At 72.6% G+C, this 56,975-nt stretch carries 52 protein-coding genes (1 of these 52 running past the window's edge); 31 read left to right on the top strand and 21 right to left on the bottom strand.

What is annotated here, in order from left to right:
• From Asi02nite_RS22965 to Asi02nite_RS22950, 4 genes are all read left to right on the top strand, one after another.
• On the top strand, nt 1–258 hold the 3' end of the coding sequence (locus Asi02nite_RS22965; protein WP_203715956.1) for an NADP-dependent oxidoreductase. It extends 642 nt beyond the left edge of the window; only the last 258 of its 900 coding nucleotides appear in the window; its start codon lies beyond the left edge, outside the window; the stop codon is at nt 256–258.
• A gap of 10 nt (nt 259–268) precedes the next feature.
• Nucleotides 269–649 (top strand): VOC family protein, encoded by a 381-nt coding sequence (locus Asi02nite_RS22960; RefSeq protein WP_203715955.1) that lies wholly within the window; start codon nt 269–271, stop codon nt 647–649.
• A complete protein-coding gene (locus Asi02nite_RS22955; RefSeq protein WP_203715954.1) occupies nt 649–1,533 on the top strand; it encodes an AraC family transcriptional regulator in 885 nt (294 codons plus the stop codon). The genes Asi02nite_RS22960 and Asi02nite_RS22955 overlap by 1 nt, the downstream gene beginning before the upstream one ends.
• Before the next feature lie 73 nt (nt 1,534–1,606).
• Entirely contained in the window at nt 1,607–2,689 is a 1,083-nt protein-coding gene (locus tag Asi02nite_RS22950; RefSeq protein WP_203715953.1) for an aldo/keto reductase, read from the top strand.
• On the opposite strand, the gene Asi02nite_RS22945 is transcribed toward Asi02nite_RS22950, so the two are convergent.
• Nucleotides 2,686–3,675, bottom strand: a complete 990-nt coding sequence (locus tag Asi02nite_RS22945; RefSeq protein WP_203715952.1) for an LLM class flavin-dependent oxidoreductase — start codon at nt 3,673–3,675, stop codon at nt 2,686–2,688. The two genes, Asi02nite_RS22950 and Asi02nite_RS22945, sit on opposite strands and share 4 nt — an antisense overlap.
• On the bottom strand, nt 3,665–4,057 hold the full coding sequence (locus Asi02nite_RS22940; protein ID WP_203715951.1) for an SCO5389 family protein: 393 nt from the start codon (nt 4,055–4,057) through the stop codon (nt 3,665–3,667). Before Asi02nite_RS22940 ends, Asi02nite_RS22945 begins: the two co-directional genes overlap by 11 nt.
• 215 nt (nt 4,058–4,272) lie before the next feature.
• Between Asi02nite_RS22940 and Asi02nite_RS22935 the strand changes: the two genes are divergently transcribed.
• Together Asi02nite_RS22935 and Asi02nite_RS22930 are read left to right on the top strand one after the other, a co-directional pair.
• A complete protein-coding gene (locus Asi02nite_RS22935; RefSeq protein ID WP_203715950.1) occupies nt 4,273–6,324 on the top strand; it encodes a hypothetical protein in 2,052 nt (683 codons plus the stop codon).
• A 1-nt stretch (nt 6,325) separates the two neighbouring features.
• Nucleotides 6,326–7,855: a hypothetical protein gene (locus Asi02nite_RS22930; protein ID WP_203715949.1), complete on the top strand. Its 1,530-nt coding sequence runs from the start codon at nt 6,326–6,328 to the stop codon at nt 7,853–7,855.
• On the opposite strand, the gene Asi02nite_RS22925 is transcribed toward Asi02nite_RS22930, so the two are convergent.
• Together Asi02nite_RS22925 and Asi02nite_RS22920 are read right to left on the bottom strand one after the other, a co-directional pair.
• The gene (locus Asi02nite_RS22925; RefSeq protein WP_203715948.1) at nt 7,852–8,511 is read right to left on the bottom strand and encodes a DUF6308 family protein; all 660 of its coding nucleotides are present in this window, start codon (nt 8,509–8,511) and stop codon (nt 7,852–7,854) included. The genes Asi02nite_RS22930 and Asi02nite_RS22925 overlap by 4 nt on opposite strands.
• A 246-nt stretch (nt 8,512–8,757) precedes the next feature.
• Nucleotides 8,758–9,480 carry an SDR family NAD(P)-dependent oxidoreductase gene (locus Asi02nite_RS22920; RefSeq protein ID WP_203715947.1) on the bottom strand — a complete coding sequence of 241 codons (723 nt, stop codon included), beginning with the start codon at nt 9,478–9,480 and terminating at the stop codon, nt 8,758–8,760.
• A 72-nt stretch (nt 9,481–9,552) separates the two neighbouring features.
• Between Asi02nite_RS22920 and Asi02nite_RS22915 the strand changes: the two genes are divergently transcribed.
• Nucleotides 9,553–10,155, top strand: a complete 603-nt coding sequence (locus Asi02nite_RS22915) for a VOC family protein (protein WP_239126955.1) — start codon at nt 9,553–9,555, stop codon at nt 10,153–10,155.
• Here Asi02nite_RS22915 and Asi02nite_RS22910 read toward each other — a convergent pair.
• The 13 genes from Asi02nite_RS22910 to Asi02nite_RS22850 form a co-directional block, all read right to left on the bottom strand.
• Nucleotides 10,152–10,829 (bottom strand): M23 family metallopeptidase, encoded by a 678-nt coding sequence (locus Asi02nite_RS22910; RefSeq protein ID WP_239126952.1) that lies wholly within the window; start codon nt 10,827–10,829, stop codon nt 10,152–10,154. The genes Asi02nite_RS22915 and Asi02nite_RS22910 overlap by 4 nt on opposite strands.
• Nucleotides 10,830–10,952: 123 nt before the next feature.
• A complete protein-coding gene (gene katG, locus Asi02nite_RS22905) occupies nt 10,953–13,097 on the bottom strand; it encodes a catalase/peroxidase HPI (RefSeq protein ID WP_203715945.1) in 2,145 nt (714 codons plus the stop codon).
• A gap of 142 nt (nt 13,098–13,239) precedes the next feature.
• On the bottom strand, nt 13,240–14,268 hold the full coding sequence (locus Asi02nite_RS22900) for a hypothetical protein (RefSeq protein ID WP_203715944.1): 1,029 nt from the start codon (nt 14,266–14,268) through the stop codon (nt 13,240–13,242).
• Nucleotides 14,269–14,304: 36 nt separating this feature from the next.
• Nucleotides 14,305–14,592 carry a DUF1905 domain-containing protein gene (locus tag Asi02nite_RS22895; RefSeq protein WP_203715943.1) on the bottom strand — a complete coding sequence of 96 codons (288 nt, stop codon included), beginning with the start codon at nt 14,590–14,592 and terminating at the stop codon, nt 14,305–14,307.
• A gap of 49 nt (nt 14,593–14,641) precedes the next feature.
• Nucleotides 14,642–15,004, bottom strand: coding sequence for a cupin domain-containing protein (locus Asi02nite_RS22890; RefSeq protein WP_203715942.1), 363 nt, complete (start codon nt 15,002–15,004; stop codon nt 14,642–14,644).
• A 43-nt stretch (nt 15,005–15,047) separates the two neighbouring features.
• On the bottom strand, nt 15,048–15,668 hold the full coding sequence (locus Asi02nite_RS22885) for a maleylpyruvate isomerase family mycothiol-dependent enzyme (RefSeq protein WP_203715941.1): 621 nt from the start codon (nt 15,666–15,668) through the stop codon (nt 15,048–15,050).
• Nucleotides 15,658–16,224 carry a TetR/AcrR family transcriptional regulator gene (locus Asi02nite_RS22880; RefSeq protein ID WP_203715940.1) on the bottom strand — a complete coding sequence of 189 codons (567 nt, stop codon included), beginning with the start codon at nt 16,222–16,224 and terminating at the stop codon, nt 15,658–15,660. The genes Asi02nite_RS22885 and Asi02nite_RS22880 overlap by 11 nt, the downstream gene beginning before the upstream one ends.
• A gap of 44 nt (nt 16,225–16,268) precedes the next feature.
• Nucleotides 16,269–17,012 carry an SAM-dependent methyltransferase gene (locus Asi02nite_RS22875; RefSeq protein ID WP_203715939.1) on the bottom strand — a complete coding sequence of 248 codons (744 nt, stop codon included), beginning with the start codon at nt 17,010–17,012 and terminating at the stop codon, nt 16,269–16,271.
• 10 nt (nt 17,013–17,022) lie between these two features.
• On the bottom strand, nt 17,023–18,039 hold the full coding sequence (locus Asi02nite_RS22870; RefSeq protein ID WP_203715938.1) for a branched-chain amino acid ABC transporter permease: 1,017 nt from the start codon (nt 18,037–18,039) through the stop codon (nt 17,023–17,025).
• Nucleotides 18,036–18,917 carry a branched-chain amino acid ABC transporter permease gene (locus Asi02nite_RS22865; RefSeq protein WP_203715937.1) on the bottom strand — a complete coding sequence of 294 codons (882 nt, stop codon included), beginning with the start codon at nt 18,915–18,917 and terminating at the stop codon, nt 18,036–18,038. Before Asi02nite_RS22865 ends, Asi02nite_RS22870 begins: the two co-directional genes overlap by 4 nt.
• Nucleotides 18,914–20,152: an ABC transporter substrate-binding protein gene (locus tag Asi02nite_RS22860; protein WP_203715936.1), complete on the bottom strand. Its 1,239-nt coding sequence runs from the start codon at nt 20,150–20,152 to the stop codon at nt 18,914–18,916. The genes Asi02nite_RS22865 and Asi02nite_RS22860 overlap by 4 nt, the downstream gene beginning before the upstream one ends.
• A 20-nt stretch (nt 20,153–20,172) precedes the next feature.
• On the bottom strand, nt 20,173–20,865 hold the full coding sequence (locus Asi02nite_RS22855; protein ID WP_203715935.1) for an ABC transporter ATP-binding protein: 693 nt from the start codon (nt 20,863–20,865) through the stop codon (nt 20,173–20,175).
• The gene (locus Asi02nite_RS22850) at nt 20,852–21,610 is read right to left on the bottom strand and encodes an ABC transporter ATP-binding protein (RefSeq protein WP_203715934.1); all 759 of its coding nucleotides are present in this window, start codon (nt 21,608–21,610) and stop codon (nt 20,852–20,854) included. Before Asi02nite_RS22850 ends, Asi02nite_RS22855 begins: the two co-directional genes overlap by 14 nt.
• Nucleotides 21,611–21,788: 178 nt before the next feature.
• Between Asi02nite_RS22850 and Asi02nite_RS22845 the strand changes: the two genes are divergently transcribed.
• From Asi02nite_RS22845 to Asi02nite_RS22835, 3 genes are read left to right on the top strand one after another with little or no spacing between them, the layout of a single operon-like run.
• Entirely contained in the window at nt 21,789–22,976 is a 1,188-nt protein-coding gene (locus Asi02nite_RS22845; RefSeq protein WP_203715933.1) for a sensor histidine kinase, read from the top strand.
• On the top strand, nt 22,964–23,611 hold the full coding sequence (locus tag Asi02nite_RS22840; protein ID WP_203715932.1) for a LuxR C-terminal-related transcriptional regulator: 648 nt from the start codon (nt 22,964–22,966) through the stop codon (nt 23,609–23,611). Before Asi02nite_RS22845 ends, Asi02nite_RS22840 begins: the two co-directional genes overlap by 13 nt.
• 56 nt (nt 23,612–23,667) lie before the next feature.
• Entirely contained in the window at nt 23,668–24,132 is a 465-nt protein-coding gene (locus tag Asi02nite_RS22835; RefSeq protein WP_203715931.1) for an SRPBCC family protein, read from the top strand.
• Nucleotides 24,133–24,143: 11 nt separating this feature from the next.
• Here Asi02nite_RS22835 and Asi02nite_RS22830 read toward each other — a convergent pair whose 3' ends face one another.
• Nucleotides 24,144–25,727, bottom strand: coding sequence for a phytoene desaturase family protein (locus Asi02nite_RS22830; RefSeq protein WP_203715930.1), 1,584 nt, complete (start codon nt 25,725–25,727; stop codon nt 24,144–24,146).
• A 113-nt stretch (nt 25,728–25,840) separates the two neighbouring features.
• Between Asi02nite_RS22830 and Asi02nite_RS22825 the strand changes: the two genes are divergently transcribed.
• The 6 genes from Asi02nite_RS22825 (at nt 25,841) to Asi02nite_RS22800 (ending at nt 32,989) form a co-directional block, all read left to right on the top strand.
• On the top strand, nt 25,841–26,281 hold the full coding sequence (locus tag Asi02nite_RS22825; RefSeq protein WP_203715929.1) for an SRPBCC family protein: 441 nt from the start codon (nt 25,841–25,843) through the stop codon (nt 26,279–26,281).
• Nucleotides 26,282–26,291: 10 nt separating this feature from the next.
• Nucleotides 26,292–26,927 (top strand): class I SAM-dependent methyltransferase, encoded by a 636-nt coding sequence (locus tag Asi02nite_RS22820; RefSeq protein WP_203715928.1) that lies wholly within the window; start codon nt 26,292–26,294, stop codon nt 26,925–26,927.
• 85 nt (nt 26,928–27,012) lie between these two features.
• The gene (locus Asi02nite_RS22815) at nt 27,013–29,814 is read left to right on the top strand and encodes a family 78 glycoside hydrolase catalytic domain (RefSeq protein WP_203715927.1); all 2,802 of its coding nucleotides are present in this window, start codon (nt 27,013–27,015) and stop codon (nt 29,812–29,814) included.
• 89 nt (nt 29,815–29,903) lie between these two features.
• On the top strand, nt 29,904–31,232 hold the full coding sequence (locus Asi02nite_RS22810; protein WP_203715926.1) for an ABC transporter substrate-binding protein: 1,329 nt from the start codon (nt 29,904–29,906) through the stop codon (nt 31,230–31,232).
• A 57-nt stretch (nt 31,233–31,289) separates the two neighbouring features.
• A complete protein-coding gene (locus tag Asi02nite_RS22805; RefSeq protein WP_203715925.1) occupies nt 31,290–32,165 on the top strand; it encodes a carbohydrate ABC transporter permease in 876 nt (291 codons plus the stop codon).
• On the top strand, nt 32,162–32,989 hold the full coding sequence (locus Asi02nite_RS22800; protein WP_203715924.1) for a carbohydrate ABC transporter permease: 828 nt from the start codon (nt 32,162–32,164) through the stop codon (nt 32,987–32,989). Before Asi02nite_RS22805 ends, Asi02nite_RS22800 begins: the two co-directional genes overlap by 4 nt.
• A 337-nt stretch (nt 32,990–33,326) precedes the next feature.
• Here Asi02nite_RS22800 and Asi02nite_RS22795 read toward each other — a convergent pair whose 3' ends face one another.
• Nucleotides 33,327–34,079 (bottom strand): phosphotransferase, encoded by a 753-nt coding sequence (locus tag Asi02nite_RS22795; protein ID WP_203715923.1) that lies wholly within the window; start codon nt 34,077–34,079, stop codon nt 33,327–33,329.
• A 46-nt stretch (nt 34,080–34,125) separates the two neighbouring features.
• A complete protein-coding gene (locus Asi02nite_RS22790) occupies nt 34,126–35,151 on the bottom strand; it encodes a LacI family DNA-binding transcriptional regulator (RefSeq protein WP_203715922.1) in 1,026 nt (341 codons plus the stop codon).
• Between the two features lie 123 nt (nt 35,152–35,274).
• Here Asi02nite_RS22790 and rhaI point away from each other — a divergent pair, with 123 nt between their 5' ends.
• The 6 genes from rhaI to Asi02nite_RS22760 all read left to right on the top strand — a co-directional run bounded on the left by rhaI (nt 35,275) and on the right by Asi02nite_RS22760 (nt 43,291).
• Nucleotides 35,275–36,456: an L-rhamnose isomerase gene (gene rhaI / locus Asi02nite_RS22785; protein WP_203715921.1), complete on the top strand. Its 1,182-nt coding sequence runs from the start codon at nt 35,275–35,277 to the stop codon at nt 36,454–36,456.
• 6 nt (nt 36,457–36,462) lie between these two features.
• Complete coding sequence (locus tag Asi02nite_RS22780; RefSeq protein WP_203715920.1) at nt 36,463–38,487, top strand: bifunctional aldolase/short-chain dehydrogenase; 2,025 nt, start codon at nt 36,463–36,465, stop codon at nt 38,485–38,487.
• Nucleotides 38,484–39,899, top strand: a complete 1,416-nt coding sequence (locus Asi02nite_RS22775; protein WP_203715919.1) for a rhamnulokinase — start codon at nt 38,484–38,486, stop codon at nt 39,897–39,899. The genes Asi02nite_RS22780 and Asi02nite_RS22775 overlap by 4 nt, the downstream gene beginning before the upstream one ends.
• Entirely contained in the window at nt 39,896–41,056 is a 1,161-nt protein-coding gene (locus Asi02nite_RS22770) for an MFS transporter (RefSeq protein ID WP_203715918.1), read from the top strand. The genes Asi02nite_RS22775 and Asi02nite_RS22770 overlap by 4 nt, the downstream gene beginning before the upstream one ends.
• A gap of 45 nt (nt 41,057–41,101) precedes the next feature.
• A complete protein-coding gene (locus Asi02nite_RS22765; RefSeq protein ID WP_203715917.1) occupies nt 41,102–41,794 on the top strand; it encodes a 4a-hydroxytetrahydrobiopterin dehydratase family protein in 693 nt (230 codons plus the stop codon).
• A 306-nt stretch (nt 41,795–42,100) separates the two neighbouring features.
• Nucleotides 42,101–43,291, top strand: a complete 1,191-nt coding sequence (locus Asi02nite_RS22760) for a beta propeller repeat protein (protein WP_203715916.1) — start codon at nt 42,101–42,103, stop codon at nt 43,289–43,291.
• A gap of 535 nt (nt 43,292–43,826) precedes the next feature.
• Here the strand turns inward: Asi02nite_RS22760 and Asi02nite_RS22755 are convergent.
• On the bottom strand, nt 43,827–44,846 hold the full coding sequence (locus Asi02nite_RS22755) for a LacI family DNA-binding transcriptional regulator (RefSeq protein WP_203715915.1): 1,020 nt from the start codon (nt 44,844–44,846) through the stop codon (nt 43,827–43,829).
• A 116-nt stretch (nt 44,847–44,962) separates the two neighbouring features.
• Between Asi02nite_RS22755 and Asi02nite_RS22750 the strand changes: the two genes are divergently transcribed.
• From Asi02nite_RS22750 to Asi02nite_RS22710, 9 genes are all read left to right on the top strand, one after another.
• Nucleotides 44,963–46,297 carry a sugar ABC transporter substrate-binding protein gene (locus Asi02nite_RS22750; protein ID WP_203715914.1) on the top strand — a complete coding sequence of 445 codons (1,335 nt, stop codon included), beginning with the start codon at nt 44,963–44,965 and terminating at the stop codon, nt 46,295–46,297.
• Nucleotides 46,294–47,178, top strand: a complete 885-nt coding sequence (locus Asi02nite_RS22745; RefSeq protein ID WP_203715913.1) for a carbohydrate ABC transporter permease — start codon at nt 46,294–46,296, stop codon at nt 47,176–47,178. The genes Asi02nite_RS22750 and Asi02nite_RS22745 overlap by 4 nt, the downstream gene beginning before the upstream one ends.
• Nucleotides 47,175–48,035 carry a carbohydrate ABC transporter permease gene (locus Asi02nite_RS22740; protein ID WP_203715912.1) on the top strand — a complete coding sequence of 287 codons (861 nt, stop codon included), beginning with the start codon at nt 47,175–47,177 and terminating at the stop codon, nt 48,033–48,035. Before Asi02nite_RS22745 ends, Asi02nite_RS22740 begins: the two co-directional genes overlap by 4 nt.
• Nucleotides 48,032–48,865: a sugar phosphate isomerase/epimerase family protein gene (locus tag Asi02nite_RS22735; RefSeq protein WP_239126951.1), complete on the top strand. Its 834-nt coding sequence runs from the start codon at nt 48,032–48,034 to the stop codon at nt 48,863–48,865. Before Asi02nite_RS22740 ends, Asi02nite_RS22735 begins: the two co-directional genes overlap by 4 nt.
• Nucleotides 48,862–49,953 (top strand): Gfo/Idh/MocA family protein, encoded by a 1,092-nt coding sequence (locus tag Asi02nite_RS22730; RefSeq protein WP_203715911.1) that lies wholly within the window; start codon nt 48,862–48,864, stop codon nt 49,951–49,953. The genes Asi02nite_RS22735 and Asi02nite_RS22730 overlap by 4 nt, the downstream gene beginning before the upstream one ends.
• On the top strand, nt 49,950–50,804 hold the full coding sequence (locus Asi02nite_RS22725; RefSeq protein WP_203715910.1) for a sugar phosphate isomerase/epimerase family protein: 855 nt from the start codon (nt 49,950–49,952) through the stop codon (nt 50,802–50,804). The genes Asi02nite_RS22730 and Asi02nite_RS22725 overlap by 4 nt, the downstream gene beginning before the upstream one ends.
• Nucleotides 50,805–50,859: 55 nt before the next feature.
• Complete coding sequence (gene manD, locus Asi02nite_RS22720) at nt 50,860–52,068, top strand: D-mannonate dehydratase ManD (RefSeq protein WP_203715909.1); 1,209 nt, start codon at nt 50,860–50,862, stop codon at nt 52,066–52,068.
• 327 nt (nt 52,069–52,395) lie between these two features.
• The gene (locus Asi02nite_RS22715) at nt 52,396–53,508 is read left to right on the top strand and encodes a sugar phosphate isomerase/epimerase family protein (protein ID WP_239126950.1); all 1,113 of its coding nucleotides are present in this window, start codon (nt 52,396–52,398) and stop codon (nt 53,506–53,508) included.
• A gap of 86 nt (nt 53,509–53,594) precedes the next feature.
• Nucleotides 53,595–56,933 (top strand): ThuA domain-containing protein, encoded by a 3,339-nt coding sequence (locus tag Asi02nite_RS22710; protein WP_203715908.1) that lies wholly within the window; start codon nt 53,595–53,597, stop codon nt 56,931–56,933.
• Nucleotides 56,934–56,975 lie beyond the last annotated feature (42 nt).

The raw sequence follows: 56,975 nt of genomic DNA, 5'->3' as shown, positions 1-56,975 counted from the left end.
CTGGACGTCTCCCTCGAGCTGGTGCGCGACCGCGACCGGATCCTGACGCTGGTCGACCACGGCCGGGCCGCCGCACTGGGCGTCCGGGTCACCCCGCCGGCCCGGTCGGCCGCCCGCCTGGCCGCGCTGGCCGACCTGCAGGACCGCGGCGCCCTGAAGATCCACGTCCGCCGGACCTATCCCCTGGCGGCCGCGGCCGACGCGCACCGCGACGTCGAACCCGGGCACGGGCGGGGCAAGGTCGTCCTCACCGTATAACGTCTGGTCGATGATCGGACGTCTGCACCACACGATCCTCGACTGCCCGGATCCCGACGCGTCCGCCCGCTTCTACAGCGCGCTGCTCGGGTTGCCGATCACCTACCGCGACGACGACTTCGCCGTCGTCGCCACCTCCGACCGCGCGTCCGGCCTGGCCTTCCAGCGCGCACCCGACCACCGCCCGCCGACCTGGCCCGATCCCGCCGTGCCGCAGCAGATCCACCTCGACGTCATGGTCGACGACCCAGTGGCCGCCGGAGCGGCCGTGCTGGCGCTGGGCGCCCGCAAGCTCGACGGTGCGGGCGTCTACGCCGACCCGGCCGGCCATCCCTTCTGCCTGATCCCACTCCCGAGCTGGGCCGACCCGGTGTGTGCTGAAATCGGGTGATGCAGCTCGACGAGCTTCGCGCCCTGCTGGCGCGGCACGCCCGGCCCGACTGGACGACCGACATCGACGGAGTGTTGATCTCCAAGGTCGACCGCTCGCTGCCGCCGTCGCCGTCGATGTCCGGCACCGTCCTCGCGCTCATCGCGCAGGGCGCCAAGCGGTTGTCGCTGGGCGACCGGGTCCACGAGTACGCGGCCGGCCAGTACCTCGTCGCCTCGGTCGACCTGCCGGTCACCGGGCACTTCGTCGGCGCCACCGTGGCGAGCCCCGCGCTGGGCTTCGGGCTCGTGCTGCGCCCGGACGAGATCGCGGACCTGCTCGTGGGTGCCGGCCCCGGCGAGGTGCCGGCGGCCGCGCCACCCGGCATCGCGGTCAGCGACGCGTCCGCCGAGCTGGTCGACGCGGTGGTCCGCCTGCTCCGGCTGCTCGACCAGCCGCGCGACCGGGCGGTGCTCGCCCCGCTGGTGAAGCGGGAGATCCTCTGGCGCGTGATGACCGGCGAGCAGGGCGGCCTGGTCCGCCAGCTCGGCCTGCCCGACAGCGGGCTGCGGCACGTCGAGCGGGCCGTGCGCTGGATCCGCGACAACTACGCGCAGCCGTTCCGGGTCGAGGACCTGGCCCGGCTCGCCGGGATGAGCGTCTCCGCCTTCCACCGCAACTTCCAGACGGTCACCGCCATGAGCCCGATCCAGTTCCAGAAGCGGATCCGGCTGCAACAGGCGCGGCTGCTGCTGGCCAGCCACCCGGGCGAGATCAGCCAGGTCGGCCACCGCGTCGGGTACGACAGCCCGTCGCAGTTCAGCCGCGAGTACCGGCGCGAGTTCGGTGCCCCGCCGAGCCGGGACGCCGCCCGCCTGCTGGCCCCGGCGACCGCCCTGCCCTGAGATCGGCAGGATCGGGCAAGAGCCGGCGCCGATCGGTCTACCCGCGGCCGTGCCCGCGGCGTTCGATTGACCCATGGCACTCGACAACTACGTCACCCTCGGCCGGTCCGGACTCCGGGTCAGCCCGTTCGCCCTCGGCGCGATGACCTTCGGCAGCGACCCCGGCGGCGCCGGCTGCGACGTCGCGGAGTCCGAGAAGATCCTGGCGACCTACCTGGAGCGCGGCGGCAACTTCGTCGACACCGCCAACTTCTACACCAACGGCCACTCGGAGAAGATCCTCGGCGACTGGTTCGCCGCCCGGCCAGGGCTGCGCGACCGCGTCGTACTCGCGACGAAGTTCTTCTTCAACATGTTCCCCGGCGACCCCAACGGCGGCGGCGCGGGCCGGAGCTCGATCATCGCGCAGCTCGACGAGTCGCTGCGCCGGCTCCAGACCGACCGCGTCGACCTCTACTGGATGCACAACTGGGACCGGCACACCCCGATCGAGGAGACCATGCAGACCCTCGACGACCTGGTCCGGGCGGGGAAGATCCGGTACGTCGGCTTCTCCAACACGCCGGCGTGGGTGACCGCGCAGGCGCAGACCATGGCCCAGCTGCGCGGCTGGACGCCGCTGATCGCGCTGCAGGTGGAATATTCTCTGCTCGCCCGGACCGTCGAGGGTGAGCTGGCACCGTTCGCCCGCGACCAGGGCCTGGCGCTGACGCCGTGGAGCCCGCTGCGCAACGGCTTCCTGTCGGGCAAGTACCGGCGCGGCACGCAGGTCACGGACTCGGCCCGCAGCGCGTACGTGGGCGGGCCCAGCGACGCCGACTACGCCGTGATCGAGGCGGCCGCGGCGATCGCCGACGAGCTGGGCACCAGCGTGGCCGCGGTGTCGCTGGCCTGGCTGCGCGCCCGTCCGGGCACGGTCGTCCCGCTGGTCGGCGCCCGCCGGGTCGCGCACCTGGAGTCCAACCTGGACGGTCTGGAGGTCGCGCTGGGCGACGACCACCTCCGCACGCTCGACGAGGTGTCCGCCCCCGACCTGGACTACCCGGCACCCATGCACGGCGCGCAGCAGGCCATGCTGCAGTTCGCCGGCGCGACGGTCGACGGCCGGGAGTCCACCGTGTACCCGCCGCTGCTGCAGAGCGACGTCCGCTACTAGTGGAGCAGGGCGGCGGCGAGGGCCTCGATGTTCGCGGTCACCTCGGGCCGCGTGCCGGCGGCCTCGACCATCAGGAGCTGATGGCGTACGCCGGTGGCGGCGGCCGAGTCCGCGAGCCGCCGGCGCACCTCCCGCGCGTGGCCGACCGCGCCGACGTCGAGCAGGTGCGCGGTGTACGCCGTCAGGTCGCGCTGGGCCGGCTCCGAGCCGTCCAGCCGGACGTACTCGCGGGTTCCCGCGAGCAGGGCCGGCAGTCGTTCGCGGACCAGCTCGGTGGCCCCGTCGCCCACCTGGGCGAGGTGGGCGCTGGCGTGCGGCACCGCCGCCGGGTCGTGCCCGTGGGCGGCCGCCACCCGGCGGTAGCGGGCGAGCAGGTCGGCGTGCTCCGCGTCGGTCGCGTGCATCCCGAGCAGGAGCGGCAGGCCGCGGGCGGCCGCTGTCTCCACCGTGGACGGTGAGGTCGCGGCGACCCAGACGGGCATCGGCCGGCGTGGCCGCGGCACGACGGCGACCGGGCGGAACCGAAACACCGGGCCGCCGGCGCCGACCCGCGGTGCCCCGGAGAGCCATCGGAGCAGCAGGTCGAGGGCCTCCGGGAAGCCGGTCGTGAAGCGGTCGAGCCCGGTGCCGAACACCTCCAGGTCGACCCACGGGCCGCCGCGGGCGACGCCGAGCGCGAACCGGCCGCCGGACAGCTCGTCGAGCAGCACCGCCTCCTCCGCCAGGGCCACCGGGTGGCGGTTGGAGAGCACGCAGGCGGCGGTGCCGACCCGGATGCGACGCGTCGCGCCGAGCAGGTTGCCGGCCAGCGCGGTCGCGGACGGGCACGTCCCGTACGAGATGAAATGGTGCTCGGCCAGCCAGACGCCCGCGAACCCGAGGCGCTCGGCGGCCAGCGCGTAGCTGACCGCCGAGGCGAGCGTCTCCGCGTCGCTGACGCCGGGGAACCGGCCGGCGAGCAGGAACAGGTGGTGGTCAGCAGTCACGCAGCTCGGGCGACTGGTTGAGGAGCTGGCCGCGGGCCGAGGTGAACCGCCGGTAGGTCTCGCCGCCGACCGCCGACGGGCGGAACGCCGCGACCCGGTGGCAGTTCTGGAAGGCGAGCTTGACGCCGAAGTGGCGCTCGAGGCCGCCGCGGATCGCGTCGCTGGCCAGCGCTCGCAGCAGCTGTCCACGCTCCTGTTCGGACGGTGGTGGCAGCACGTTGTCGGCGAACTCGGCGTCGCTCGTGGACAGGTCGCCGGCGACGCGGCTGATCAGCTCCCAGGCATACGGCAGCGACGTGCGGACACACGCGACGAAGTCCTCGGGCGCGACCTCGCCGCGTTCGGCTTCGGCGAGCAGGTCGGGCGGAACGGTGAGCGACACGACAGTCTCCTCTCGGACGGTATCCGCACAAATACTATTAGTGATCACCGTCGATGGCTAGAGCCCGGCGCTCGTCGACGCGTTCCCCCGGCCGCTCCGTGACGTCGCCGGCGACCTGTCCGCTTTCGGACATCCGGAGATCTGATCGGTGGTCATCAGTCTCCTCCTCGCATAGGTTCACGACAGACGCATCGAAGGCGAGGCCCGGATCCGCCATGCCGACAGACAGCAGAGATCCGTTCGATGACCTCCGCGCGCTGATCGAGACGTTGCCGGTGCCCTCGGCGCCGCCCACCTACACCCAGCGCGAGGCGGCGCTCGGGCTCGCCCTGATGGACCTATCGCTGCGGCTCGACCACGTCCCGCGGGTCGCGGAGCATCTCACGCTGATCGACCGCGGCCACATGACCCGCTCCGTCAGCGTCGACGTGGACCTGGCGGCGATCGCGGACGCGCAGCGCCGCCGGATCATGGCTCCGGCGGAAAGCCTGCACGGCAACGCGCTGTGGATCCCGATCTCCCGCTACAGCCGCAGCGACCTCGCGCCGGTGGTGGTCAAGGACTCGACCGGCGAGGTGGTGCCGCGGTTCACCCACCGCGACTCCAACCGGGTGACCGCGGCCGCGTTCGTCCGGCTGCTGACGATGCTGATCGACGCCCACCGCGACGTGACCGTCCGCGACACCGTGGTGCACAAGCTCCGGCACACCCACCAGCGGTCGCGCTGGCTGGTCGAGGCGGCGCTGGCCGAGCTCGTCACCGCCGGGTCGCTGCCGGAGACGGGTGTGCGCACGCCGCTCGACTACGCCCGCCTCCTGGCCTCCTCGGCGGACGGGCGCGAGGCCGACGCCCGGGCCGTCCGCGACCTCGCGCTCGCCGGGCTCGACGAGCTGTGGCCGGCCGACGGGCGAAACGGGATCCGGTTGCCCTTCGCGCACCTGCTCAGCCTCGCCTGCAGTCAGTACATGCTCATCGTGCTGCTCGACGCCGCCCATCCGCGCCGGTTCCTGGCCTGGGACGCGCCGCTGCTGCCCGGCCGCCGCCCGAGCGCGCCGCTGCAACGGCTGGCGCAGAGCGTGCTCCCGGTCAACCGCGAGTTCGTCGTCGAGTACGAGACCGCCATCCCGCGCTCCGTCGGCGCCTACCACCTCACGGTCGAGGTCAACGAGGAGGTCAACGTCCGCCGGTTCGTGCTGTCCAGCGACGTCGACGACGACTTCGTGCAGGCGCTGACCCAGGACGTGGAGATGCTCGCCGAGGCGAGCGCCGGGGCCGCGCCGCACCGGAAGCTGCTCGAGCTGGAGCTGCAGGGCATCGCCTCCCGGCTCGCCGAGATCGGCCGGCGGCGGCTGACCGACCTGACCAGCTACCGGCGCTACATCGCCGAGCGGCACCGGTCCCTCGGCGCGGAGCCGGCCAACGGCGGGCCGCCCGGCATGACCGGCGACGAGGTGGTCGCCGCGCTCGGCCGGGGCGACTGCACCGTCCCGGTGCTGGCCGCGTTCGCCGCGCACTACTCGGCGGACGGCATGCGCCACCTCGCCCGCGGCCCGCTGGCCGGCGCGGCGCTGCCCGCCCTCGCGTCGGGCATCCGGGACTACCAGCTCGGCCATGACATCACCACCGACAACGACCCGCGCGAGCACGGCGCCCACGCGCACTGGCGCCGCCCGAACGTCGACCTCAGTCCACACTCGACACAACCGGTGCGGGCCGTGGCCTACCTGTCGCTGGCCGACGAGGCGCCGGCGCTGATCGAGGGCATCACCCGGATGGTCGCCGGCCTCGTCGCGGTGGTGCTCGGCATCGGCACCCTGCTGACCGGCGGGCTGGCCTGGCTCTACTCGGGTGCGGTCACGCCGAACTCGGTGCCGGAGCAGGCCGACGCGGTCGTCGCGGTGCTGCTGCTGGTGCCGGGCCTGCTGATCGCGCGGCTCGACCTGCCCAGCACCCACTCGGTGCTGGGACAGCTGCGCCAGTTCCAGCGCTCGCTGGCGTTCGTCTCGGTCGCGGTGACCACCGGGCTCGCGATCGCGGCCGGCACGGTGCACACCGACCTGGGGATCACCCGCGCGTTCCAGATCGGCATGGCGGTGCTCTGCCTCATCCTGGTCTGCTGCCTGCTCGAGTTCGTCGCGCGGCGGGCCCGGCGGCGCAGCGCGGTGTCCCGGTCGGCCCGGCTGCCGCGCTGGTTGCTGGCCACCCGGAGTCGGTCCCGCCGGGCGTACGCGCCGGACGCGGTCTTCGACGCACGCGGGGAGGTGTGAGATGGAGCGACGGACGTCGAGGTCGTCGGAGCTCGCGACGATCGCGGCCGAGGCGGCGGGCGCCGACACGTCGTCGGTCCGGCTGCGGTTGGTGCACGGCCCGGCCGGCTTCACGGCCGACGGGCTGTCCGAGCCCACCGCCGACCCGCCGCCGCCCGACCTGGCCCAGTGGCCGAGCGACTTCTGGCTGTTCTCGGTCGCCGGCCTCGCGATGTGCGTGTCGGCCTGGCCGGCGGCCGCGACGGTGTTCAGCGAGCCGTTCGAGGTGGGTACGCCACTGCGGACGGATCGGGACGACACCCACGCGTACGACGGCTTCTCCGTGCCCAACCCCGGCTTCCTCAACGAGCCGAACCGGCGGATCGACGCGCTGCTGACACTCAACAGCACGCACTGGTCACCGTCCTATCGCGACAGTCTGGTGACCGGCGCCGTGCTGACCCGGGTCTGCCAGCTCGCCGTCGACCGGGGGCGCGGGCCGGTCGTGCACCTGCACTCGCCGGTGGCGCCGTTCGTCGACCAGCAGATCTCGGCGCGCGGCGACGGGTCGCACGAGCGGCTGCGGGACGCCATCGGTCCGTGCGTACGGCTGTCGGTCGCGGTGAACCCGCACGAGCCGACCGCCCGGCTGGACTTCGAGCGCGGCCTGGTCGAGCTCGCGGAGGAGTTCGGCCTGGGGCTGAAGCTCAACGACCGCCGGTTCAACCGGGTGCCGGGCGAGTGGTTCACGATCCGGGGCTTCGACCGCGAACGCTACCGGCAGGTGCGGGCCCGACTCTTCCCCGAGACCCCGATGCACCTGCCGAAGCACGCGATGATCGCCACGGTGATGGGCCCGGCCCGGCTGGGCATGGCCGCGGACGTGGTCGCCCGCATCCGGTCCAGCGGCGCGGGCGTGCTGGCGGCGGCGCTGTCGAGCGTACGCAAGATCGGTTTCATCAATCTCGTGGTGCCGTTGGCGGAGGGCGCGGACGTCGCGGCGCCGGCCTGGTCGGGCGGCTGGGACGACGGCCTGAAGCTGATCGCGGAACGCGGCGGCCTGTGGGACGCGGACGGCGCCGACCACGGCGACGACGGCGCGTTCGCCGGTTACAAGGTGGCGCTGAGCCAGCCGATGCGCTGCTCGTTCCCGCAGTCGAGCCGGCGCACGGGCGCGTCGGTCACGGGCCGGGTGCCGTACCCGCTCTGGCTGCGCTGGGAGATCCCCAACCGCACGGTCGGCTCACCCCGCCTGCTGGCGATGGTGGCCGATAACCTCGGCGTCTACGCCGAGCACACCGAGGTGGCGTACGCCCGGGCCCGCGTCGGCCGCGGCGACCTCGTCCGCGGCCGGGCGAAACTGGTGGTGCTGCTGACGCACGCGCCGCGCGACGTGGCCGACGCGCAGGCGGTGCTCAACGAGGTGGCGGAACGGGTGCAGGAACGCACCCTCGAACAACTGACGGACATGCGCTGGGCGGGCGCGGCCCGGGTCCGCCTCCGCCTGTCACCGCGCGAACGCTGGCTGACCTACTCGGGCATGTCGGCCTAGCGGCCCGCGGCGCGGCCCAGGATGTCGATCAGGCGGATGTCGCTCAGGCGTTCGCCGGCCTCGCCGACGAGGTCGCCCTCCGCGCGCAACGCCGCCCGCAGGTCGTCCAGGGCGCCGACCGCGCGCAGCACGTCCGCGCGGATCGCGGCCCAGTAGGTGCGGCGCACCCAGCGGCGGTCGCGGCGCCTGTCCTCCAGGTCGCGCGCCGCCGATCGGGCCGGCTGGTGGTAGCGCTGCAGGACCCCGTAGTCCAGGACCGGGAACAGCGCCGGCCGCGTCAGGTAGAGGCAGGTGCTGATCTTCGTGTGGTCGATCCCGCGCGGCCGGTCGCGGTAGAAGTGCCCGTACAGCGCCTCCGCCGCCTCGTAGAGGCCGCCTTGCTCCAGCGGGTCCGCCTCCGCCAGGGTCGCCGCCGGCGGGACCACGTCCCACGGCGCGCCGGCCGACTTCGTCAGCAGCCAGGCCGCCTGGGCGCGGTTGGTCCGGCTGTCGGCCGCCAGCGTCGCCGCGACCAGTTCGGGGGTGAGGGCCGGCGCCGTCCCCGCGACGAAGTCGAACCGTCGCAGCACGCCGGGATTCGCGCGGCACCAGCCCGCGACCACCTCCAGCGGATCGTCGATCTTCCACCCGGCGACGTCGATCGGCGGCACGCTCATATCCATCGCCTTTCGTCGAACCGACAAAGGTTGCCGCCAACAATGTCCCCGGCCGGCGCAGACGTCAACCCGCCAGGACCCTGGTCGGGACGGGCCGCGGCGACGACCGGCTGCTCACCTTCGTCCACGAGGCCACGCACGACTGGTGTTTCAGCTCCGCGGTCGTGCACGCCCGGATCTACGCGGCCGGGCGCGACGAGTTGACGGTGACGGCGCCGGCGGGCTCCGTGGCCGCGGCCGGCGAGGTCACCGGGTGAACTGCTGCCCGCCGTCGATGTCGTAGGTCGCGCCGGTGAGCGCGGTGTTCGCCATGAGGTGCACGGCAAGCGCCGCGACGTCGGCGGCCTCCACCACGCGGGCGATCGGCAGCGTCGCGCGCAGCTCGGCCCGGCGCTCCTCGATCGCCTGGCCGAGCAGCCGCGCGGAGAGCGGGGTGTCGACGAAGCCGGCCGCGATCAGGTTGACCCGGATCGGCGCGAGCTCCAGCGCCAGCGTGGCGATCAGGGGTGGCAGCGCGGCCGACGCCGCCGAGACGATCCCGATCTCCCGGCTGATCCGCCGACCGCCGGTGCCGCCCATGAACAGCAGCGTGCCGCCGGGCCGCATGCGGTCGCGGGCGTGGCGGGCGACGACCACGGCCTGGACCGCGTGGTCGCCGATGGCCGCGCTGATCTCCGCGGGCTCCATCTCCAGCAGCGGTTTGTAGTTCGGGCCGCCGGCGGTGACCAGCACGTGGTCGACCTGCCCGGGCAGGTCCTCGAAGAAGCCGGCGATCGCCGCCGGGTCGGTGGCGTCGAAGGAGGCCGTACGCGCGGCGCCGACGTCGCGGGCCGCCCGGTCCAGCCGGCCCTGGTCGCGGCCGGTGAGCACGACCTCGGCGCCCTCGGCGCGGGCGCGGCGGGCCGTCTCCAGCCCGATGCCCGCGCTGCCGCCGATCAGCACCACGGTCTGGCCGGCGAGTTCCGGCATGGCTACGCCCCCTTCGACGTACCGGCGGGATACTGGCCAATAACGACGATACTGGCACAAATTGGAGGCTCGATGCCCGCGACAGTCGACATGAAGCTCGAAGTCGTCGTCATCCCGGTGGCCGACCCCGACCGATCCAAGGAGTTCTACGCGGGTATCGGGTGGCGCCTCGACGCCGACCTGGCCCAGGGCGACGTGCGGACGATCCAGTTCACGCCGCCGGGCTCGCCGTGCTCCGTGCAGTTCGGCCGCAACAAGACGACGGCCGCGCCCGGCTCGGCGCAGAACAACTACCTCGTCGTCACGGACGCGCAGGAGGCCCGGGCCGCGCTGCGGGCCGCGGGGGTCGAGGCGGAGGAGGTGTTCCACGTGACGCCGGAGGGGCGGGCGAGCGGGCCGGCTCCGCAGAGCCGCAGCTACACGACGTTCACGATGTTCCGCGACCCCGACGGCAACAGCTGGCTGGTCCAGGAGGTCACGACGCGGCTGCCCGGGCGGGTCGACGCGGCAGCCACCGCGTACGCGTCGGTCGAGGACCTGGCCAACGCCATGCGCCGCGCGTCGGCCGCGCACGGCGAGCACGAGAAGCGGACCGGCCAGGAGGACGCGAACTGGCCCGACTGGTACGCGTTGTACATGGTGCGCGAGCAGTCCGGCGAGGACCTCCCCACCTAGGTCAGCGCCTCGACGACCTCGGACTCGCGGGGCACGCCCTCGGCCACCTCGACCGGGCGCGCGCCCCGCCGGCGCCACGCCCGGTAGGACCGGAAGGCCATGGGCAGCCCCGTCGCGACGTACGCATCGGGTCCGTCCATGGCCTGGATGTGCAGGTGCGGCTGCGTGGAGTTGCCCGAGTTGCCGCAGGACCCGATCTGGTCACCGGTCGTCACGACGTCGCCCACGCGGACCCGGACCGACCCGGCCCGCAGGTGCGCCAGCAGCACGTGGGCGCCGCCGTCGGGCAGGGCGAGCACGACGTGGTTGCCGGCGATCGCGCCGGCGCCCGCCCGCACCCGGGTCGCCTGGGTCAGCGCGTACGGCACCTTCGCCACGACCGAGCGGCGCGCGACCTCGTCGGACCGGCCGTCGAACACCGCCACCACACGGCCGGCCGCGGGCGCCAGCACCGGTTGGCCGAAGGCGTAGAACCGGTCGACCGGCTCGGTGGACAGCAGCGCCCGCCAGTCGCGGACGGTGGCGGTGCGGCGGCCGCGCACGGCGACGAAGTCCATCGCGTACGTCGTCGCGAACAGGTCGGTGCCGTGGCTCGGCACCCGCCGCGCCGGGCTGTTGCGCGCGAGCCAGGTGCCCCGGAACGGCAACGCGAGCGCGACGCGGTCGAGGGCCACGCCGCGCACTCTACGCGGGCCGGCGCCGGCGCACCCGCCGCGCCGCGCGGGTCCGGTGTGGACGGTCGGCGAAGGCACGGAAAAGGCGCCGGGCGGATCGCCCGGCGCCTTCTCGTGTTCAGGTCAGACGTCGTACCGGTCGAGGTTCATGACCTTGACCCAGGCGGCCACGAAGTCCTCGACGAACGTCTCCTTGGCGTCGTCGGTCGCGTAGACCTCGGCCAGGGCGCGCAGCACCGAGTTGGAGCCGAAGACGAGGTCGGCGCGGGTGGCCGTCCACTTCGGCTCGCCCGTGACCGCGTCGCGACCCTCGAAGATCTCCGCGTCCTCGGAGGTCGGCTGCCACGTCGTGCCGCCGAACTCGACCAGGTTGACGAAGAAGTCGTTGGTCAGCGTGCCCGGGCGGTCGGTGAACACGCCGTGCGTCGACTGCCCGGCGTTGGCGCCCAGCACCCGCAGGCCGCCCACCAGCACGGCCGTCTCCGGCGCGGTCAGCGTCAGGAGCTGCGCCCGGTCGACCAGCAGCTGCTCGGTCGGGCGCTGGTGGCCCTTGCCGAGGTAGTTGCGGAAGCCGTCCGCGGTCGGCTCGAGCACCGCGAACGACTCGATGTCGGTCTGCTCCTGGGTCGCGTCGGTGCGGCCGGGCGTGAACGGCACCGTGACCTCGTGACCGCCGGCCCTCGCGGCCTGCTCGATCGCGGCGCCGCCGCCGAGCACGATCAGGTCGGCGAGCGAGACGCGCTTGGCGCCCGTGTTGAACTCGCGCGCGATGCCCTCCAGGGTGCCGAGCACCCGGGCGAGCTGCGCGGGGTCGTTGACCTCCCACTCGCGCTGCGGCGCGAGCCGGATGCGGGCGCCGTTGGCGCCGCCGCGCTTGTCGGTGCCGCGGAACGTCGAGGCCGACGCCCACGCGGTCGAGACCAGCTCGCCCACCGTCAGGCCGGAGGCCAGGATGCGCTCCTTGAGCGCCGCGACGTCGGCGTCGTCGACGAGCTCGTGGTCGACGGCCGGCACCCGGTCCTGCCAGATCAGCTCCTCGGCCGGGACCTCGGCGCCGAGGTAGCGCTGGATCGGGCCCAGGTCGCGGTGGGTCAGCTTGAACCAGGCGCGGGCGAACGCGTCGGCGAACTGGTCGGGGTGCTCGTAGAACCGCCGCGAGATCTCCTCGTAGATCGGGTCGACGCGCAGCGCGAGGTCGGTGGTCAGCATCATCGGCGCGTGCCGCTTGGCCGGGTCGTGCGCGTCCGGCACGAGGTCGGCACCCGCGCCGTCGGCCGGCTTCCACTGCTTGGCACCGGCCGGGCTCTCGGTCTGCTCCCACTCGAAGCTGAACAGCGTCTCGAAGAAGGTGTTGTCCCACAGGGTGGGCGTCTTCGTCCAGGCGCCCTCGAGGCCGCTGGTGATGGCGTGCGCGCCGACACCGGTCTCGTGGGTGCTCTTCCAGCCGAGGCCCATCTGCTCGATCGGCGCGCCCTCGGGCTCGGCGCCGACGTGGTGGGCGGGGCCGGCGCCGTGCGCCTTGCCGAAGGTGTGGCCGCCGGCGATCAGCGCGACGGTCTCCTCGTCGTTCATCGCCATGCGGCGGAACGTCTCACGGATGTCGCGGGCCGCGGCGAGCGCGTCCGGGTTGCCGTTGGGGCCCTCGGGGTTGACGTAGATCAGGCCCATCTGCACGGCCGCGAGGGGGTTGGAGAGCTGGCGGTCGCCGCTGTAGCGCTTGTCGCCGAGCCAGGTGTCCTCGTTGCCCCAGTTGATCTGCTCGGGCTCCCAGGTGTCGGCGCGGCCGCCGGCGAAGCCGAAGGTCTCGAAGCCCATCGACTCCAGCGCCACGTTGCCGGCCAGCACCATGAGGTCGGCCCACGAGATCTTCTTGCCGTACTTCTTCTTCACCGGCCAGAGCAGGCGACGGGCCTTGTCGAGGTTGCCGTTGTCGGGCCAGCTGTTCAGCGGCGCGAACCGCTGGTCGCCGGCGCTGGCGCCGCCGCGGCCGTCGAAGATCCGGTAGGTGCCGGCGCTGTGCCAGGCCATCCGGATGAACAGCGGGCCGTAGTGGCCGTAGTCAGCCGGCCACCAGTCCTGCGAGGTGGTCATGACCGCGTTGATGTCGGCCTTGACCGCGGCGAGGTCGAGGCTCTCGAACTCCTTGGCGTAGTCGAACTCCGCGCCCATCGGGTTGCCCGCCGGGGGGCTCTGGTGGAGGACGGTCAGGTCCAGCAGGTTGGGCCACCAGTCGCGGTTCGACCTCGCCTGCGGGTGCTCACGTGACACGTTGGTCTTCTCTCCTCGAGTTCAGAAAAGCGGGCGGCCCGTGCGACGGGCGCAGGATCAGAGTCTGATCACTTTTCTGGACTGAGTCAAGAAAGGCGCGGGCGGGTTCCTCGTCACGTGTGGTTCCCGGGCGTGTCGCGGGTCACCGGGCCGCGGTGGTGACCTCCGGCGCGGGAGCGGGAGCCGGGGCCGGGGCGGGCACGAGCACCCGGTTGACCGCGAGCAGCAGCCAACCGATCACGGTGCCGGTGATGACCCCGATCAGCGCGTAGAGGGTGTCGGAGTCGGCCGCGTTGACCGCGAGGTTCCCGGACAGGGCGGTGAACCACGACGCCACGGGGACGGCGTAGACCGTGCCGAGCAGCATGAACAGCACGAGGGCCGGATAGAGCACGAGGAGCACCAGCAGCTTGGGCAGCTGGCCCAGCCACGGCGGTGGACCGCGCGGGAGGTCGCTGCTCAGCAGCGCCACACCGACCAGCAGCAGCGTGCCGAGCAGCATCATCGGCGTGAGCCGGCTGCTGGGCGAGAGCACGCGGCAGAGCACGATCGCCACGACCGTGCCGAGCGCGACCACGCCGCCGACCGTCCACCTGACCTTCGCCCGGTCGGGCGCCGCGGTGGCGGCCAGCGCCAGGGTCAGCACCGCCAGCAGGGCGCCGAGCGTCGCGGCGGCGGGGGTCAGGGCGGCCTCCGCGTCGGTCGGCGACTCGGTGCCGGAGACGAGCGGCGTCAGCGCCGCCGCGATCGCGGCGCTGATCACCAGCGAACGCAGGCGGGGCTCGCCGCGGCCGGCCCGGAGGTGGACGAGGCCCGTCACCGCGACCGCGACCAGCGCGCCCGCGATCGCGAGCACCGCCGCCGCCCCGCCTCCCGCGACGTCTGCCCGGTCGACGAGCAGGTCGGTGGCGATCCAGGCGACACCGGTGGCCGGGCCGAGCCAGCGCGCCAGCCGGCCACCGCGGCCGGCGAGCACGATCGCCAGCGCGATCGCGACGATCGCGGAGAAGCGTAGGTCGCGCGCCCAGTAGGTGTTGTTCTCGGCGTAGTCGAAGGCGAACTCGCCCTGCAGGTCGACGAGCGGCTGCCAGTACGCCATGTCGACGGCCCAGAGAACCGCCGCGCCCAGTGCGACACCCATCGCGGTGAAGCCCCGCCAGTCAACCCGCATGACGGGAACGGTAGACCACGCCGGCGGGTGGCGCGACTAGCCGAGCCGCTCCACGAGCACGACCGTCACGGTGGCGCCCGCTTCCTTGCCGATCGCCTTGCGGACCTCGGCCTTGACCGGAAGCTTGTGCCGGCCGTCGCCCATCGCCATGAACGAGCTCTCGAACGGCTGCCCGTCGATCGTCCCGCGCACCTTCACCAGACCCCGGGTGCCGAAGAACGCGACGGACTCGGGCCAGACCACATAGGTGTGTCCGCCCTTCGCCGGGCTCTTCACCAGCGTCGCGCGGAACTCCCTGTCGAGCACACCTCGTTGCGCTGTCACGGGAACCAGTATCCACCGTGCCCCTGGCCAGCGGAAACACCCTGTAGGGTCAACGGCGCCGCGCGTAGTCGCCGATCTCACCGAAGTCGAGCATGACGCAGGACTCGTCGCCGAGCACCTCCGCGTCGTGGCCCGGCTCGATGGCCAGCACGTCGCCCGGGCCCACCTCCATCGTGGGACCGTCGTCCATCGTGATGCGCATCCGTCCGGATAGGACATAGCCCAGGTGCGAGGTCAGGCACGACGGCGTGCCGGCGATCGGCTTGACGTTGGTCGACCACTGCCAGCCCGGCTCGAACGTGGCGCGGCTGATCGGCCGCCCGGCCACCGTCACGAGCTCCGCGAAACCCTTGCCCTCGAACGGCCGTGTCTCGTCCGGCTTGTCGAACGTACGGCTCTCCAACCCCTTCATCGCGACCTCCTCGGCAGCGGCGCGGATCGGTTCGCCTTCCACGCTACCGCCGCAGCGTCTGCGCACCAGCCCCGGTGAGCCGCGGCAGTCCCACGGGGCGCCCTGTCATCAGCAGCAGGATCGCGTCCACCGGGCCCTCCACGACCGGCCCCGCGCCCACCCGGAAGTCGGCGTCGGTGGCGACGAACGCGTAAGCCCGCAACGGTTTCATGGCGCGGAACAGCCACGGGCGCGACCAGATCCGGGCGGCGGCCGCCGCGGCCGCGTGCGGCGGCATCTCGTGCCGCCGACCCAGCGGCAGCATGATGTCCTGGCTGTGCACCAGCACGTCGATCAGCGCCTCGTTGTCGGTCATGAACGGCATGTGCCGGCGCGAGCCGATGTGCCCCCGGATCTCGGCGATCAGCGCGGTGGTCGGCGTCGCCGCCTTGACGAGTGGTGCGTCGCGGACGGCCCGGTCGACGTCGCCCCGCGCGCGAACCACGTCGCGCAGCGCCTGCCCCACCCGGATGTGCTGGAACGTCAGGTGCGCGACGACGTCCCGCACGGTCCACTCCGCGCACAGCGACGGCTGCCGCCACTCGTCGTCGGACAGCTCCTGGAGCTGGTCGGTCAGCGCGCGGCGTTGGGCGTCGACCACCCGCCACAGCTCGTCACGGTCCATCGGGGCCTCCCAGCAACGCTTCCACCAACGGGGTGAGGCGCCCGCCCGGATCGAAGGCGGGGTCGGGGTTGGCGAGCTCGTGCAGGACCAGGCCGGTGTACGCGTTCGCGATGATGGCCGCGTCGCGCCCCGGGTCCCGCGAGCCGGACACCCGCATCCACATCGTGAACCAGGCGTCGACCCGCCGGCCGGTGGCGAGCAGGTGGGCGCGCAGCGCCGGGTGGTGCGCGGCCTCGACGAGGATGACGTAGCGGGCCAGCGTCAGCGTGCGGTGCGGGCCGACCGCCTCGCGGGCGACCGTGGCCAGCGCCGCGGCGAGGTCGGCGGGCGTGGCCGGCGCGCGGTCGGCGGCGATCTCGTCCCAGACCGCCCTCTCCCGCTCGGCGAACCGGTCGACCACGCCGCGGAGCAGCGCGTCGCGGGTCCGGAACAGGTTGGACGTGGCGCCGGCCGGCAGGCCCGCCTCGGCATCCACCGCGCGATGGGTCACCGCGCGGACCCCGCCCGCGCCGAGCAGGGTGATCGCGGCGTCGAGGACCTCGGTCCGGCGGCCCACGCCGCGAGACTACATCCGTAGTGTCGTAGACTACAAGCGTAGTGTCAGCCGACCGGGCCGAGCGTCAGATAGGCGAGGCCCAGCAGGCCACGGTGGCCGCGCAGCCACATGTCGCGCTGGCTGTCGAGCCGCGACCGCAGGTCGGCGGCGTCGGGGTGGTCGGCGTGCGTGAGCAGCCACTCCTCCCCCTCGGCCGCCAGGCCGGACTCGAACTCCGCCCACTCGTCGGCCGTCGCGTGCTCGACGCGGAGCGGGCGGAACCCGGCGGCGATCGCCCGGTCGACCAGGCCCGCCAGGTCGTCGCAGTCGTCGGCCTTGGCGCCCGGCCACATCCGGGCCAGCCGCTCGGGCGGCGGCGGCTGCTCCCAGAACTCGACACCGAAGAGCACCCGGCCGCCGGGGTTGACCAGACCGCGCAGCGCGCGCAGGGCCTCGTCGAGGTCGCCGAGCGCGTGCCAGGCGCCGATGCTCAGCACCACGTCGGCGGGCTCCCGGTGCGCGGCGGCCGACCCCTCGACGAACGTCACCCGATCGGCGAGGCCGCGGGCGGCCGCGTTGGCCCGGCCGCGGAGGACGTCGGGACCGTGGCTCTCGACCCCGACGCCGTGGGCGTCCGGGCAGCGGGCCACCACCCGCAGCAGCAACTCGCCCCAGCCACAGCCCAGATCGACCACGGTGGTGGGTCGGCGGGCCGCGAGGTCGGCGGCGAGCCGGTCGGCCCGTGCGCCCGACAGCGGGCCGTTGAACTCGAGGTGGGCGCCCGTCCCGGGCGTGGGAGCGTCGGTCACGGCCGGGACGCTAGCCATCGCCCTCCGAGGGCGCCACCGATTTGCGGGCACGGCGGCGCAGCAGATCCGCGGCGGTGCCCCAGAGCCCGCGCCGGAAGACCAGCACCACCACGACGAACAGGGCACCGGTGACCAGGCCGACCGCCTCGAAGCCGGAGAACGACAGCCAGTCCTCGAGCCGCACCAGCAGCCCGGCGCCGAGCACACCGCCCCAGAGCGTGCCGATGCCGCCGAGCACGACCATCACCACCGCCTTGCCGGAGGTGGTCCAGTGCAACGTGTCCAGGGTGACGAAGCGGTGCCCCATGGCGAACAGGCCGCCGCCCAACCCGGCGAGGAACGCCGACAGGACGAACGCCAGCAGCTTGTAGCGGTGCACGGGGTAGCCGAGTGCCCGGGCCCGGGCCGGGTTGTCCCGGATGCCGACCAGCACGCGGCCGAACGGCGAGTTGACGATCCGCCAGGCCGCCCAGAGCCCGAGCAGCACGACCGGCAGGGCGGCGTAGTAGAAGTAGTACGCGTCGGTCAGGTCGAGCCCGAACAGCTCGCGCGGCACGCTCTGCAGGCCGTTCTCGCCGCCGGTCAGCCCGCGCCGGTTGTTGGCGACGTAGTAGACCAGTTGCGCGAAGGCCAGCGTCACCATCGCGAAGTAGATCCCGGTGCGGCGCACCGCGAGGTAGCCGATCGGCACCGCGAGCGCGGCGGCGACCAACGCCCCGGCCAGCACGGCCACCGGGAACGGCACACCGGCGTGGATGGCGACCAGACCGCTGGCGTACGCGGACGTGCCCCAGAACGCGGCGTGCCCGAACGAGAGCAGGCCGGTGTAGCCGAGCAGCAGGTCGACCGCGACCGCGAACAGCGCCCAGCACAGGATGTCCACGGCGACCGCCGGATAGAGGCCGTTCGGCAGCCAGAGCGCGACCGCCAGGCCGGCGGCCAGCAGGGCCCAGCGCAGCCAGGGCGGCGCACCGGAGGCGGCGCGCAGCAACGACGGTGCCCGGCGCGGTTTCGTGGCGACGCTCATGCCGGTGCCTCCTCGCGCCCGAACAGCCCGGCCGGCCGCCAGAGCAGCACGACCGCCATGATGACGAACACCGACGTCTGTGCGACGATCGGCCACTGGTCCAGATAGGACTCGCCCCAGGCCTGCACGAGGCCGATCCCGAAGCCGGCGGCCACCGAGCCGAAGATGGAGCCGAGGCCGCCGATCACCACGACGGCGAACACCACGATCACCAGGTCGGCGCCCATCAGCGGGTTCACCGCCCGCATCGGGGCGGCCAGCACGCCGGCCACGGCCGCGAGCGCGATGCCGAAGCCGAACACCGGCGTCACCCACCGCCCGACGTCGATGCCGAGCGCCCGGGTCAGCTCGGGCCGCTCCGTCGCGGCCCGCACCACCATGCCGACGCGGGTGTGCCCGAGCAGCCACCAGACGCCCGCACAGGCCACGGCCGCGAACGCGAGCACGAACACCCGGTAGGCCGGGAAGTCGAACAGTCCGAAGTCGACGGTGCCGGTCAGGCCGGCCGGGGTCGCGTACGGGCTCGACGTCGTGCCGTACCGCAGCTTCACCAGGTCCTGCAGCACCAGCGTGAGACCGAAGGTGAGCAGGAAGTTGTAGAGCGGGTCGAGCCGGGCCAGCGGATGCACCAGCGTGCGCTCGACGGCCATCCCGAACGCGCCCAGCACCAGCGGGACGATCAGCAACGCCCACCAGAACGGGATCCCGAACTCGGTCAGCAGCAGGTAGGTGCCGACCGCGCCGAGCATGTAGCAGGCGCCGTGGGCGAAGTTCACCACCCGCAGCATGCCGAAGATGACCGACAGGCCGAGGGCGAGCAGGGCGAGGAACGCCCCGCTCACCAGGCCGTCGAAGGTGTGCTGGAGGAAAGAGCTCATAGCTTGCAGTCGGCCGAGGGGGTGCGGAAGGCCTCGGCCGCGGGGATGGTCTTCAGGATCTTCACGTAGTCCCAGTCCTCGGTGACCTCGGCCGCCGGCTTCACCTGGGCCAGGTAGGCGTCGTGGATGACCCGGTGGTCCTCGGCCCGGATCTTCCCGTTGCGCAGGAACACGTCGTTCACGGCCTTGCCCTCGAGTTGCTTCACCACGGCGTCGGCGTCGTCGGTGCCGGCCGCCTGCACCGCCTCGAGATACTGCAGGGCCGCCGAGTAGTTGGCCGCGTGCGCGAACGTCGGCCGCGAGCCGGTCTCCTTCAGGAACCGGTCGGCGAACGCCCGGTTCTCGGCGTCGAAGTTCCAGTACCAGGCGTCGGTGTAGGTGGTGCCCGCCAGCGCCGCGGGCGTCAGCGAGTGGATGTCGGTGAGGAACATCAGCCCGACCGAGAGCCCCACGCCCTTCTCCCGGAGCTTGAACTCGTTGTACTGCTTGACGAGGTTGACCAGGTCGCCACCGGCCTGCATCGTGCCGAGCACGTCCGGCTTCGGGTTCAGCGTCGGCGCCTTCAGCAGGAACGAGGAGAAGTTGTCGTTGGGGAACGGCGTCGCGTCCTTGCCGACGATCGTGCCGCCCGCGCCGGTGACGGCGGTCGAGAAGCTCTTCTCCATGTCCTGCCCGAACGCGTAGTTCGGGTAGACGATGTACCAGTTCTTCGCGCCCTGCTCGGTGACGGTGCGACCGGTGCCGTTGGCCAGCATGTACGTGTCGTACGCGTAATGGAACGTGTATCGGTTGCAGGACTTGCCCGTCAGGTCCGTGGTCGCGCCGCTGATGTTGAAGTAGAGCTTCTTCTTCTCCTTCGCGACGTCGGCCACCTTCAGCGCCGCCGACGAGGTGGGCACGTCGAGGATCGCGTCGACGCCCAACCTGTCGTACATCTCGGCGGCCTTGGTGTTGGCCACGTCCGGCTTGTTCTGGTGGTCCGCGGTCTCGACGGTGATGTCCTTCGCGATCGCGTCACCGCCGTGCTTCGCCTTGAAGTCGGCGATGGCCATCTCCACGGCCTTGACCGAGTTGGTGCCCGAGAGCGCGAGATAGACGCCCGACTGGTCGTTGAGCACGCCGAGCACGATCCGGTCGCCGGAGAGCTTGCTGTCCGACGACCCCTGCGGTCCCCCACCGCCGCAACCGGCGAGCAGGAGCGCGACGGCACCTACGGCTATGGCCCGTTTCCTCATCAGCTGCCTCCACTGTGTAGTCAGATACCGAGGTACGTGAGCAGCTCGCCTTCCCGCTCCCGGACCTCGTCGTTGCGGAGCGTCTCGACCACCCGGCCCTCGGCGAGGAGGTGGTGGCGGTCGGCGACGCCGGTCGCGAAGCGCAGGTTCTGCTCGACCAGCAGCACCGCGGTGCCCTGGTCGCGGACCTGGCGCAGGATGTCGGCGACCCGGGCGACCAGCAGCGGGGCCAGCCCTTCGGTCGGCTCGTCGCAGAGCAGCACGCGGGCGCCCATCCGCAGCACCCGGGCCAGCGCGAGCATCTGCTGCTCGCCGCCGGAGAGCTGGGTCGCGGCGGAGTTCCGGCGCTCGTGCAGCACCGGGAAGGTCTCGTAGACCCGGTCCAGGGACCACGGGTCGGGGCCGACGGCCGGGGGCAGGGTCAGGTTCTCGGTGACCGAGAGCGAGGCGTACGCGCCGCGGTCGTCCGGCACCCAGCCGAGCCCGAGCCGGGCCCGCCGGTGGGCCGGCAGCGACCCGATGTCCCGGTCGTCGAGCGAGATCGTGCCGCGCCGGCCCGGGTGCAGCCCCATCACGCAGCGCAGCAGGGTCGACTTGCCCGCGCCGTTGCGGCCGACCAGCGTGACCACCTCGCCGGGCGCGACCGTGAGCGCGACATCGCGCAGCACCGTGGCCTCGCCGTACCAGGCGTGCAGTCCCTCAACCCGCAGCATCGGCCGCTCCCAGGTAGGCGGTGACGACCCGCTCGTCCGCGCGGACCTCGTCGTACGGGCCCTCGGCGAGCACCCGGCCCGCCTGGAGCACCGTGACCCGGTCGGCGAGCCGGCCGACGACGCTCATGTTGTGCTCGACCAGCACGACCGTGCGGCCGGCCCGGACCCGGTCGACCAGCTCGACGGTGCGGTCGACGTCCTCCATGCCCATCCCGGCGGTCGGCTCGTCGAGCAGCAGCACGTCGGGTTCGAGGGCGAGCGCCAGCGCCAGCTCGAGGGCCCGCTTGCGGCCGTAGGGCAGCGCGTCCGACGGCACCTCGGCCAGCCCGTCGAGGCCGACCATGGCCAGCAGCTCGTCGGCCCGCCCGCGGTAGCGGTCGAGCAGCTTCGCCGACCGCCAGAACCGCCAGCCGAGCCGGCCCCGGCCCTGCAGCGCCAGCTCGACGTGCTCGCGGGCGGTGAGCATCGGGAAGAGGCTGGTGATCTGGAACGAGCGGGCGACGCCGCGCGCCGCGATCCGCTCGGGCGGCAGGCCGGTGATGTCCCGCCCGGCCACCTCGATCCGCCCGCCGCTCGGCTTCAGGAAGCCGGTGAGCAGGTTGAACAGGGTCGTCTTGCCGGCACCGTTGGGGCCGACCAGCGCGTGCACGGTGCCGGGCGCCACCGCGAGGTCCACGCCGTCGACCGCCCGGAACCCGCGGAAGTCGCGGGTCAGGCCATGGGTGGCCAGCATCGGCTCAGCCATCCGCCGCCTCCCGTTCTGTGTCCCGCGCCACACCCGTTCGACGCATTCCGGAAACCTACGAGCCCATGGGCGCGGGTCGATATGTCGATCGGCCACATAAACCGATCAGGATCGATGTGTGCTGGTGGTGGGGTTAGCCCTACCGACAACGGCACCCCGGGCGGGGAGAATGGCGGCGATGGACTGGGAGGAACGGATCCGCACGGCGCGGGCCGCCGGCCTGCGCGGCCTGGGGCTCGCGCTGCGCGCGCTCGTCGTCGGCCTGCCCCTGTTCGTGGCCACGGTCGTCTCGATCGCACTCGTGCCGGCGGGCATCGGCGTGCTGCTCGCGCCGCGCGCGCTGGCGGCCCTGCGGCGGTTCGCCGACGAGCAGCGCGAGCGCGGCCAGGCGTGGTCCGGGGTGCGGGTCGACCGCCCGTACCGTGGCCCGGCCCGCGGCCTGCGTCCCCTGCTCGACCCGGCGACCTGGCGCGACCTGCTCTGGCTCGTGGTCAACCTGCCGGTCGCGGTCGCCACCGGGCTTGTGCCGGTCGCCCTCACCGCCTGGACCGTCTTCGGGGTCGTGATCGTCCCGATCGTCATCACCAGCGGCGCCGAGGGCGAGTTCTGGCCGGTCGCGGTCGGCATCGGCGTCCTCGCGGCCGCCCTGCTGGTGATCGTCCCGCCGCTGGTCCTGGAGCTGCACGCCCGGTTCAGCGCCGCGCTGCTCAGCCCGCCGCGGCGGGCCCTGGAGGCGCGGGTCGACCGGCTCGAGGAGACCCGGGCCGACGCGGTCGACGCCGGCGCCGCCGAGCTGCGCCGGATCGAGAAGGACCTGCACGACGGCGCCCAGGCCCGGATCGCCGCCCTCGGCATGACCATCGGCCTCGCGGAGCAGCTCGTCCGCACCGACCCCGCGAGGGCCGAGGCGCTGCTCGCCGAGGCCCGCGACACCAGCGGCCAGGCCCTGGCCGACCTGCGCCGGCTGGTCCGCGGCATCCACCCGCCGGTACTGGCCGAGCGCGGGCTGGTCGAGGCGGTCCGGGCGCTCGCGGTCGTGCTGCCGGTGCCGACCACCGTCTTCGCCGACGACGACGTGCGCGGCGCCCCGCCGATCGAGGCGGCGCTCTACTTCGCGGTCGCCGAGGCGCTGGCCAACGTGGCCAAGCACAGCCGGGCGGCGCGGGCCTGGGTGACGCTGCGCGCCCCGTCGGGCCTGCTGGTGGTCGAGGTCGGCGACGACGGTACGGGCGGTGCGCAGGTCCCACCGGCCGGCGGCCTGGCCGGGGTGCGCCGGCGGCTGGGCGCGTTCGACGGCCGGCTCGCGGTGACCAGCCCGCCCGGCGGCCCGACGGTGCTGAGCATGGAGGTGCCGTGCGGGTCGTGATCGGCGAGGACCAGGCACTGCTGCGCGACGGCCTGGAACGGATCCTGACCGCGTACGGCGAGACCGTGGTGGCGGCGGTGGCCACGGCGCCGGAGCTGGCGGCGGCGATCGACGACCTCGCGCCCGACGTGGCGATCGTCGACGTCCGCCTGCCGCCGTCGTTCACCGACGAGGGGTTGCGGGTGGCGACCCGGGCCCGCGCGCGTACCCCTGGCTTCCCGATCCTGGTCCTGTCCCAGCACGTCGAGGTCCTCTACGCGCGGGAGCTGCTCTCCGCCGGGCAGGGCGGGCTCGGTTACCTGCTCAAGGACCGGGTCGCCGACGTGGCGCGGTTCGTCGAGGCGGTCCGGATCGTCGCCGCCGGCGGCACGGTCCTCGACCCCGACGTGGTGGCCGACCTGCTGACCCGGCGCGGCCAGGAGGACGGCATCGGGCGCCTGACGCCGCGCGAGCGCGAGGTGTTGCGGCTGATGGCCGAGGGCCGGGCCAACGCGGGCATCGCGCACCGGCTCGGCGTCACGGAGAAGGCGGTCAACAAGCACATCAACAACATCTTCGGGAAGCTCGGCCTGCTGCCCGACCAGGACGACAACCGCCGCGTGCTGGCCGTGCTCAACTTCCTGGAGACGCCGTGACGTCCCTCCGGCGAGTGACCACCATGGACGGTCCGACCGGCGTACGCTGACTGGCCGTGGCTGATACCTACACCGTTACCCGGTCGATCGAGATCGCGGCGCCACCGGCCCGGATCTACGAGCAGATCGCGGATTTCCACCACTGGACGCGCTGGTCGCCGTGGGAGGACGTCGACCCCGCGATGGAGCGTTCCTACTCGGGCGCGGCGTCCGGCCCGGGCGCGGCGTACGCGTGGTCGGGCAACAGCAAGGCCGGCAAGGGCCGAATGGAGATCGTCTCCGCCCAGGAGCCGTCCGACGTGACGATCGACCTGGCCTTCGAGAAGCCGTTCAAGTCCCGCAACGAGATCCGCTTCGCGGTCCGACCGACCGACGCCGGTGCGACGGTCACCTGGACGATGGTCGGTCCGAACACCGTCGCCATCCGGCTGATGTCGCTGGTCAGGCCGATGGACAAGATGATCGGTCCCGACTTCGAGAAGGGCCTCGACCGCCTGCGGACGGTCAGCGAAGCCGGCTGACTCCCGCCGGCTCAGCCGTAGAGGCGGCGGTGCAGGGCGCCGATGACGCTCGCGTACGCCGAGCCGCCCAGGCCGTTGCGGGCCAGGGCCGCCTGGGCCGCGTTGGAGCCGGGGCCGCCGTGCACCCCGCCGCCCGGGTGGGCCGACGAGCTGGCCAGGTAGAGGCGGTCGATCGGCGTGTCCGCCCGGCCCAGCCCCGGCACCGGCCGGAAGAAGAGCTGCTGGTGCAGGGCCGCGGTGCCGCCGTTGAGGGCGCCGCCGAACAGGCTGGGGTCACCGCGTTCCAGGTCGCCGGGGAGCTGCACGTGGCGGGCCAGGATCGAGGCGCGGAAGCCCGGCGCGTGCCGCTCGAGCGTCTCCTCCAGCCGTTCCGCCTGCTCCCGCATCCGGTCGGCGTCACCGATGGTGCGCTGCGGCACGTGGGTGTAGGCCCAGAGCGACTCCGTGCCCGCCGGCGACCGGCTCGGATCGCTGGTGGTCATCTGTCCGACCAGGACGAACGGGTCCGTCGGGACCTCGCCCCGGCCCAGCGCCGCGCTGTAGGCGCTCAGGGTCCCCAGGTCGCCGAGGTGGACGGTGCCCGCCTCGCGGGCCTCCCGGGCCGTCCACTGGAGCGGCTTCGACAGCGCCCAGTCGACCTTTATGGTGCTGTTGTCCCACTGGAACCGCCGCAGGTGGCGGGCGAACGCGGGCGGCAGCGCGTCGAGGCCGACCAGGTTCTCGTAGAGCGCCGGCGCGGGCACGTCGGCCAGCACCGCCCGGCGGGCCCGGATCCGCTCGCCATGGGTGTCCTCGACGCCGACCGCGGTCCCGCGGGCGTGCAGCACCCGGGTCACGGGACGGCGGAACTCCACCGCCCCGCCGCGCTCGGCCAGCCGCCGCGACAACGCCTCGACCAGCCGGGCGGAGCCGCCGACCGGCACCGGGAAGCCCACGTCCTGGCCCAGCATCGCCAGGAGCCAGCCGTAGAGGGCACTGCCCGCCTGCTCCGGCCCGAGGTCGGTGTGCAGCGCGTTGCCGGCCAGCAGCAGTTGACCGCCGGCGCCCTGGAAGGTCTCCCGGCCGAACTCGTGCACCGGCAGCACCGACAGCCGGGCGAAGTCCAGCGCACCGGGGACGCCGAGCCGGGCCGCCAGCCGGGCACCCGCGCGCACCGGCGGGAACGGGCGCAGGATCGCGTCGAGGAACGGCGCGCCGATCCGCTTCCACCGGCGCACCTCGTGCAGCCAGGCCGTGCCGTCGCGCGGGTCGAAGGTGGCCAGCGAGGCCGCGGTCCGCTCGGGGTCGCGGGAGAGCACCGCGCAGCGGTCGTCGGGCAGCACGTGCGCGAGCACGGCCGGCGCGTGGTGCCACTTCAGCCCGTACGCCTCGAGGTCGAGCCCGCGCAGCACCGGCGAGGCGTAGCCCAGAGGATAGAAGGCGCTGTAGACGTCGTGGTGGAAACCGGGCGCGGTGATCTCCGCCGTCCGTACCGCTCCCCCGGCGGTGTCGGTCGCCTCCAGGACCAGCACCTCCCAGCCGGCGTCGGCGAGCAGGTTCGCCGCCACCAACCCGTTGTGCCCGGCCCCGATGACCACCGCGTCGACTGTCCGCACCGCTTGCCGCCTTCCGCCCGACCCGCCGCTTCCCCGAACCTACCCATATCCGGGCGTCCGATACGTAATCTGGTGGCGGGTTCACGACGCGATGCCCGGGTAAGGAGAACCCCGTGAGCGAAACGCGCCGGATCATCCACACCACCCCTGACCGGATCTTCGCCGTCCTCGCCGACGGCTGGAGCTACGCGAGCTGGGTGGTGGGTGCCGCGCACATCCGCGACGTCGACGCCGGCTGGCCGGCGGTCGGCACCCGGATCCACCACCGGGTCGGCCCGTGGCCGATCCAGATCGACGACGAGACGTCGGTACGCGCGATGGAGCCCGACCGGTTCCTCGAGCTCGACGCGCGCATGTGGCCGGTCGGCCGCGCGATCATCCGGCTGACCCTGGAACCCGTCTCGGCCGAGGCGACCCAGGTGTCGATCGTCGAGTCGGTCGTCTCCGGCGCGGGCCGCGTGCTCCCCGAGCCGGTCCAGGCGATGGTGCTCAAGCCCCGCAACGCCGAGGCCCTCGCCCGCCTGGACGACATCGCGGTGCACCGCGGCCACTAGGGTGTCCGGCATGACGCTGGACGGTTGGGTCGCGGACACCCGGATCTCCTACGACACGGTCGCCGAGAGCTACGCCGACCAGGTCAGGCACACGCTGGACGACCAGCCCTACCTCGCCGCGACGTTCGCGCTCTTCGCCGACCTCGTGCGCCGGGCGGGCGGCGGGCCGGTCGCCGACGTGGGCTGCGGACCCGGGCACGTCACCGCGCTGCTGGCCGGCCTGGGCCTCGACGCGTTCGGCGTCGACCTCTCCCCCGGCATGGTCGAGGTCGCCCGGCGCGACCATCCCGGCCTGCGGTTCGAGGTCGGCTCGATGACCCGCCTCGACCTCGCCGACGGTGCCGTCGCCGGGCTGCTGGCCTTCTGGTCGCTGGTGCACGTGCCGGACGCCGACGTGCCCGGCATCCTCGCGGAGTTCCGGCGGGTGGTGCGGCCCGGCGGCCCGCTGCTGGTCGGCTTCCACGTCGGCGACCGGTCGACGCACAAGACGGAGGGATACGGCGGTCACCCGATGAACGTCTGGGTCCACCGCCGGCCGCTCGCCCGGGTCGGCGGCTGGGTGCGCGACGCGGGATTCACGGTCGGGGCGGAGCTGCTGCTCGATCCGTACGACCCGCTCCCGGGCGGCGTGGTCATCGCGCGCTGAGCGCGGGACGCCCTTGACGGTTCGGCCCGAGGGATTGAAGGATGGGGCCTTGAATCGATTCACGGACCTTCCAGGGAGCGCATCGATGACCCGTCCGTACGCCCCGACACCCGTCCGCTTCGCGCACCGCACCGACGACGGCACCGTCCTCGCCGTGCCGAGCCGCACCCCCCGGCTGTCCTGGCACATCCCCACCGCGCCCGCGACGTTCGCGGCGGCCGCCTACGAGCTGGAGGTCACCGTCGACGGTGGACGGCCGGCGACCTTCACGGTCGAGTCGGCCGACCAGGTCCTGGTCCCCTGGCCCGCGGCCCCGATCGCCTCGCGGCAGGAGGTCGCGGTCCGCGTCCGGGTCCGCGACACGGCCGGCGAGTGGACCGACTGGAGCCCGCCGGCCCACGCCGAGGGCGGCCTCTTCGACCCGGACGACTGGACCGCCCGCTTCGTCAGCCCCCGCACCCTGGGTGGGGCCGGCGCGCCCGCGCCACTGCTGCGCGGCCGGCTCGACGTGCCCGGTGAGGTGACCCGCGCCCGGCTCTACGTCACCAGCCACGGCCTGCACCGCGCGGCGCTCAACGGGCGGCGGGTCGGCGACGACGAGCTCGCGCCCGGCTGGACGAGTTACCCCAACCGGCTGCGCTACCGCGCGTACGACGTCACCGATCTGGTCCGTGCCGGCGCCAACGAGCTCGACGTCGTGCTCGGCAACGGCTGGTTCCGCGGCCGGCTCGGCTTCCGCGGCGGTCGCGCGCTTTACGGCGACCGGCTGGCGCTGCTCGCCCAGCTCGAGGTAACCACGGCGGACGGCCGCGTCCACCTGCTGGCCACCGACGAGAGCTGGACGGCCGGCGAGACCGGGATCCTGGCCGACGACAACTACGACGGGCAGCGCACCGACCTGCGCCGGCCGGCCCGCCCGGCCGAGACCACCGATCCGGTCGACGTGGTCGACGCCGACCTCGGCCGGCTGGTCGCCCCCGAGGGGCCGCCGGTTCGGGTGACCGAGGTGCTGCCGGCGGTCGCGGTCTCGAAGTCCCCGGCCGGTCGCACGCTCGTCGACTTCGGACAGAACCTCGTCGGGTGGGTCCGCCTGCGGGTGCGCGGCCTGGCCGCCGGCACCGAGGTCAGCGTCCGGCACGCCGAGGTGCTGGAGGACGGCGAGCTGGGCGTACGCCCGCTCAAGACCGCGCAGGCCACCGACGCGTACGTGCTCGCCGGGCCGGACGAGGTCGTACTGGAGCCCATGTTCACCTTCCACGGTTTCCGCTACGCCGAGGTCTCGGGCGTGGACGACCTGGCCGCCGCCGACGTCGAGGCGGTCGTCGTCGGCACCGACCTGCGCCGCACCGGCTGGTTCGAGTCGTCGCACGCGCTGCTCGACCGGTTCCACGACAACGTGGTCTGGAGCGCGCGGGGCAACTTCCTCGACGTGCCGACCGACTGCCCGCAGCGCGACGAGCGGCTCGGCTGGACCGGCGACATCCAGGTCTTCGCGCCGACCGCGACGTTCCTCTTCGACGCGGCCGGCTTCCTGACGAACTGGCTCGCCGACCTGGCCGCCGAGCAGCACGCCGACGGCTCCGTGCCGTTCGTCGTCCCGGACGTGCTGCACACCGCGCGCCCGGCCGCGGCCGCCTGGGGCGACGCCGCGACCATCGTGCCGTGGGTGCTGTACCAGCGCACCGGCGACGCCGGCATCCTCGAGCGGCAGCTGCCCAGCATGCGCGCATGGGTCGACGGGCTCGCCGATCTGGCCGGCAAGGACTGCCTGTGGACCGGCGGCTTCCAGTTCGGCGACTGGCTCGACCCGACCGCGCCGCCCGAGGCGCCCGCCGCCGCGAAGGCCGACCCGGACGTCATCGCGACGGCGCACCTGGCCCGCTCGGCCTCGCTCGTGGCGGCGGCCGCCGGGGTGCTGGGCGACCACGACGTGGAACGGCACTACGCCGACCTGGCCGCGCGGACCCGGGAGGCGTTCGCCCGGGAGTACGTCACCGCCGGCGGCCGCGTGATCAGCGACGCGCAGACGGTCTACGCGCTGGCGCTGGAGTGGGCGCTGCTGCCCGGCGAGCGCGAGCGGCTGGGCGCGGCCCGGCGGCTGGCCGACCTCGTGCGCACCTCCGGCTTCCGGATCAGCACCGGCTTCGTCGGGACGCCGCTGATCGCGGACGCGCTGACCTCGGCCGGCGCCGTCGACGTGGCGCACCGGCTGCTGCTGCAGACCGGCGTGCCGTCCTGGCTCTACGCGGTCACCATGGGCGCGACCACGGTCTGGGAGCGCTGGGACAGCATGCTGCCGGACGGGCGGATCAACCCGGGCGAGATGACGTCCTTCAACCACTACGCGCTGGGCGCGGTGGCCGACTGGCTGCACCGGACGGTCGCCGGGCTCGCGCCGGCCGAGCCGGGCTACCGGCGGATCACCGTGCGGCCGCGGCCCGGACCGGTGCTCACCTCCGCGGCCGCGCGGCATCTCACGCCGTACGGCGAGGCCGTCGTGTCCTGGCGGCGGGCGGACGGCCGGTTCACGCTGTCGGTCCAGGTGCCGGTGGGCAGCGCGGCGACCGTGCACCTGCCGGACGGCAGCGCGCCCGTCGAGGTCTCCCACGGCAGCCACGAGTTCGCCTGCGCCGACCCGTACCCCCGCGTGCCGGAACTGCCCGCGGACCCGACCGTGCGCGACATCCTCGACCACGAGCCCACCTGGGCCGCGATCGTGGCGGCGGCGGTCGAGGTCGGTGCCGTGGCCAACGACCGGGAGGCGGCCGCGCGGGCGGTGCCCTATCTGGACGCGCCGGCGCACGAGCTGGCGGCGGCGATCGCGCCGCCGGTCATCGCGCCGGAGGCCGAGGCCTTCCGCACGCGGCTGGCGGCGCTGCTCGGCTGAGGGGTTGACCCTGATGGATGCTCCCGTTAAGGTCTGGTAACCAAATCTGAAACGATTCACAGAATTCGCCAAAATAGGGAGGTACGGCCATGTTCGACGTCCCGCCGCGGCGCCTGGGTGCGTTCGCGGCCGCCGCCGTCGCGAGCGCGCTGGCGCTCACGGCGTGCAGTGCCGGGAGCCTCGGCTCCAGCGATGAGGGCGGCAAGACCGCCATCTCGCTCCTGGTCGACAACGCGGAAGCCACCGTCAAGACGGCCGAGCAGGTCGTCGGCGACTTCACCGCGAAGAACCCCGACATCACCGTCAAGGTCGAGACCCGGCCGCAGGGCACCGAGGGCGACAACATCGTCAAGACCCGGCTGTCCACAGGCGACATGAGCGACGTCTTCATCTACAACTCCGGTTCGCTGTTCCAGGCCCTCAAGCCCGAGCAGAACCTGGTCGCGCTCGACGACCAGTCCTACGTCGGCCAGCTCGACGCCAACTTCAAGACGACCGTCACCGCGGGCGGCAAGGTCTACGGCGCGCCGTTCGGCACGTTCATGGGCGGCGCGGTCCTCTACAACCGCAAGGTCTACGAGCGGCTGGGCCTGCAGGTGCCGAAGACCTGGTCCGAGTTCATGGCCAACAACGCGAAGATCAAGGCGGACGGCAAGGCCGCGCCGGTCATCCAGACCTACCAGGAGACCTGGACCTCGCAGCTGTTCATCCTGGGCGACTTCCACAACGTCTCGGCCGCCGACTCCGCCTTCGCCGAGAAGTACACCAAGAACCAGGCCAAGTACGCGACCACCCCGGCGGCGCTGGAGGGCTTCGCGCACCTGCAGGAGGTCTTCGACGCCGGCTACCTCAACAAGGACTTCGCGTCGGCGAAGTACGAGGACGGCCAGCGGATGATCGCGCTCGGTGAGGGCGCGCACTACCCGATGCTGACGGCCGCGGTCGCCAACATCGCCATCAACAACCCCGACAAGGTCAACGACGTCGGCCTGTTCGCCCTGCCGGGCACGGACGCCGCCACCAACGGCCTGACCGTCTGGGCACCCGGCGGCGCCTACATCCCGGCCTCCACGAGCGGCGCCAAGCTCGAGGCGGCCAGGAAGCTGCTCGCCTTCATCGCGAGCCCGGACGGCTGCACCTCGCAGGCCAAGGCCTCACCGCCGACCGGCCCGTTCGCGGTCAAGGGTTGTGAGCTGCCGGCCGACGTGCCACAGTCGATCAAGGACATGCAGCCCTACATCGACCGGGAGGGCGGGTCCAGCCTGGCGCTGGAGTTCCTCTCCCCGGTGAAGGGTCCGTCGCTCGAGCAGATCTGCGTCGAGGTGGGTTCCGGCATCCGCAAGGCGCCGGACGGTGCCGCGCTGTACGACCGTGACGTCGAGAAGCAGGCCCAACAGCTCGGCCTGCCGGGCTGGTAGCCAGTCGGTGCCGCGCGGCCCCGGTGTCGCGCGGCACCCGCCACGAGAGGCCGTGCGATGACGACGATCCGGGCCCGCAGGCGCAGCCCGTACCCCTCCTGGTTCTATCTGCCGGCAGCCCTCGTCTACGGGGTGCTGTTCCTCGTGCCGACGTTCGCGTCGTTCTACTTCAGCCTGACCCGCTGGACCATCTTCGACTCGCACTTCATCGGCTTCGAGAACTTCGTCAACTTCTTCCGTGAGCCCGCGCTCGTCTCCGGCCTGACCAACACCCTGATCTACGCGGTGGTCACGTCGGGGCTCAAGGTGGTGCTCGGGCTGCTGCTCGCGGTGCTGCTCACCTCGCAGATCATCGGCCGCGGCTACCTGCGGTCGGTCGTCTTCTTCCCGGTGCTCGTCAGCACGATCGGCGTCGGGCTGACGTTCACCGTCCTGATGAACCCGGAACGCGGGCTCATCAACGAGTCCCTCGCGGCCATCGGCGTCCAGGGCCCGGGCTGGCTGACCGACCCGGACCTCGCGCTGCTGTCGGTCGCGCTCGTCGACGTGTGGAAGGGCGTCGGCCTGGCCACGCTCATCTACATCGCGGGCATCGTGTCGATCCCGCAGGAATATTTCGAGGCGGCGCGGGTCGACGGCGCCGGCGCCACGGCCAGCTTCTTCCGCATCGTGCTGCCGCTGGCCCGCCCCGCGACGGTCACGGTCGTGATCCTGTCGCTGATCGGCGGGCTGCGGTCGTTCGACCTGATCTGGGCGATGACCCGCGGTGGTCCCGGTTTCACGTCGGACGTCATCGCGTCGGTCATCTACAAGCAGTACCAGGCGGGCTTCTACGGCCTGTCCACGGCCGGCAACGTGATCCTGTTCCTGGTCGTGACGGCCGTCATCCTGCCGCTGTACTGGTTCCTGACCCGCAAGGAGGTCGAGCTGTGACCGGCCGGCGCAACTACTGGCTCAGCGGCGTCGCGATCCTGCTGTCCATCGTGGTCTTCCTGGTGCCGTTCGCCTTCATCGTGCTGACGGCGGTGAAATCGCGGCAGCAGGCGGCACTGCTGGACTTCTCCTGGCCCGAGAACTTCCAGATCGTGCGGAACTTCGTCGACGTGGTCGAGGCGCGCGACTACATGCTCATCATCGCGTTCATCAACAGCACCATCCTGACGGTCAGCAGCGTGGCCATCATGGTCGTCCTCGCGGCGATGGTGGCCTACGTGCTGCAACGCCGCAAGAGCCGCTGGAACGTGCTGATCAACTTCCTGGTGCTCTCCGGCCTCATCATCCCGCCGGCGGTCGTACCCACGATCTGGGTGCTGCAGAAGCTCGGCCTCTTCCGGACGATGCCGGGCCTGATCCTGGTCGAGGTGGCGTTCGGCATCTCGTTCGCGATCCTGCTCTTCCGCGCGTTCATCGCGACGATCCCCCGCGAGCTCGACGAGGCGGCCATCATCGACGGCGCGTCCCCGTTCCGCCTGTTCTTCAGGGTCATCTTCCCGCTGCTGCGCTCGGTCGCGATCACGGTCATCGTCGTGCAGTCGGTCACGGTCTTCAACGACTTCGTGAACCCGTTGTATTTCCTGCCCGGCGACCAGAACGCGACGGTGCAGCTGACGCTCTACAACTTCTCGAGCCAGTTCACGTCGCAGTACAACCTGCTCTTCATGAACATCCTGCTCATCACGATTCCGCCGCTGATCATGTTCCTGTTCTTCAACCGCCGCATCGTCTCCGGCATGACTTCCGGAGCGATCAAAGGCTAGATTCGGGATTCGTGCTCGGGTCCGTTGTGGTCCGGACCGTTCCTCCCGCGAGACACCGCTCCGCTTCGCTGCGCTGCCACGTCCGCGGTGGGAGGAAGGACAATGACGGGATGCCCGTGCCCTTGTGGAACGCGCTGAGTGCTGAGGCGCGGTGGCGGATCGACGATCTGAGACGGCGGCGAGGGCGCCCGGTTCGGGGGTCCGGCGCCGGGCTGGGCGGAGGCCCGCGACGCGGGCGAGGCGGGCGCCGGCGTCGCGCGGCTGCTCGGGGTTCCGTTCTTCTTCGCGAGTCCTGACACCGCGGACCTCGACCTTCCGCGCTGGTGGGACCGCCAACCTACGGCTTGAGTGCCCGTTCGAGCTCGGGCATCGCGGCGTGGAGCCAGCGGAGCTCGCCGGCGACGAACTCCAGGGCGCCGGCGGCGCCGGCCGCGTCCAGGGGCCAGTGGCGCAGGCTCTCGACCGGCGTCAGGGTCGCGTCGCGCAGGGCGGGCAGGATCGCGCGGCGGTCCGTGAGGCCGTAGGCGTCGACGAACAGGCGCAGCCGCGCGCCGCGGTCCGGGACCGGGTCGACCTCGCGCAACCGGTGGTCGGGTTCCAGGGGCACGAAAGCCTTGGCGGCGGCCGCGAGGTCGACCAGCGGTTCGCGGGGGCCGGCCGCGTCCCAGTCGATGAAGGCCACCGGGAGGCCGGCCCGGTACACGGTGTTCCACGGACCCAGGTCGCCGTGGCACACCAGCTCGCCGTCGCGCGGTGGGTGCGGGTGGAAGCGGTAGTCGACCCGCCGCGGTGTGAACCCGCGGGAGGCCCCGTGCAGCCGGCGGACCAGTCGCGCGGCGGCGACCAGCGCCTCCTCGCCGCGCGCGTGGTCCGGCAGCCGCGCGCCCCGGCCCGGCTCCCAGGCGGGATCGGCCGGGACCTCGCCCGCGAGGAACGTCAGCTCCTCGCGGCCGTCCCGCACGCCCAGCACGCGGGGTGCGCCGTCGAAGCCCGCCGCGGCCAGGTGCCGCAGGTACTCGTGCACCGCCGCGCTCCACGGCCCGACCGGTCGCAGCACGCTGCTGCCGCGCCGGGTGATGCCCGACGTCATCCGGCCCGACGGAAGAGGTGACTCGCGATCGGGCACGGCAGCCCGCTCAGCGGGTGCGGCGGCGTTTGTGTTCGCTGGACTGGCGTACCGCCAGCTCCGGCTGGAAGACCACGTGGCGGTGCTCGTGGTGCTCCGGGTCCGTGGACTCCTCCAGGAGGAGCTGCGCCGCCGTGCGGCCCAGCTGCTCGCGGGGCTGGCGGATCGACGAGAGGGGCACGGCCGCGCCCGCCGCGAACTCGATGTCGTCGTAGCCGACCAGGGCGATGTCGTCCGGGACCTTCAGGCCGTGGGCCGTCAGGGCCTGCAGGGCGCCGAGGGCGACCAGGTCGTTGGCGCAGAAGATGGCCGTCGGGCGGCGGGACGCCGGCAGGGTGACGATCTCGTCGGCGGCCGTGCGGCCCGTCGAGACCGACAGGACCGGGGTCTCGACCACGTGCGGCGCGGGCAGGTCGCGCTCCGCCAGGGCCGCCTCGGCGCCCGCCAGGCGGTCGGCCACCTGGCGCAGGCCGGCCGGGCCGCCGACGAAGGCGATCCGGCGGTGGCCGCGCTCCGCGAGGTGCTCCGCCGCCAGGCGGCCGCCGAGGACGTCGTCGACCGCGACCGAGCACTGGTTGGCGAGGCCGGCGCCGCGGTCGACCAGGACCACCGGGATGCCGCGCTTGACCATCCGGTCCAGGCGGGGCTGCCGGCCGTCGCTGACCGGGGTCACCAGCAGGCCCTGGACCCGTTGCTCCTCGAGCACGTCCAGGTGCCGGTGCTCCCGCGAGGCGCCGCCGCCGCTGTTGCAGACGACCACCATGCCGCCGGCGCCTTCGACGACCGCCTCCGCGCCGCGTACGACGTCGGTGAAGAAGGGGTTCGACACGTCGAGCACCACGATGGCGACCGTGCGGCTGCGGCCCGCGCGGAGCTGCCGGGCCGAGTCGTTGCGGACGAAGCCCAGCTCCTCGATGGCCTCCAGGACGCGCTTGCGCGTCTGCGGCGAGACGATGTCGGGGCGGTTGAGCACGTTGCTCACCGTGCCCAGCGACACGCCGGCACGCTGCGCGACCTCCTTGATGCTCGCCGCCATGGTCGATCAGCGTACGCGATCCGCTGAAACGTCTCATACCTTGACTCCCCCGGACAGGGGCCGATATCGTCCATCCATCGCATGAAACGTTTCATGTACGAGGCCCCGCGCGGAGGACGAAACATGACCGAGCTTGCCCCGCCAACCCGGAGCCGCGTCCTGGCGGCCCTGCGTGCGCAACGGATCGAGACGGCGTCGTGGGCGTTCGGGAACTCCGGCACCCGGTTCAAGGTGTTCGCGCAGGAGGGCGTGCCGCGCGACCCGTACGAGAAGATCGCCGACGCCGCCACCGTGCACCGCTTCACCGGTGTCGCCCCGACCGTCGCGCTGCACATCCCGTGGGACAAGCTCGACGACTACGCCGCCCTCGCCGCCTATGCCAAGGAGCGCGGCATCGGCCTCGGGGCGATCAACACGAACGTGTTCCAGGACGACGACTACCGGCTCGGCTCGGTCACCAACCCCGACCCGCGGATCCGGGCGAAGGCGCTGGCCCACATGTTCGAGTGTGTGGACATCATGGACGCCACGGGTTCGCGCGACCTCAAACTCTGGTTCGCCGACGGGACCAACTACCCCGGCCAGGACAGCATCCGGGCCCGGCAGGACCGGCTCGCCGACGCGCTCGCGGCCACCTACGAGCGGCTCGGTCCCGCGCAACGGATGCTGCTGGAATACAAGCTGTTCGAGCCGGCCTTCTACACGACCGACGTCCCGGACTGGGGCACCGCGTACGCCCACTGTCTCGCCCTGGGCGACCGGGCGCAGGTCGTGATCGACACCGGGCACCACGCACCGGGCACGAACATCGAGTTCATCGTCGCGGTCCTGATCCGGGCCGGGAAGCTCGGCGCGTTCGACTTCAACTCGCGTTTCTACGCCGACGACGACCTGATGGTCGGTGCCGCGGATCCCTTCCAGCTCTTCCGCATCATGTGCGAGATCGTCTCGGCCGACGTCCTCAAGCCCGAGGCGGGCATCGCGTTCATGCTCGACCAGTGCCACAACATCGAGCCGAAGATCCAGGCGGTGATCCGGTCGGTCATGAACGTCCAGGAGGCCACCGCCAAGGCGTTGCTGGTCGACACCGCCGCGCTGGCCGCGGCGCAGCGCGACGGCGACGTGCTGGAGGCCAACGAGGTGCTGATGGACGCCTACCACACCGACGTCCGTCCGCTCCTGCGCGACCTGCGCGGCGAGATGGGCCTCGACCCGGACCCGATCGCGGCCTACAAGCGGTCGGGCTACTACGAGACCGTCAAAGCCGAGCGTGTCGGTGGCGAAGCCGCCGGCTGGGGAGCGTAACGACCGATGTCCACGGTGGAAGAGCTGATCGAACGGTCCAACCGCCTCGGCGCCGACCCGCGGAACACCAACTACGCGGGCGGCAACACCTCGGCGAAGGGCACCGGCACCGACCCGGTGACCGGCGGCGACGTGGAGCTGTTGTGGGTCAAGGGCTCCGGCGGCGACCTCGGCACGCTGACGCCGGCCGGGCTCGCGGTGCTGCGGCTCGACCGGCTGCGTGCGCTGGTCGACGTCTACCCGGGCGTCGAGCGCGAGGACGAGATGGTCGCGGCGTTCGACTACTGCCTGCACGGGCGCGGCGGGGCGGCGCCGTCGATCGACACGGCGATGCACGGGCTCGTCGACGCCGCGCACGTCGACCACCTGCACCCCGACTCGGGCATCGCGCTCGCGACCGCGGCGGACGGGCCGGCGCTGACCAAGGAGATCTTCGGGGACCGGGTGGTCTGGGTGCCCTGGCGCCGTCCCGGTTTCCAGCTCGGCCTGGACATCGCGGCGGTCAAGCGGGCCAACCCGGCCGCGATCGGCGTGATCCTCGGCGGGCACGGCATCACGGCCTGGGGCGCCACCAGCGCCGAGTGCGAGGCCAACTCGCTGGAGATCATCCGCACCGCGGCGGACTACATCGCGTCGCACGGCCGGCCTGAACCGTTCGGCCCGGTCGTGCACGAACCGCTGCCCGACGCCGAACGGCGGGCGCGGGCCGCGGCCCTGGCTCCGGTGATCCGCGGGCTGGCGTCGACCGACCGCCGCGTGGTCGGCCACTTCACCGACAGCCCGGAGGTGCTCGACTTCCTCTCCCGGGCCGAGCACTCGCGCCTGGCCGCGCTCGGCACCTCCTGTCCGGACCACTTCCTGCGTACGAAGGTCCGCCCGCTCGTTCTCGACCTCCCGCCCACGGCCGAGCTGTCCGATGTGGTCGCACGATTGACGGAGCTGCACGCGGCCTACCGCGACGACTACGCGGCCTACTACCAGCGGCACGCCACCCCGTCCTCGCCGGCGATGCGGGGAGCCGATCCGGCCATCGTGCTCGTACCCGGTGTCGGGATGTTCTCGTTCGGCGCCGACAAGCAGACCGCGCGGGTCGCCGGGGAGTTCTACGTCAACGCCGTCAACGTGATGCGCGGCGCCGAAGCCGTCTCCCGGTACGCCCCGATCGACGAGGCCGAGAAGTTCCGCATCGAGTACTGGGCCCTCGAGGAGGCCAAGCTCGCCCGGCGGCCCAAGCCGAAGGCCCTCGCGACGCGGGTCGCGTTCGTCACCGGCGGCGGCTCCGGCATCGGCCGGGCGATCGCCCACCGGCTGGCTGTCGAGGGCGCCTGCGTGGTCGTCGCCGACCGCGACGGCGAGGCCGCCGCCCGGGTGGCCGCGGAGATCGGCGGCACCGACGTCGCGATCCCGGTCACCGCCGACGTCACCGACACGGCCGCCATCGTCCTCGCCCTCCGGACGGCGTCCCTCGCGTTCGGGGGTGTCGACCTGGTCGTCAACAACGCCGGCCTGTCGATCTCCAAGCCGCTGCTGGAGACCACCGAGGCCGACTGGGACCTGCAGCACGGCGTGATGGCCCGCGGCTCGTTCCTGGTCTCCCGCGAGGCCGCCCGGATCCTCGTCGACCAGGGCCTCGGCGGCGACATCATCTACATCTCCTCCAAGAACGCGGTGTTCGCCGGCCCCAACAACGTCGCGTACGGTGCCGCCAAGGCCGACCAGGCGCACCAGGTCCGCCTGCTGGCCGCGGAGCTCGGCGCGCACGGCATCCGGGTCAACGGCGTCAACCCCGACGGTGTCGTCCGCGGCTCCGGCATCTTCGCCGGCGGCTGGGGCGCCCAGCGGGCCGCCGTCTACGGGGTGCCCGAAGAGGAGCTCGGCGCGTACTACGCCCAGCGGACCCTGCTCAAGCGGGAGGTGCTGCCCGAGCACGTGGCCAACGCGGTCTTCGCGCTCACCGCCGGCGACCTCACGCACACCACCGGGCTGCACGTTCCCGTCGACGCCGGTGTCGCCGCGGCGTTCCTGCGGTGAACGCGTACGCCGCGGTCGACCTCGGCGCGTCCAGCGGGCGCGTCGTGGTCGGCCGGCTCGGCGGCGGCCGGCTGGACCTCACGACCGCGCACCGGTTCGCCAACGAGCCGGTGCGCGCCGGTGGGACGCTGCACTGGGACGTGCTGGCGCTCTACGCGGGTGTCCTCGAAGGACTCCGCGTCGCCGGACCCGTCGACAGCATCGGCATCGACGCGTGGGCCGTCGACTATGGACTCATCGACGCTCGTGGTGCGCTGCTGGGCAATCCGGTGCACTACCGCGACGGGCGTACGGACGGGATCTGGCGCGCGACCGCACAGCGGCTCGGGGAACGGCGGCTCTACGCGACGACGGGGCTGCAGCAGCTGCCGTTCAACACGCTCTACCAACTCGCGGCCGCGGCCGGCAGCCCGCAGCTCGCCGCCGCCCAGCACCTGTTGCTGATCCCGGACCTGATCGCGTACTGGCTGACCGGCGCCGTCGGGGCCGAAGCCACCAATGCCTCCACCACGCAGCTCTACGACGTGCGGGCCCGCGACTGGGCGGCGTCGCTGATCGCGGACGTGGGCCTACCCGGATCGCTCTTCCCGCCGTTGCGCCGGCCCGGCGACCGGATCGGGGCGGTCCGCGCCGACCTGCCGTTCACCACCGAGGTGGTCGCGGTCGGCTCGCACGACACCGCCTCCGCCGTCGTGGGTGTGCCGGCCGACGGGGCCGACTTCGCGTACATCTCCTGCGGCACCTGGTCTCTCGTCGGTGTGGAGCTGGACGCGCCGGTGCTGTCCGAGGAGAGCCGGCTGGCGAACTTCACCAACGAGGGCGGTGTCGACGGGACGATCCGCTACCTGCGCAACGTGATGGGGCTCTGGCTGCTGCAGGAGTGCCTGCGGTCGTGGGGCGAGGACGACCTGCCCGGGCTGCTGCGGGCCGCGGCGGCGGCGCCGGGGTTCCTCGCCGTGGTCGACGCCGACGACCCGGAGTTCCTGCCGCCGGGCGACATGCCGGCGCGTCTCGCCGCCGCGTGTGCGCGCACGGGTCAGCCGGCGCCGTCGTCGCGGCCGACGCTCGTACGGTCCATCATGGACAGCCTGGCGTTGGCGCACCGTCGGGCGGTCCGCGCGGCCGCTTCGCTGTCGGGCCGGGACGTGCGGGTGGTGCACCTCGTCGGTGGCGGGGCGCGCAACGAGCTGCTCTGCCAGCTCACGGCCGACGCCTGCGGGCTGCCGGTGCTGGCAGGCCCGGTGGAGGCGACCGCGGTCGGCAACGTGCTCGTCCAGGCGCGGGCGGGCGGCGCGGTCCGCGGTGACCTGGCCGCGCTGCGCAAGCTGGTGCGGGACTCGCACGAGCTGCGGCGGTACGAGCCGCGGGAGTCGGCGGCGGCCTGGGACGAGGCGGAGGGCCGCCTCGGGTGACCGCGGCGCCGGTCCACCGCGCGACTGTCGCGACGTTCGCGGCCTTCGGCGCCTCGGGCCTCGCGTTCGCCAGCCTGTTCGCCCGCGTACCGCAGATCCGCGACCAGCTCCACCTCTCCCCCGGCGCGCTCGGGCTGACGCTGCTGGCCGCGTCGGGCGGGGCCGTGCTCGCGCTCGTTCTGTCGGGTCCGGTCGTCGCCCGGCACGGCTCGCGGCGGGTGGTCGCGGTCAGCGCGGTGCTGTTCGCGGTCGGCCTGGCGACGGCCGCCGTCGGCGCGACCGGTGACGTCGCGCTGACGGTGGTGGGGCTGGTCGCGCTCGGTCTGGGCACGGGTGCCTGGGACGTCGCGATGAACCTGCAGGGCACGGTGCTGGAGCGGCACCTGCGGCGCTCGATCATGTCCCGCCTGCACGCGGGCTTCTCGGTCGGCAGCGTGGCCGGCGCGCTGCTGGGCACGGCGATGGTCGCCCTGCGGGTGCCGGTGCGCGTGCACCTGGTCGGGATCGCTCTGGTCGTGGCGGTGTTCGTGCCGATCTTCGGGCGGGCCTTCCTGCCCGACGGCGCGGCGTCGTCGGTCGCGGCCCCCCGCACGGGTTTCGCCGCGTGGCGCGAGCCGCGGACGATCCTGATCGGCCTGTTCGTGCTGGCGTTCACGATGGCGGAGGGCGCGGGCCACGACTGGATCGTCATCGCCGCGGTCGACGACCACGAGGCACCGGCGGCCCTGGGCACACTGGCCTTCGCGACGTTCGTGGCGGCGATGACGGCGGGCCGCTGGTGCGGCCCGTGGCTGCTGGACCGCTGGGGCCGGGTGGCGGTGCTGCGGCTGCTCGCGTTGACCGGCCTGGCGGGGACCGCGCTGTTCGTGTTCGCGCCGGGGCTGCCGCTGGCGCTCGTGGGGGCGTTGCTCTGGGGGGTCGGCACGGCGTTGGGCTTCCCGGTGGGCATGAGCGCAGCCGCCGAGGACCCTTCGGCGGCCGCGGGCCGGGTCAGCGTGGTCGCGACGATCGGCTACTGCGCGTTCCTTGCTGGGCCGCCGCTGCTCGGCCTGCTCGGGGACCGCCTGACGGTGTTGCGGGCCCTGCTGGTGATCGCGGCGCTGTTCGGTCTGGGCGCGCTCCTCAGCGGCGCGCTCCGCCCGGTCGGTGCCCGCTGACGGCGCCGTGTGAAAAGTGTCGGTGGTGGCTGCGAGGATGCCGTCATGGACCGGAAGCTCACCCGCCAGCAGGCCTCGGACGCGGTCAACGACCTCGGCTGGCGCTTCGTGCTGGGCACGCTGTGCACATCCGTACGGGTCGGGTCGCTGTCCCGGGCGGCGGCGCTCGCCGGGCAGGTCGTCGCGGCCTGCGGCGACGACGCCGACGGTCACCTGGGCCTTGACCTACGCGCGGGGCGACTATCCCTGAGCCTGCAAACGCTCGACCGCGCCGCGGTGACGGCCCGGGACGCCGATCTGGCGGCCCGGATCAGCATCGCCGTCGAGGCGGCGGGCTTCCGGACCGACCCCGAGGTCGGCGCCGCGGGCGCCCGATCGGTGCAGCTGCTGGAGATCGCGATCGACGCGCTCGACATTCCGGCGGTCCGGCCGTTCTGGAAGACGGTGCTCGGCTACACCGACGAGCCGGGCGCCGGCCCGACGGACGCGGTCGTCGACCCGGCCGGGCAGGGCCCGGCGATCTGGTTCCAACAGATGGACGCGCCACGCCCACAACGCAACCGCATCCACCTGGACATCTCGGTCCCCCACGACGAAGCTCCAACCCGCATCGCCGCAACCCTGGCCGCGGGCGGGCGCCTCGTCTCCGCGGACAGCGCGCCCGCCTTCTGGGTTCTGGCGGACCCGGAAGACAACGAAGCCTGCATCACGACCTGGCAGGGCCGAGACGCCCCCTAGACCGCGCCTCGACCGAAGCAGCGGCTCGCCCTTGCGTGGGGAGGTGTGCAGGTAACTCACATTGCCTCAGCATCGCGGCCGGGGCGGAAGGAGGCATTGCATCGCCGTCGCCGCATGGCGAGCTGGCAGGGCCGCCCCTTGGGCCGCGGCTCGACCGAAGCGGCTGCTCGGCTCGCATCGCTTTCGGCTGACGGTTCGAGCCGCGGACGCACGGTCCGGTGGCGGGGTGGTGGTCGTCGTCGGCGCGCCGCGGATAGGTACGAGGGCCTATGCCCGGGTCGGTGACCGCGTGGCAGGCTGGCGGTCGTGCGAAGATCAACGGGGGTACTGGTAGGAGCCGCGCTGGTGGTGTGTGTGCTCGCGGTCGGTGCGGTGGCGGTGCGCGCGCACGATGGCGGTGCGCCGGCCCGGTGGACCGATCAGCGGACCGAGCAGGTCGGGCCGTGGCGGGTCGCCCGGGAGGCGTTCGCGGTCGACGATCGGCGGACGGGCGGGCCGCGGGTGCTGTTGCCCAACTCCGCCGGCTGTTTCACCGGGTTCGGCGCCGGCGGGCTGTCCGGCGGATACTGGTTCGCCTCGGGCGCCTGCACCACCATCGGCGTGGTCGAGCCGGCCGGCGCCGGAGACGATGCCGTCCTGGCGGTCGGGTCCGAGTACGAGGGCGCCTACCTGGCCGTCACCGGGCACCATGTGCTCGGCAACAGGCACGGCACGCCCGAGGACTGGCGGCAGGTGGCCGGGATCGCGCCCGGTGCCGGGCCCGGCCCGGGCGATGGCGGCGGCCCGGTTCCGTTGACGATCGCGGGGCCTGGCTACGTCGCGGTCGGTCAGCGTGACGGGCGGGCCGTGGCCTGGCTGTCGACCGACGGCAAGTCCTGGCGCACCGTCGTGCTGCCACCGCCTCCGGGAGCAACCGAAACCCACGTCACGGCCGTCGCGGAAGCGCCGGCCGCGCCGCTTGTCGCGATCGGCACGAGCACCGGGCCGAACGCCACCTCCCAGGTGACCGCCTGGGTGTCGACCGACGACGGCCGATCCTGGCGGCCCCACCCGGTCCCCGGCCTCGACGGAGCGCCCCAGGTGCGGGTGCTGCTCAACGACGGCCGCAGGTTCTTCGCCCTCGGGGGCACCAGCGGCGACGTCCGCGCCCCGGCCCTCGTGCTCACCTCGACGGACGGGCGGACCTGGCAGCGGGATGACACCGCCGCGACCGCCGGCGTACGGATGATCCGGGCCGCCACGTCCCTGCCCGGCGGCGAGATGCTCGCGGTCGCCGGCAGCGGCGAGGGCCGGAACACCGGCGACAACCGCGAGTGCGCCTCGGCCTGGCTGGTCACCCGGCCGTCCGGCGAATGGACACGCGAGGACCTGGGCTGCGCCGGCGTGCCAACGGTCGTGGCCGGGCTGGCCTCCGGGCCGATCGTCGCGGTCCACGGGACCACGCTCTTCCTACGCCAGCCACACCTCGCGCCCCCACCCGAGCAGTCAGTCTGGTGACCCGCCTAGCGTCCCGGGCGGCGCGACGCCCTCCGGGCGCACGACCGGTCGGCACGGCTCCGATCCGGGAACGCCGGCGCACGCAGACCTACCGTCGCGCCGCACCCGACACGCGGCCGTCGGGCACGTCGGGAAGACAACCGCGCCGCCGCACCACCCCACCCAACCGGATCAGGCAACGCCGCACGGCCCGCACTGACCGACAGCCGCGAGCCGGGCGACCCGCGAACCACCAGGCACGTCAGGCGGACAAACGCGCGGCCGCACCGCCGCACCGCCGCTAAACGGATCAGGCAACACGGCCCGCCCCGCCAGAACCACGGTCGCGAGCTGCGCGACCCGCGAACCGCCAGACACGCCAGGTAGACAACCGCAGCGCCGCACCCCAACCGGATCAGGCAACACGGCCCGGCCCGACCGACCCAGACCCACGGCCGCGTGCCGCGCGACCCGCGAACCGCCCGGCACGCCAAGACAACCGCCCGGCGCACCGACTGCTACCTAGGCCGGACGACCGGGCTCCGCCCGCGCGGGTCTACGGGCGTGGGCCCGTTGATTCGCGGACCGTCAGGTAGGTCGGGAGGACGACCGCGCGGCGTTGGGGTTGGGGGGCTCGGTGGTCCAGGCGCGACACCAGCAGCGAGACCGCCATCCTGCCCGCCTGTTCGATCGGGGCCGTCAACGTGGTCAGCGGCGGGTTGCTGAAGTCCGCCCCGAAGATGTCGTCGCAGCCCACCACGCTCAGGTCCGCCGGCACCGCGACGCCGCGTTCGCGGAGGCGGACCAGCATGCCCAGGGCGAACAGGTCGTTGAACGCCACGCACGCCGTCGCGCCCGTGTTCACCACCGCGTCCGCGGCGGCTACCCCCGAACCCCGGCCCGACGGGAACGGGCCCACCCGGGCCGCCGGCAGGTGGTGGCGGTCCAGCGCCGCCTTCATCGCCTGCCAGCGTGCCTGGTTCGACCACGACTGGGTCGGGCCCGAGACGTAGACGATCGACCGGTGCCCCAGCGACACCAGGTGCTCGACCGCCTGCGCGATGCCCGCCGGAGTGTCGATCACGACGCTGGGCACCCCCCGGACGTTGCGGTTCACCGTGACCAGCGGGATCTCCGCCGCCAACGCGACCAGGGCGCGGGCCGGCAGGCGGGACGCGCCCAGGATCGCGCCGTCGAGCGAGCGGCGCATCGTGTGCAGCATCGCGATCTCGTGGTCGGCCGAGTCCTCCGTGTCGATCAGCAGGTGCGCGTACCCGGCCGCCTTCAGCTGTTGTTGCGTGCCGCGGATCATGCCGAAGTAGAACGGGTTCGTGACGTCCGAGACGACCAGCGCGACCGTCCCCGTGCGGCCCGAGGCCAGCGCGCGGGCCGGTGGGTGCGGCACGTAGTCGAGGTCCCGCGCCGCCGCCTGGATCCGCTCGCGGGTCGCCGCGCTGACACGCGAAGGACGGGAGAGCGCCCGGGACACCGTCGAGACCGCCACGCCCGTAGCCGCGGCGATGTCCGCGATCGTGACCGGCCGCTTCCGCGCGTCGCCCTCCACGAAACGCAGCAAACCATCGATGGCAACACTTGGCAAACGGTTGTCACCACCGAACCCGGATGACTAGCGTCGGCCACCACACGACCCATCGACCATTCCCACTCCCTCGCCGCCCCGAGGAGCACCTCATGGACAGACGGAAACTCGTCGCGCTGGCCGGCGCGATCGTGCTGGGCACCGCGTTGACGGCCTGCGGATCCGACGACAGCGGCGGCGCCGCCGGCGACAACTCCGGCGTCACCCTCACCATGCTCATGGGCGTCAACAACATCTATCCCGAGCAGCAGCGGCAGTGGTTCGACGAGGTCTCCGCGAAGTTCAAGCAGGAGACCGGCGCCACGGTCCGCTTCGAGACCTTCGCGTCCGCCAACGACGAGCTCACCAAGATCCAGACCTCCGTGGTCTCCGGTCAAGGGCCCGACGTGTACGCGCTGGGCACGACCTTCACCCCCACCGCGTACGCGACCGGCGCGTTCGTCGAACTGAAAAAAGAGGACTGGGACAAGGTCGGCGGCCGCGACCGCTTCCTGCCCGCCACCCTCGGCATCTCCGGCCCCGACAAAGACCACGAGGTCGGCGTCCCGTTCGCCAGCCGCCCGTTCGTCATGGCCTACAACAAGGAGATGCTGGCCGCGGCCGGGATCGACAAGCCCGCCGACAGCTGGGACGGCCTACGCGACCAGGCGAAGCAACTGACCAAGGACGGCGCGTACGGCCTGGCGATCGGCTACGCCGACGGCTTCGACCCGTGGAAGTTCATCTGGGCCATGACGATCCAGGCCGGCGCCCCGGTGGTCAAGGACGGCAAGGCGGCGCTCGACGGCCCCGACACCAAGCGGGCCTACGAGTCCTACCTGGGCTGGCTGGCCACCGACAAGGTGGTCGACCCGGCCGCGGTCGGCTGGAAGAACGCCCAGGCCATCGCCGCGTTCGGTGCGGGCAAGGCGGCCTTCCTCCCGATGGTCTCGGCCAGCTCGAAGGTCACCCTCGACAAGTCCACAGTGGCTGGCAAATACGCGTACGCCGTGATGCCCACGATCCCGCCGGGCGCGACCAGCCTCCCCGGCGGCGGCGTGGCCGCGACCAGCATCCTCTCCGGCGACAACGTCGTCGTCGCGAAGTACAGCAAGCACAAGGATCTCAGCCTCGCCCTCGTCAAGCTGCTCACCGGCGAGGAGATGCAGACGAGCTACTACAAGACCTTCGGCGAGCTGCCGACCAACCAGGCGGCCGCCACCGCGCTCGGCGCGGACCCGGCGCTGGCCGCGATTGTCGAGTCGGCCGGCAAGTCGGTCAACACCCCGTTCACCGGCGGCTGGGGCCAGGTGCAGCTCGCCCTGACCAACGTGGTCGTCCAGTCGATCCCCGACCTGTCCGCCGGCAGGGTCGACGACGCCAAGCTGAGCGGCCTGCTCGGTCAGGCCCAGACCACCGCGCAGGAAGCGCTCGACAAGGCCAAATGAGAAAGCACACCAGCGCGACCAGGCAGGGGCGTCCACTCTGGATGTTCCTGCCGGGCGGTCTGCTCACCCTCGTCGTCATCGTCGTCCCGCTGGCCCTCGCCCTCTACATCTCCCTGCTCGACCTCGACCAGTACTCGATCCGTGAGTGGGTCGGCGCCGAGTTCATCGGGTTCGAGAACTACGTCGAGGCGGTCCGTGACTCGCACCTGCCGCACGCGATCACCATCAGCCTCGGCTACTCGGCCCTGGTCACCCTCGGCTGCCTCCCGCTCGGCCTCGCCGCCGCCGTCGCCACCCAGGACCGCTTCAAGGGCCGCGGGCTGGTCCGCTCGGCGCTGCTGATCCCGTACGTGCTGCCCGCCTTCGTGGTCGGCAGCACCTGGCGGATCATCCTGCAGCCCGACGGCATCGCCAACCGGCTCCTCGGCACCGAAGGCCTCTGGCTCAACGGCCCGCGCAGCTTCTGGGCCCTCGTCATCGTCCAGCTCTGGGCCGGCTGGCCACTGGTCTATCTCCTCGCCGCCGCCGGCCTGCAGTCGATGGACACCACCGTCCACGAGGCCGCCGCCCTCGACGGGGCCGGCCACTGGGCCAAGCTGCGCCACGTGGTGCTCCCCCAGCTCCGCGGCCCGGTCTCGCTCGGCCTCGTCATCTCCTTCCTGCACAACGTCAACAGCTTCACGCTCCCGTTCGTCCTGTTCGGCGTGCCCAGCCCGTACGACGTGGAGGTCCTGCCCGTGCTGACCTATGTGGAGAGCTTCCAGAACTTCGAGTTCGGCCTCAGCGTCGCCATGGCCGTGGTCTCGCTGATCCTGGTGGCGATTCCGATGGCGGTCTACCTGCGAGCGGTGCGGCTCGACACGGAAAGAGGCCAGAAATGAGAAGCGAGGACGTCGCCCGCCTGCTGCCCACCGGCGTCAGAAACGCCATCCTCGCCGTCCTCCTGCTGATCGTCCTCGGCCCGCTCGCCTACATGGCCATCGCGAGCGTCAGCTCCGACCTCGCGGTCGCCCGCGGCGCCCTCTGGCCCGACGGCTTCCACATCGACAACTACGCCCGCATCTGGTCGACGACCAACCTCGGCCGCGGCCTCGTCAACAGCCTCCTGGTCGCCGGCGCCGTGGCGGTCGTCAGCGCCTTCGTCGCGCTGCTCTCCGCGTACGTCCTCGTCCGCTATGCCTTCCGCGGCCGGATCGCGGTGCTCCGCTCGCTCCTCGCGCTGCAGAGCATCCCCGGCACGCTGCTGCTCCTGCCCGTGTTCGTGCTCTTCGCCGGCGCCGCCACCGCCCTCGGGGTCACCATCATCGGCACCCGCTGGGCCGTGCTCGTCACGTACCTCACCTTCGCCCTGCCGTTCTCCACCTGGGTGATGGTCACCTACCTGCGCGAGCTCCCGCCGGAGCTCGACGAGGCCGCCCGCGTCGACGGCGCGAGCCCGTGGCGCGTCCTCACCCGGGTCATCGCCCCGCTGAGCTGGCCCGGCCTCGTGGTCAGCGGCGTCTTCGCCTTCCTGCTCGGCTGGAACGACGTGCTCTTCGCCTCGGTGCTGACCAACCCCGACACCCGCACCGCGGCGGTCGAGCTGCAGATCTTCGGCGCCAGCCAGGAGGGCGGGGCACTTCCGGTGTACGGGCAGCTCATGGCGGCCGCGTTGGTCTGCGCCGTGCCGGTCGTCGCGCTCTACCTTGTCTTCCAGAGGTACCTGGTGGCGGGCCTGACCACGGGAGGCGTGCGGTGACGGTGTGGACCCTGTCCGGCTTCGGCGACGAGATCGACGCGGACCCGGTGGTGCAGCTCGCGGTGCTGTCCGCGCTGGGCGCCCGGCATCTCGAGCTGCGCAGCGCCTGGAACGTCAACGTGGTCGACCTCGACGACGAGCAGCTCACCAAGATCAAAAAAATCCTGGAGGAGCGCGACATGGCGGTCTCCGCGATCGCCTCACCGATCGGCAAGGTGAGCATCACCGACGACCCCGAGGGCGAGCGCGACCGCCTGCGCCGCGCGATCGCCGCCGCCCACCGCCTCGACTGCCGCTACATCCGGCTGTTCTCCTTCTACCGGCCGCCGGGCGTGCCGCCCGAGCAGACGAGGGACGAGGTGCTGAGCCGGATGCGGGACTGGGCCACCACCGCCGAGGCCGCGGGCGTCGTGCTCGTCCACGAGAACGAGAAGGAGATCTACGGCGACACACCCGAGCGGGTACGGGACATCGTCGAGTCGGTCGGCTCGCCCGCGCTGCGGGTCGCCTGGGACAACGCGAACTTCGTCCAGGTCGGCGTCCGGCCCTTCACCGACGGCTACGCCCAGCTCCGCCCGTACCTCGAATATCTCCAGGTCAAGGACGCGATCGCCGCGACCGGGGTGGTCGTCCCGGCCGGCGACGGCGACGGCGAGCTGAAGGAGACCCTCACCGCCCTGCGCGACGACGGATACACCGGCTTCGCGTCCCTCGAACCGCACCTCGCGCTGCAGACCGCGACCGGCGGCTTCTCCGGCCCCGCCGCGTTCGGCCGGGCCGCACGCGCGTTCGCCGCGCTCACCCACGAGATCGGAGTGCAGACCCGATGACCGACATCCCCGTCACCGTGGTCGGAGCCGGCATCATCGGCGAGGTCCACGCCGACGCCGTGCTCCGCCACCCGCGGCTGCGGCTCGCCGCGATCGTCGACCCGGACGAGGCCGCCCGGGAAGCGCTGGCCGGCCGCACAGGTGACCCGGAACGCTTCGCCACCCTGGCCGAGGCCGTCACGCCCGGTGGTCTCGTCACCGTCTGCTCCCCCACCGGCACCCACGCCGCCCTCGCCGAGCAGGCCCTGGAAGCGGGCGCCCACGTGCTGGTCGAGAAGCCACTGGACGTGAACCCGCGGACCGCCCGCCGTCTCGCCGACCGGGAAGGCGAGTTCACCGCCGGCGGCCTGGTCGCCTCGGTCGTCAGCCAGCACCGCTTCGACCCGGCCAGCGTCGCGGTCGCCGCGGCCGCGCACGGCGGCGGCCTGGGCCGGCTCACCTCCGCGGTCGCCACTGTCCCGTGGTGGCGCGCACAGTCCTACTACGACTCGGCCGCGTGGCGTGGCACCTGGCAGCTCGACGGCGGCGGGGCGCTGATGAACCAGGGCGTACACACCGTCGATCTGCTGGTCTGGCTCCTCGGCGCACCGGTCGAGGTCTCGGCCGTCACGGCCCGCCTGGCCCACGACGACATCGAGGTCGAGGACGTCGCCGCGGCCACGTTGCGGTTCGCGGACGGCGCGCTGGCCACCCTGCACGCCACCACCGCGGCCCATCCCGGCATCGGGGTCCGGCTCCAGCTCCACGGCACGGCCGGCTCGGCGGTCATCCACGACGACCAGCTCGAGTTCCTGCAGGCGACCGCCGGCCCGCGCCCGGTCGAGCGGGCCGCCGACGCGGTCCCCGTGAGTGAGCTGCGCGGCGCCCCGAAACCCGAGGACAGCTTCGTGCTGGGCCACCTGCGCCAGTACGCGGACGTGGTCGCCGCCATCGACGGGGGGCGGCGACCTGGCGTCGGACTGCGCGACGGGCTGCTCGCGGTCGCCGTCGTGCACGCGGTGTACGCGTCCGCGGCACTGGGCCGCCCGGTGACGCTCGACGACGTGCTGGCCGGCAACCACGACGACCTGGCGGAGGTGGCCCAGTGAGGTTCTCGGTGTTCACCGCTTCGACACCACAGTGGACGCCGGCGGAGGCGGCCCGGGAGCTGGCCGCGCAGGGCTGGGACGGCGTCGAGTGGCGGGTCACCGACCAGGCCGACGCGGCCGAGCCCGGCTTCTGGGCCGGCAATCGCGCCACCTGGCCGTTGAACGGACTGGAGGAGAGCCTGCCCGAGATCGACCGGATCACCCGCGCCGCGGGCCTCGACTACTCGGGCATCGGCGCCTACGTCCCCAGCAGCGCGCGCGAGGACGTCGAGCGCGTGCTCGCCGCGACGGCGACCCTGCGAGCCGGCCGCGTCCGGGTCACGATGCCGAAGCTGGGCACCGCGCCGTACCCGGAGCTGTTCGAGAAAACCCGCGATGACCTGGCCTGGGTCGCGCAGCGGGCGACCGCACACGGCGTCACCGCCCTGGTCGAGCTGCACCACGGCACCATCGCCGCCTCGGCGTCGTCCGCGCTTCGGCTGGTCGACGGGCTCGACCCGGCCCGCGTCGCCGTCATCCACGACGTCGGCAACCTCATCTACGAGGGCCACGAGGACCACCGGGCGGCCTTCGAGATGCTCGGGCCGTACCTCGCCCACGTACACGTGAAGAACGTGGCCTGGCAGGTGGTGGGTAAGAGGCCGGACGGGTCGACCGCGTGGGCCGCGGACTGGGCGCCGCTCCGCGAGGGCCAGGCCGACATCGGCGCCTACCTGCGGACGCTGCGGGAGGTCGGTTACGACGGCTGGCTGACCGTGGAAGACTTCTCGACGGCGCTACCGTTGGCGGAGCGCACCCGGGACAACCTCGCCTACCTGCGCACGCTCGCGGGTGACCGCACGGCGTCGTGAGGCGACAGCCTCGCGACGGCGGAGGACGCTGAACGAATCGCCGACGGAGGCAGCCGTGAAGATCGTCGACGCGCGGGTGATCGTCACCTGCCCCGGTCGCAACTTCGTCACCCTCAAAGTCGTGACGGACGACGGCCTGACCGGTGTCGGCGACGCGACGCTCAACGGCCGCGAGCTCGCGGTGGCGAGCTATCTGCGCGACCACGTGGTGCCGACGCTGATCGGCCGCGACGCGAGCCGCATCGAGGACACCTGGCAGTACCTCTACAAGGGTGCCTACTGGCGGCGCGGCCCGGTGACGATGACCGCGATCGCGGCGGTGGACACGGCGCTCTGGGACATCAAGGGCAAGGCCGCCGGCATGCCGGTCTACCAGCTGCTCGGCGGTCGCAGCCGGGAGGGCGTCACCGTGTACGGGCACGCCAACGCGGAGACCGTCGACGAGGTGCTGGTCGAGGTGGCCCGCTACGTCGACCTGGGCTACAAGGCCGTCCGGGTGCAGACCGGCGTGCCGGGGCTGGCCAGCACGTACGGCGTCAGCGGCGACAAGATGTTCTACGAGCCGGCCGACGCCGCGGTGCCGAGCGAGAACGTCTGGTCGACCGAGCGCTACCTCGCCCACACGCCGTCGGTGTTCGCCCGGGTGCGCGACGAGTTCGGCCCGGCGCTGCGGCTGCTGCACGACGTGCACCACCGGCTCACCCCGATCGAGGCGGGCCGCCTGGGCAAGAGCCTCGAGCCGTACGCGCTGACCTGGATCGAGGACCCGACCCCCGCCGAGCTGCAGGAGGGCCTGCGGCTGATCCGGCGGCACACGACGACACCCATCGCGATCGGCGAGATCTTCAGCGGCATCTGGGACTGCCAGCAGCTCATCACCGAGCAGCTCGTCGACTACATCCGCGCGACCGTGGTGCACGCGGGCGGCCTCACGCACCTGCGCCGGATCTTCGACCTGGCCGCCCTCTACCAGGTGCGCAGCGGCTCGCACGGCGCCACCGACCTGTCGCCGGTGTGCATGTCCGCGGCGCTGCACCTGGACATCTCGATCCCCAACTTCGGGCTCCAGGAGTACATGCGACACACGGCGGAGACCGACGCGGTGTTCCCGCACGGCTACCACTTCGCGGACGGCTACCTGCACCCCGCGGAGGAGCCCGGCCTCGGTGTCGACATCGACGAGGAGCTCGCGGCGCGGTATCCATACCGGCCGGCCGCCCTGCCCGTCAACCGGCTCGAGGACGGCACGCTGCACAGTTGGTAGCCCAGACGGACTTTCTGATGATCGTGCAAAAGTTACGACGATCTTCTAAGAACTTTCGTTAGCAACCATCTATCTTTTTGGGCGCCCCTGACATTATCGTCTCCCTATCCTTCGTAACACACAGGACACACCACGGGACGCCCGGTCATCCCAGGACCGGTCGCCCGCCGCGCGTGGCACCGCGGCCTGTTCTGCCTCTGTCGGACCTGACCACGCACCTGGGCGCATCGGCGGCGCCTGAATCGATTCACGCTCATCCCTTCGCGACGGCTCACCCTCGCCGTCGCGCTGCTGGCGGCTGCCCAGCCGCCGAGAGGACGGACGACGATGACCGAAACCCCAGCTATGCCGATGGATCCCGCCGAGCGCCGCCGGCTCACCCGGCGCAACATCCTGAAGGCCTCGGCCGCGGCGGGCGCCGCGCTCGGTGCCGCCGGGCTCCCGGTGCTGTCGACCAGCACGCCCGCCATCGGCACCCGCGGGCTGCGGGCCGAGGAGCTGATCCCCGAGAAGCGGCGCGGCATCATCCTCTACTCGGTGCGCGACCGGATCTCGGCCGCTCCGGACGACAGCGGCGTCCCGTACGGCTTCGAGCGGGTGCTGGCCCGGATCGCCGAGCTCGGTTACAAGGAGGTCGAGTTCGCCGGCTACAACCAGCACACCTCGATCCTGGGCCGGCAGATCACGCCCGAGGAGATCCGCAAGATCCTCGACGACAACGGCCTGGTGGCCAACGGCACCCACGCGTCGATCAACGCGACCACCTTCACCCAGCAGATGGACATCGCCCAGACGTTGGGCATGAAGCACATCGGCACCGGTTCCGACCCGACGAACTCCAGCTACGCGTCGGACTGGGACGCGGCCGCCGACCTCTGGAACGAGCTCGGCCGGCAGGCCCGCAAGCGCGGCATGAAGCTCTACACGCACAACCACGACGCGGCGTACTCGTTCCTGCTCGACGAGGGCCCGTTCGACGCCAACGGCCGGCCGACCCGCTCCTCCGGCATCCGCCGGCTGGAGTACTTCTTCGGCAAGGCCGACCCGAAGTACGTGTTCTTCGAGCTGGACATCTACTGGGCGTACGTGGCGCGCTTCAAGCACCAGAAGTACATCGACAAGCGCGGCTTCGAGCGCACCGACCTGTTCGACCCGATCCTCAACGTGGCCGCCCGCGGCGACCGGTTCCCGCTGTTCCACGCCAAGGACGGCAACCGCAACAGCGCGCTGGCCAACGGCTACGAGATGACCCCGCTCGGCGAGGGTGACATCAACTTCCAGCAGTTCTTCGAGACCATCGGCGACGCCAACGAGCGGCACGCCAACTGGGAGCAGGACACCGCTCCCGGCGGCGCGACCAACCCCGGCCAGTCGCTGGACTTCGCGGCACTGTCCTACCAGAACATGTCCGAGCTGACCATCTACAAGCGCGGGCACTGAGGTCCGGTCCCACTCGGGACACCGGCCGGGCGCGGCGGCGCGCGCCCGGCCTCCGAGGCGATAACCCCACCACCCCGGAGGAACGAATGCCAACCACCCTTCGTCGCCGGCTGGCCGTGCTGGCCGCGGCGACCGTGGGGATACCGCTGGTGCTGGCTCCGGCCAGTGCCCAGGCGGATCCCCGAGCCACCGATCCCGCGGCGGGCAGCTCCCGCACCGCGGAGCCGGAGGCGCTCGTCGCGGCCGAGAACGGGCCACCGGCCCTGCGCTCGCAGGCGCGCGCCCCGAAGAACTACAAGGTCCTCGTCTTCACCAAGACCGCCGGCGTCCGCCGGCCGTCCATCCAGGACGGCGTCGCCACCATCCGCGCGCTGGCGCAGGACAACGGTTTCACCGTCACCGCCAGCCAGAACGCGGCCGACTTCACCGCGGAGAACCTGGCGAAGTTCCGCGCCGTCGTGTTCCTCAACACCACCGGCGACATCCTCAACCCGACCCAGCAGGCCGCGTTCGAGGGATACATCAAGGCCGGCGGCGGCTACGTCGGCGTCCACGCGGCCGCGGAGACCGAGCCGGACTGGGCGTTCTACCAGACCCTGGTCGGCGCGAAGGTCGCCGGCGCGACCGGCGTCGAGGCGGGCAACGTGAACGTCGCCGACCGGGTCCACCCGGCGACCGAGACCGTGCCGGCGAACCTGACTCTGACCGAGGAGTGGTACAACTTCACCGCCAACGTCCGCGGGCAGTCGCACGTGCTCGCCACGGTCGACCCGGCCAGCATCACCGGCGCCACCATGGGCTTCGACCACCCGGTGAGCTGGTGCAAGGACTACCAGGGCGGCCGGTCGTTCTACACCGGACTCGGGCACTCCATCGAGACCTACCGGGCCGCGGCCTACAGGAAGCACCTGCTCGGCGGCATCCAGTGGGCCTCCGGCGTGGTCGAGGGCGACTGCGGCGCGACCGTACTGGCCAACTACGAGAAGGTCACCCTCAACGACGAGCCCGGCGAGCCGATGTCGCTGGCCGTGCTGCCCGACGGCCGGGTGCTGCACAACACCCGCGGCGGCCAGATCCGGCTCTACGACCCGGAGACCAACGCCAGCCCGGTGATCACCACGATGGAGGTCTACTCGCACGACGAGGACGGCCTGCAGACGGTGGCGATCGACCCCGACTTCGCCACGAACAAGTGGGTGTACGTCTACTACTCGCCGCGATTGAATACGCCGGTCGACGACCCGGCCACCCCGGGTGTCAACGAGGGTGACGCGCCGGCGACCAACGCCGACCCGACGACGTGGGACAAGTTCAAGGGCTACAACCAGCTTTCCCGGTTCAAGCTGGTGGAGTCGCCCACCCCGCACCTCGACCTGGCGTCGGAGCAGCAGATCATCCGGGTCGACGTCGACCGCGGCATCTGCTGCCACGTGGCGGGTCAGGTCAAGTTCGACGGCAAGGGCAACCTGTTCCTGATCACCGGTGACGACACCAACGCCGGTGGCTCGGACGGCTTCACGCCGATCAACGACCAGCCCACCCAGGGCCCCGGGTACGACGCGCGGCGTTCATCGGCCAACACCAACGACCTGCGCGGCAAGGTGCTGCGGATCAAGGTGAAGGCCAACGGCACCTACACGTCGCCGGCCGGCAACCTGTTCCCGGAGGCGCAGGACCTCACCGGCAAGACCCGTCCGGAGATCTTCCTGATGGGCCTGCGCAACCCGTTCCGCTTCGACGTCGACGCGACCGGGCGGCTCTACATCGCCGACTACTCCCCCGACTCGCGCGCCTCCAACCCCGCGCGTGGCCCGGAGGGCACCGGTCGGTGGTTCAGCACCAACAAGGCCGGCAACTACGGCTGGCCGCTGTGTGTGTCGCCGAGCCTGCCGTACTTCGACTTCGACTTCGCCACGCGTACGTCCGGTGAGCCGTTCAACTGCGGCGCTCCGGTCAACGACTCGCGGCACAACACGGGCCTGACCGTGCTGCCGGCGGTGCAGCAGCCGCAGTTCTGGTACACGTACGAGGCGCGCACGCCGTGCGGCAGCGCGTACCTGCAGAACCCGCCGATCCCGTGTGACTTCAAGTGGCCGGTGATCGGCACGGGCGGCGTCGGTCCGCACGGCGGCCCGATCTACAAGTACGACGCGGACAGCGACTCGCAGGTGAAGTTCCCCGAGTACTTCGACAACGCCGTGGTGTTCGGCGAGTTCACCCGCGACAAGCTGTTCATGATGCGGACGGACGGCAAGGGCAACCTGAGCGGCGTCGAGCAGTTCCTGCCCGGCACGGTCTTCGACAACCCGATGGAGATGCAGTTCGGGCCGGACGGCGCGCTCTACGTCCTGGAGTACGGCGACGGCTTCTTCAACGCCAACCCCGACGCCCAGCTCTCCGTCATCCGCTACGTCAAGGGCACCCGCTCGCCGGTCGTCAAGGTGAGCGCGACGCCGACCTCCGGGCAGGCACCGCTGACCGTCGCGTTCTCGTCGGCCAGCACCCACGACCCGGACCCGGGCGAGTCCATCTCGTACGCCTGGGACTTCACCAACGACGGCACGGTCGACTCGGCGGACCCGAACCCCTCGTACACGTACACCCAGAACGGCTCCTATGTGGCCAAGCTGACGGTGACGGACTCGAGCGGCAAGACGGGTGTGCTGACGACGGTCATCGTGGTGGGCAACACCGCGCCCACGGTTCGCGTCACCACGCCGATCGCCGGCACGTTGTTCAACTGGGGTGACTCGATTCCCTACACGGTCGAGGTCACCGATCCCGAGGACGGGCCGATCGACTGCTCGCGGGTCGTCGTGACGTTCGTGCTCGGCCACGACACCCACGGCCACCCGGACGGCTCGACCACCGGGTGTACGGGCACGGTGCAGTCCCCGGCGGACGGCGCCGACCACGCGGGCGGCTACCTGTTCGGTGCGGTCAGCGCGTCGTACACCGACCTCGGTGGTGGCGGCCAGCCGCCGCTGACGACGGTGGCGCAGGCGGTCATCCAGACGCCGCGGCAGCAGGCGGAGTTCGCGCAGGTGCAGACCGGCGTGACGGTCGCGAACACCGGTGACACCGGCGGCGGCCAGCACGTCAACGGCATCGACGTGGGCGACAACATCGCCTTCGACCCGATCAACCTGGCCGGCGTCTCGACCGTGACGCTGCGGCACTCGGGCGGCTCGGCGGCCACGGCGGGCACGCCGCGGGCCACCGTCGAGCTCCGGTTCGACTCGCCCACGGGCCCGGTGGTCGGCACGGCGACACTGAACGCGACGACGGGCAACAGCGCCTTCGTCGAGACCTCGGTGCCGGTCAGCCAGCCGGCGGGGGCACACAAGCTCTACCTGGTCTTCGGTGGCGTCACCGGCGGCCCGACGACCGGCCTCGTCAATCTCAACTGGGTCCAGTTCGGCTGACCCTTTCCACACGGCGGCCCGCCACCCCGAGTCCCGGGGTGG

The organism is Asanoa siamensis (assembly GCF_016862555.1).
Taxonomy (GTDB): Bacteria; Actinomycetota; Actinomycetes; order Mycobacteriales; family Micromonosporaceae; genus Asanoa; species Asanoa siamensis.
The sequence above is the reverse complement of the archived record's forward strand: the minus strand, read 5'-3'. Positions and strand labels throughout refer to the sequence as shown.

Bases quoted from the DNA above. Each gene is read 5' to 3' on its own strand.
- Asi02nite_RS22960 (WP_203715955.1), top strand. From the start codon at position 269: ATGATCGGACGTCTGCACCACACGATCCTCGACTGCCCGGATCCCGAC.
- Asi02nite_RS22955 (WP_203715954.1), top strand. From the start codon at position 649: ATGCAGCTCGACGAGCTTCGCGCCCTGCTGGCGCGGCACGCCCGGCCC.
- Asi02nite_RS22950 (WP_203715953.1), top strand. From the start codon at position 1,607: ATGGCACTCGACAACTACGTCACCCTCGGCCGGTCCGGACTCCGGGTC.
- Asi02nite_RS22935 (WP_203715950.1), top strand. From the start codon at position 4,273: ATGCCGACAGACAGCAGAGATCCGTTCGATGACCTCCGCGCGCTGATC.
- Asi02nite_RS22930 (WP_203715949.1), top strand. From the start codon at position 6,326: ATGGAGCGACGGACGTCGAGGTCGTCGGAGCTCGCGACGATCGCGGCC.
- Asi02nite_RS22925 (WP_203715948.1), bottom strand. From the start codon at position 8,511: ATGAGCGTGCCGCCGATCGACGTCGCCGGGTGGAAGATCGACGATCCG.
- Asi02nite_RS22920 (WP_203715947.1), bottom strand. From the start codon at position 9,480: ATGCCGGAACTCGCCGGCCAGACCGTGGTGCTGATCGGCGGCAGCGCG.
- Asi02nite_RS22915 (WP_239126955.1), top strand. From the start codon at position 9,553: ATGCCCGCGACAGTCGACATGAAGCTCGAAGTCGTCGTCATCCCGGTG.
- Asi02nite_RS22900 (WP_203715944.1), bottom strand. From the start codon at position 14,268: ATGCGGGTTGACTGGCGGGGCTTCACCGCGATGGGTGTCGCACTGGGC.
- Asi02nite_RS22890 (WP_203715942.1), bottom strand. From the start codon at position 15,004: ATGAAGGGGTTGGAGAGCCGTACGTTCGACAAGCCGGACGAGACACGG.
- Asi02nite_RS22885 (WP_203715941.1), bottom strand. From the start codon at position 15,668: ATGGACCGTGACGAGCTGTGGCGGGTGGTCGACGCCCAACGCCGCGCG.
- Asi02nite_RS22870 (WP_203715938.1), bottom strand. From the start codon at position 18,039: ATGAGCGTCGCCACGAAACCGCGCCGGGCACCGTCGTTGCTGCGCGCC.
- Asi02nite_RS22865 (WP_203715937.1), bottom strand. From the start codon at position 18,917: ATGAGCTCTTTCCTCCAGCACACCTTCGACGGCCTGGTGAGCGGGGCG.
- Asi02nite_RS22860 (WP_203715936.1), bottom strand. From the start codon at position 20,152: ATGAGGAAACGGGCCATAGCCGTAGGTGCCGTCGCGCTCCTGCTCGCC.
- Asi02nite_RS22855 (WP_203715935.1), bottom strand. From the start codon at position 20,865: ATGCTGCGGGTTGAGGGACTGCACGCCTGGTACGGCGAGGCCACGGTG.
- Asi02nite_RS22850 (WP_203715934.1), bottom strand. From the start codon at position 21,610: ATGGCTGAGCCGATGCTGGCCACCCATGGCCTGACCCGCGACTTCCGC.
- Asi02nite_RS22845 (WP_203715933.1), top strand. From the start codon at position 21,789: ATGGACTGGGAGGAACGGATCCGCACGGCGCGGGCCGCCGGCCTGCGC.
- Asi02nite_RS22820 (WP_203715928.1), top strand. From the start codon at position 26,292: ATGACGCTGGACGGTTGGGTCGCGGACACCCGGATCTCCTACGACACG.
- Asi02nite_RS22815 (WP_203715927.1), top strand. From the start codon at position 27,013: ATGACCCGTCCGTACGCCCCGACACCCGTCCGCTTCGCGCACCGCACC.
- Asi02nite_RS22810 (WP_203715926.1), top strand. From the start codon at position 29,904: ATGTTCGACGTCCCGCCGCGGCGCCTGGGTGCGTTCGCGGCCGCCGCC.
- Asi02nite_RS22805 (WP_203715925.1), top strand. From the start codon at position 31,290: ATGACGACGATCCGGGCCCGCAGGCGCAGCCCGTACCCCTCCTGGTTC.
- Asi02nite_RS22795 (WP_203715923.1), bottom strand. From the start codon at position 34,079: ATGACGTCGGGCATCACCCGGCGCGGCAGCAGCGTGCTGCGACCGGTC.
- Asi02nite_RS22790 (WP_203715922.1), bottom strand. From the start codon at position 35,151: ATGGCGGCGAGCATCAAGGAGGTCGCGCAGCGTGCCGGCGTGTCGCTG.
- rhaI (WP_203715921.1), top strand. From the start codon at position 35,275: ATGACCGAGCTTGCCCCGCCAACCCGGAGCCGCGTCCTGGCGGCCCTG.
- Asi02nite_RS22780 (WP_203715920.1), top strand. From the start codon at position 36,463: ATGTCCACGGTGGAAGAGCTGATCGAACGGTCCAACCGCCTCGGCGCC.
- Asi02nite_RS22765 (WP_203715917.1), top strand. From the start codon at position 41,102: ATGGACCGGAAGCTCACCCGCCAGCAGGCCTCGGACGCGGTCAACGAC.
- Asi02nite_RS22750 (WP_203715914.1), top strand. From the start codon at position 44,963: ATGGACAGACGGAAACTCGTCGCGCTGGCCGGCGCGATCGTGCTGGGC.
- Asi02nite_RS22745 (WP_203715913.1), top strand. From the start codon at position 46,294: ATGAGAAAGCACACCAGCGCGACCAGGCAGGGGCGTCCACTCTGGATG.
- Asi02nite_RS22740 (WP_203715912.1), top strand. From the start codon at position 47,175: ATGAGAAGCGAGGACGTCGCCCGCCTGCTGCCCACCGGCGTCAGAAAC.
- Asi02nite_RS22730 (WP_203715911.1), top strand. From the start codon at position 48,862: ATGACCGACATCCCCGTCACCGTGGTCGGAGCCGGCATCATCGGCGAG.
- Asi02nite_RS22715 (WP_239126950.1), top strand. From the start codon at position 52,396: ATGACCGAAACCCCAGCTATGCCGATGGATCCCGCCGAGCGCCGCCGG.
- Asi02nite_RS22710 (WP_203715908.1), top strand. From the start codon at position 53,595: ATGCCAACCACCCTTCGTCGCCGGCTGGCCGTGCTGGCCGCGGCGACC.